This is a genomic window from Ravibacter arvi, from assembly GCF_039540405.1.
GTDB lineage: Bacteria > Bacteroidota > Bacteroidia > Cytophagales > Spirosomataceae > Ravibacter > Ravibacter arvi.
Genome location: NZ_BAABEY010000015.1, coordinates 1 through 51,511, shown reverse-complemented (window position 1 = coordinate 51,511; position 51,511 = coordinate 1). Strand labels below are relative to the sequence as shown.

46 protein-coding genes are annotated in these 51,511 nt (G+C 49.3%); 22 read left to right on the top strand and 24 right to left on the bottom strand.

Going from position 1 to position 51,511, the window contains the following annotated elements; translation table 11 throughout:
• Nucleotides 1-977, top strand: a 977-nt coding sequence (locus tag ABD852_RS07530) for a T9SS type A sorting domain-containing protein (protein WP_345027622.1), incomplete at its 5' end; no start/stop codon positions are given.
• A gap of 159 nt (nt 978-1,136) precedes the next feature.
• Here the strand turns inward: ABD852_RS07530 and ABD852_RS07525 are convergent.
• The 6 genes from ABD852_RS07525 to ABD852_RS07505 all read right to left on the bottom strand — a co-directional run bounded on the left by ABD852_RS07525 (nt 1,137) and on the right by ABD852_RS07505 (nt 4,870).
• Nucleotides 1,137-1,355, bottom strand: a complete 219-nt coding sequence (locus ABD852_RS07525) for a class II fructose-bisphosphate aldolase (RefSeq protein WP_345027625.1) — start codon at nt 1,353-1,355, stop codon at nt 1,137-1,139.
• 460 nt (nt 1,356-1,815) lie between these two features.
• Nucleotides 1,816-2,319: a CHC2 zinc finger domain-containing protein gene (locus ABD852_RS23065; RefSeq protein ID WP_425568780.1), complete on the bottom strand. Its 504-nt coding sequence runs from the start codon at nt 2,317-2,319 to the stop codon at nt 1,816-1,818.
• Between the two features lie 150 nt (nt 2,320-2,469).
• On the bottom strand, nt 2,470-2,940 hold the full coding sequence (locus tag ABD852_RS07520) for a JAB domain-containing protein (RefSeq protein ID WP_345027621.1): 471 nt from the start codon (nt 2,938-2,940) through the stop codon (nt 2,470-2,472).
• A 308-nt stretch (nt 2,941-3,248) separates the two neighbouring features.
• Nucleotides 3,249-3,632: a hypothetical protein gene (locus tag ABD852_RS07515; protein ID WP_345027620.1), complete on the bottom strand. Its 384-nt coding sequence runs from the start codon at nt 3,630-3,632 to the stop codon at nt 3,249-3,251.
• A 1-nt stretch (nt 3,633) separates the two neighbouring features.
• Nucleotides 3,634-4,188 carry an RNA polymerase sigma factor gene (locus ABD852_RS07510; RefSeq protein WP_345027619.1) on the bottom strand — a complete coding sequence of 185 codons (555 nt, stop codon included), beginning with the start codon at nt 4,186-4,188 and terminating at the stop codon, nt 3,634-3,636.
• A gap of 97 nt (nt 4,189-4,285) precedes the next feature.
• Nucleotides 4,286-4,870, bottom strand: a complete 585-nt coding sequence (locus ABD852_RS07505; RefSeq protein WP_345027618.1) for a Crp/Fnr family transcriptional regulator — start codon at nt 4,868-4,870, stop codon at nt 4,286-4,288.
• Nucleotides 4,871-5,294: 424 nt separating this feature from the next.
• Between ABD852_RS07505 and ABD852_RS07500 the strand changes: the two genes are divergently transcribed.
• From ABD852_RS07500 to ABD852_RS07470, 7 genes are all read left to right on the top strand, one after another.
• Complete coding sequence (locus ABD852_RS07500; protein WP_345027617.1) at nt 5,295-6,047, top strand: hypothetical protein; 753 nt, start codon at nt 5,295-5,297, stop codon at nt 6,045-6,047.
• A gap of 12 nt (nt 6,048-6,059) precedes the next feature.
• The gene (locus tag ABD852_RS07495; RefSeq protein WP_345027616.1) at nt 6,060-6,470 is read left to right on the top strand and encodes a hypothetical protein; all 411 of its coding nucleotides are present in this window, start codon (nt 6,060-6,062) and stop codon (nt 6,468-6,470) included.
• An 11-nt stretch (nt 6,471-6,481) separates the two neighbouring features.
• Nucleotides 6,482-7,477 carry a helix-turn-helix domain-containing protein gene (locus tag ABD852_RS07490; RefSeq protein WP_345027615.1) on the top strand — a complete coding sequence of 332 codons (996 nt, stop codon included), beginning with the start codon at nt 6,482-6,484 and terminating at the stop codon, nt 7,475-7,477.
• Nucleotides 7,478-7,786: 309 nt separating this feature from the next.
• Nucleotides 7,787-8,218 (top strand): MauE/DoxX family redox-associated membrane protein, encoded by a 432-nt coding sequence (locus tag ABD852_RS07485; protein WP_345027614.1) that lies wholly within the window; start codon nt 7,787-7,789, stop codon nt 8,216-8,218.
• A gap of 152 nt (nt 8,219-8,370) precedes the next feature.
• A complete protein-coding gene (locus tag ABD852_RS07480; RefSeq protein WP_345027613.1) occupies nt 8,371-8,667 on the top strand; it encodes a hypothetical protein in 297 nt (98 codons plus the stop codon).
• A gap of 72 nt (nt 8,668-8,739) precedes the next feature.
• Entirely contained in the window at nt 8,740-9,801 is a 1,062-nt protein-coding gene (locus ABD852_RS07475) for a hypothetical protein (RefSeq protein ID WP_345027612.1), read from the top strand.
• Nucleotides 9,802-9,956: 155 nt separating this feature from the next.
• Complete coding sequence (locus ABD852_RS07470; protein ID WP_345027624.1) at nt 9,957-10,283, top strand: SDR family NAD(P)-dependent oxidoreductase; 327 nt, start codon at nt 9,957-9,959, stop codon at nt 10,281-10,283.
• 427 nt (nt 10,284-10,710) lie between these two features.
• Here ABD852_RS07470 and ABD852_RS07465 read toward each other — a convergent pair whose 3' ends face one another.
• Both ABD852_RS07465 and ABD852_RS07460 read right to left on the bottom strand, forming a co-directional pair.
• A complete protein-coding gene (locus ABD852_RS07465; protein ID WP_345027611.1) occupies nt 10,711-18,030 on the bottom strand; it encodes a tandem-95 repeat protein in 7,320 nt (2,439 codons plus the stop codon).
• 788 nt (nt 18,031-18,818) lie between these two features.
• The gene (locus ABD852_RS07460) at nt 18,819-19,271 is read right to left on the bottom strand and encodes a hypothetical protein (protein WP_345027610.1); all 453 of its coding nucleotides are present in this window, start codon (nt 19,269-19,271) and stop codon (nt 18,819-18,821) included.
• A gap of 2,277 nt (nt 19,272-21,548) precedes the next feature.
• On the opposite strand from ABD852_RS07460, the gene ABD852_RS07455 reads away from it, so the two are divergent.
• The 5 genes from ABD852_RS07455 to ABD852_RS07435 all read left to right on the top strand — a co-directional run bounded on the left by ABD852_RS07455 (nt 21,549) and on the right by ABD852_RS07435 (nt 27,034).
• Nucleotides 21,549-23,345 (top strand): choice-of-anchor Q domain-containing protein, encoded by a 1,797-nt coding sequence (locus ABD852_RS07455; RefSeq protein ID WP_345027609.1) that lies wholly within the window; start codon nt 21,549-21,551, stop codon nt 23,343-23,345.
• A gap of 214 nt (nt 23,346-23,559) precedes the next feature.
• Nucleotides 23,560-23,940 (top strand): FkbM family methyltransferase, encoded by a 381-nt coding sequence (locus tag ABD852_RS07450; protein WP_345027608.1) that lies wholly within the window; start codon nt 23,560-23,562, stop codon nt 23,938-23,940.
• Nucleotides 23,915-24,499, top strand: a complete 585-nt coding sequence (locus ABD852_RS07445; RefSeq protein ID WP_345027607.1) for an rRNA adenine methyltransferase — start codon at nt 23,915-23,917, stop codon at nt 24,497-24,499. Before ABD852_RS07450 ends, ABD852_RS07445 begins: the two co-directional genes overlap by 26 nt.
• A 202-nt stretch (nt 24,500-24,701) precedes the next feature.
• Nucleotides 24,702-25,310, top strand: coding sequence for a gluconate 2-dehydrogenase subunit 3 family protein (locus ABD852_RS07440; RefSeq protein WP_345027606.1), 609 nt, complete (start codon nt 24,702-24,704; stop codon nt 25,308-25,310).
• A gap of 8 nt (nt 25,311-25,318) precedes the next feature.
• The gene (locus ABD852_RS07435; protein WP_345027605.1) at nt 25,319-27,034 is read left to right on the top strand and encodes a GMC oxidoreductase; all 1,716 of its coding nucleotides are present in this window, start codon (nt 25,319-25,321) and stop codon (nt 27,032-27,034) included.
• A 125-nt stretch (nt 27,035-27,159) separates the two neighbouring features.
• Here ABD852_RS07435 and ABD852_RS07430 read toward each other — a convergent pair whose 3' ends face one another.
• On the bottom strand, nt 27,160-28,464 hold the full coding sequence (locus tag ABD852_RS07430) for a Gfo/Idh/MocA family protein (protein ID WP_345027604.1): 1,305 nt from the start codon (nt 28,462-28,464) through the stop codon (nt 27,160-27,162).
• Nucleotides 28,465-28,497: 33 nt separating this feature from the next.
• Between ABD852_RS07430 and rhuM the strand changes: the two genes are divergently transcribed.
• Together rhuM and ABD852_RS07420 are read left to right on the top strand one after the other, a co-directional pair.
• Nucleotides 28,498-28,674: a RhuM family protein gene (gene rhuM / locus ABD852_RS23060; RefSeq protein ID WP_425568781.1), complete on the top strand. Its 177-nt coding sequence runs from the start codon at nt 28,498-28,500 to the stop codon at nt 28,672-28,674.
• 308 nt (nt 28,675-28,982) lie between these two features.
• Entirely contained in the window at nt 28,983-29,162 is a 180-nt protein-coding gene (locus tag ABD852_RS07420; protein WP_345027603.1) for a hypothetical protein, read from the top strand.
• Between the two features lie 185 nt (nt 29,163-29,347).
• On the opposite strand, the gene ABD852_RS07415 is transcribed toward ABD852_RS07420, so the two are convergent.
• From ABD852_RS07415 to ABD852_RS07405, 3 genes are all read right to left on the bottom strand, one after another.
• Nucleotides 29,348-29,836, bottom strand: coding sequence for a heme-binding domain-containing protein (locus ABD852_RS07415; RefSeq protein ID WP_345027602.1), 489 nt, complete (start codon nt 29,834-29,836; stop codon nt 29,348-29,350).
• Nucleotides 29,837-29,986: 150 nt separating this feature from the next.
• On the bottom strand, nt 29,987-31,018 hold the full coding sequence (locus ABD852_RS07410; RefSeq protein ID WP_345027601.1) for an SDR family NAD(P)-dependent oxidoreductase: 1,032 nt from the start codon (nt 31,016-31,018) through the stop codon (nt 29,987-29,989).
• 101 nt (nt 31,019-31,119) lie between these two features.
• Nucleotides 31,120-31,557 (bottom strand): carboxymuconolactone decarboxylase family protein, encoded by a 438-nt coding sequence (locus tag ABD852_RS07405; RefSeq protein ID WP_345027600.1) that lies wholly within the window; start codon nt 31,555-31,557, stop codon nt 31,120-31,122.
• Nucleotides 31,558-32,013: 456 nt separating this feature from the next.
• Here ABD852_RS07405 and ABD852_RS07400 point away from each other — a divergent pair, with 456 nt between their 5' ends.
• A complete protein-coding gene (locus ABD852_RS07400) occupies nt 32,014-34,464 on the top strand; it encodes a TonB-dependent receptor (protein ID WP_345027599.1) in 2,451 nt (816 codons plus the stop codon).
• Between the two features lie 43 nt (nt 34,465-34,507).
• Here the strand turns inward: ABD852_RS07400 and ABD852_RS07395 are convergent, their stop codons facing one another.
• The 3 genes from ABD852_RS07395 to ABD852_RS07385 form a co-directional block, all read right to left on the bottom strand.
• Nucleotides 34,508-35,269 (bottom strand): LytR/AlgR family response regulator transcription factor, encoded by a 762-nt coding sequence (locus ABD852_RS07395; protein ID WP_345027598.1) that lies wholly within the window; start codon nt 35,267-35,269, stop codon nt 34,508-34,510.
• The gene (locus ABD852_RS07390) at nt 35,266-36,912 is read right to left on the bottom strand and encodes a sensor histidine kinase (RefSeq protein ID WP_345027597.1); all 1,647 of its coding nucleotides are present in this window, start codon (nt 36,910-36,912) and stop codon (nt 35,266-35,268) included. The genes ABD852_RS07395 and ABD852_RS07390 overlap by 4 nt, the downstream gene beginning before the upstream one ends.
• Before the next feature lie 101 nt (nt 36,913-37,013).
• The gene (locus tag ABD852_RS07385; RefSeq protein WP_345027596.1) at nt 37,014-37,280 is read right to left on the bottom strand and encodes a hypothetical protein; all 267 of its coding nucleotides are present in this window, start codon (nt 37,278-37,280) and stop codon (nt 37,014-37,016) included.
• A 276-nt stretch (nt 37,281-37,556) separates the two neighbouring features.
• Between ABD852_RS07385 and ABD852_RS07380 the strand changes: the two genes are divergently transcribed.
• A complete protein-coding gene (locus ABD852_RS07380) occupies nt 37,557-39,020 on the top strand; it encodes a glycoside hydrolase family 28 protein (RefSeq protein ID WP_345027595.1) in 1,464 nt (487 codons plus the stop codon).
• Nucleotides 39,021-39,023: 3 nt separating this feature from the next.
• On the opposite strand, the gene ABD852_RS07375 is transcribed toward ABD852_RS07380, so the two are convergent.
• Genes ABD852_RS07375 through ABD852_RS07350 form a run of 6 tightly spaced genes read right to left on the bottom strand, consistent with a single transcriptional unit; the run spans nt 39,024 to nt 45,721 of the window.
• On the bottom strand, nt 39,024-39,956 hold the full coding sequence (locus ABD852_RS07375) for a glycerophosphodiester phosphodiesterase family protein (RefSeq protein ID WP_345027594.1): 933 nt from the start codon (nt 39,954-39,956) through the stop codon (nt 39,024-39,026).
• 5 nt (nt 39,957-39,961) lie between these two features.
• A complete protein-coding gene (locus ABD852_RS07370) occupies nt 39,962-40,564 on the bottom strand; it encodes a histidine phosphatase family protein (RefSeq protein ID WP_345027593.1) in 603 nt (200 codons plus the stop codon).
• A 26-nt stretch (nt 40,565-40,590) separates the two neighbouring features.
• The gene (locus ABD852_RS07365; RefSeq protein WP_345027592.1) at nt 40,591-42,093 is read right to left on the bottom strand and encodes an FGGY-family carbohydrate kinase; all 1,503 of its coding nucleotides are present in this window, start codon (nt 42,091-42,093) and stop codon (nt 40,591-40,593) included.
• Entirely contained in the window at nt 42,024-43,475 is a 1,452-nt protein-coding gene (locus ABD852_RS07360; protein ID WP_345027591.1) for an FGGY-family carbohydrate kinase, read from the bottom strand. Before ABD852_RS07360 ends, ABD852_RS07365 begins: the two co-directional genes overlap by 70 nt.
• Before the next feature lie 3 nt (nt 43,476-43,478).
• On the bottom strand, nt 43,479-44,474 hold the full coding sequence (locus tag ABD852_RS07355; protein ID WP_345027590.1) for a 2-hydroxyacid dehydrogenase: 996 nt from the start codon (nt 44,472-44,474) through the stop codon (nt 43,479-43,481).
• Between the two features lie 14 nt (nt 44,475-44,488).
• A complete protein-coding gene (locus tag ABD852_RS07350) occupies nt 44,489-45,721 on the bottom strand; it encodes an MFS transporter (RefSeq protein WP_345027589.1) in 1,233 nt (410 codons plus the stop codon).
• A 262-nt stretch (nt 45,722-45,983) separates the two neighbouring features.
• Between ABD852_RS07350 and ABD852_RS07345 the strand changes: the two genes are divergently transcribed.
• On the top strand, nt 45,984-46,745 hold the full coding sequence (locus ABD852_RS07345) for a DeoR/GlpR family DNA-binding transcription regulator (protein WP_345027588.1): 762 nt from the start codon (nt 45,984-45,986) through the stop codon (nt 46,743-46,745).
• Nucleotides 46,746-46,761: 16 nt separating this feature from the next.
• Here the strand turns inward: ABD852_RS07345 and rnc are convergent, their stop codons facing one another.
• From rnc to ABD852_RS07330, 3 genes are read right to left on the bottom strand one after another with little or no spacing between them, the layout of a single operon-like run.
• Complete coding sequence (rnc, locus tag ABD852_RS07340; RefSeq protein WP_345027623.1) at nt 46,762-47,514, bottom strand: ribonuclease III; 753 nt, start codon at nt 47,512-47,514, stop codon at nt 46,762-46,764.
• A gap of 9 nt (nt 47,515-47,523) precedes the next feature.
• The gene (gene fabF, locus ABD852_RS07335) at nt 47,524-48,774 is read right to left on the bottom strand and encodes a beta-ketoacyl-ACP synthase II (RefSeq protein WP_345027587.1); all 1,251 of its coding nucleotides are present in this window, start codon (nt 48,772-48,774) and stop codon (nt 47,524-47,526) included.
• Between the two features lie 52 nt (nt 48,775-48,826).
• Nucleotides 48,827-49,066 (bottom strand): acyl carrier protein, encoded by a 240-nt coding sequence (locus ABD852_RS07330; RefSeq protein WP_345027586.1) that lies wholly within the window; start codon nt 49,064-49,066, stop codon nt 48,827-48,829.
• A 209-nt stretch (nt 49,067-49,275) separates the two neighbouring features.
• Between ABD852_RS07330 and kdsA the strand changes: the two genes are divergently transcribed.
• From kdsA to ABD852_RS07310, 4 genes are all read left to right on the top strand, one after another.
• The gene (gene kdsA, locus ABD852_RS07325; RefSeq protein WP_345027585.1) at nt 49,276-50,085 is read left to right on the top strand and encodes a 3-deoxy-8-phosphooctulonate synthase; all 810 of its coding nucleotides are present in this window, start codon (nt 49,276-49,278) and stop codon (nt 50,083-50,085) included.
• Nucleotides 50,082-50,777: a phosphatase PAP2 family protein gene (locus ABD852_RS07320; protein WP_345027584.1), complete on the top strand. Its 696-nt coding sequence runs from the start codon at nt 50,082-50,084 to the stop codon at nt 50,775-50,777. Before kdsA ends, ABD852_RS07320 begins: the two co-directional genes overlap by 4 nt.
• Before the next feature lie 97 nt (nt 50,778-50,874).
• On the top strand, nt 50,875-51,015 hold the full coding sequence (locus ABD852_RS07315) for a hypothetical protein (protein WP_345027583.1): 141 nt from the start codon (nt 50,875-50,877) through the stop codon (nt 51,013-51,015).
• 69 nt (nt 51,016-51,084) lie between these two features.
• A complete protein-coding gene (locus ABD852_RS07310; protein WP_345027582.1) occupies nt 51,085-51,231 on the top strand; it encodes a hypothetical protein in 147 nt (48 codons plus the stop codon).
• The last annotated feature ends 280 nt before the right edge of the window (nt 51,232-51,511 follow it).

Genomic DNA, 51,511 nt, shown 5'->3' with positions numbered 1-51,511 from the left:
CCGCCGTACCTGCCACCCCTTCTCCGGTTGAGCCGCAGTTTTCCATTACCGGACCTGCGTCGGGCACGAAACCGGGCGTGGCGCAGAACTTTGTCGTCGATCTTACCGACGACGGCGGGCACCCGAGAATCCTGACGCTTCAGGTACCTGCCGGAATTGTTGTCAATTCTGTAACCGGCGCTACCTACGATGGCGTCAACAATACGCTTACTTTTCCGGCTTCCTCAAGCTCGGCGACGGTGTCGCTGACCAGCCCCGTGGATGCCGTGGCAAACATTCGTGTGGTTTACGATCAGCCCGACCTGTGGAATATCAACAACCTGATCGTTTATGAGCCTTGCGACACTTATGCCGGCTACCAGGGCTTTCTTGGCGTCAGCACCGGAACTACCCCTCGCCCGTACCGGGAAGCAACGGGCACCTGGGACACTTCCATGCCGGTAAAACTTGTGGACTTCCGGGCGTCGGCTGAAAGCAATACGGTAAGGCTAAGCTGGGTGACGGTTGCCGAAGAAAACGCCAAGGGCTTCCAGGTTCAGCGGAGCAAGGATGCCAAAACCTGGCACAACCTCGGGTTTGTGACTGGAAAATCCGAAAACGGAAACAGCACACGCGAACTAAGCTACCGTTTTACGGACGCAACACCCCTGAAAGGCAACAACTACTATCGCCTGCAGATGGTAGACCTTGACGGTACATTCGCTTACAGCCAAATGCGTGCCATCCGTGTGGATGGAGCGGCCTCCGCCCTGCTTACTTACCCGAATCCGGTAGTAAATGGTAACCTTAATGTAGATGTGGCCAACACAGATTCGTATCGTGCTGAGATACACAACCTGACTGGGATAAAAGTATTGCACCAAAACCTGGGGAAAGGCCGCGAACTGAACGTCAGCAGCCTTCCGACCGGCATTTACGTGCTGCGCCTCATCTCGGCGGACGGCGACGTACGCACCGGCAAATTTTTAGTAAAATAGGCAAATATCACGCCGGGACCCGATTCCGGCTGGTCGGGTAATATAAAAAAGCATGAGGGCCGGGCTCTCATGCTTTTTTATTAGGGTTGGCGACACTCACGGTCCTACGTTATACCGGAATGTTCTCCTTTATTTCAAGCTTGGCCTTGACCGGCTCCGTTATCCTGCGGGTAGCTTTGGGAAACACCCTCGAAGATCGATGTCCTGGTTATAAGCCAGTTCGTTTTTCACTGCAGCCATGAAAATATTCTTGATCTCGGTAGCGAGGTTCACCTTGCATATCCCGTTCGAAATGGCGAGCCGCACCTGCTCGGGCGGAATGCCTGACCTACCGCGAAGAACGAGGGTCGCAGCGGTGCGCCCGGCAATCCGGTGCAACAGGTCAATATCCAACCTGGACTCCTCCTTGTAAAGTCGTGTGCCATACCAATCGCCAGCGCATCCACGCCGGTTTTATGAACGAAAGCCGCTGCTTCGTCCGACTGACGACGTGTTCAATTCCAGGCAAGACGTTTGGGTTCATGTCCCCAGGTGACCGAAGAAGAATGGATTAAAACTCCGAATTCATTTCTTCCGGGCGTATCCGTTTTTACTTTCCGAACTTACGGGCATGCCCGCGGAGGAGCGCTGCCGGTATTGGCATCGGCTTTTCAGGCTTCATCAGCATGCTAGCCACACTATTGGTCACACATGTCCTATCAGAACCTCAACCGGACTATTAGTAGTCTGGAAACTACTTTGGTTCATGGGAAAACCACTACTTTGACGCAAGCCTCTTAGCCTATTGTTTCAAAATGAAGCAAGAGTTAACTCAGACTATGTTGCATTGGTGTTAAGGTTACCACAGGTCATTTTGAAAGCCTAATCCGTAATATGACCTCCCGTTTAGATTATAGTGCACCTGTTTTACCACCGAGGCCGCCAGCTGAACTGTTATACCCCGATTTCTTAGATAACTTTTAAGATAGCCACAGGAAAGATCACACACCTCGGTTATCCTCAAAGCGGGTTGATCGGAAAATGTTTCCTGGGGGAAGAAAGGGGGTGACTGTGCAAAGACTTGGGTGGATAAGCGTCGTACTATTTCCGAAAGTTCTGTTTTGTAGTATTCCAGGCAGAAATCAATAATAGACCCGCCTTTTCCGATTCCGAAATCCCACCACCGGTTCAGACGGGTATTGACTTTAAAAGAAGCAGTTTTTTCTGTCCGTAAAGAGGATAAGTACCAGTAATTGGTTCCGCTCGTTTTGCAAGGTCCGTATACAATGGAAGTTAGAAATGCGACCAGATCCAGATCCCGAAGCTTTTCCCACGAAGTAAAAGTTGATGTTTGTCGTTCCATTCGCTACTGTCTTTTTCTTTCTACAAACATTTGGCAACAAAGATACAGGCTCATTTTTAGACGGTTGTTACCTGTATAAAAATCAAATAAGGAGGAATATGCGCGACAAAAAAAATGCGCCGCTGGCGCTAGAAAGCGGCGCATAATAACTCACATCATCCCCTCATCGGCAAAGAACATGTATGCCCCGTCTGGAGTCAGGATGATATGATCAAGCACCTGAAGATCCAGAATTTTTCCGGCCTCTACCAACCTTTGGGTCAGGCTGAGGTCCTGGCTGGGCTTCAAATTACCGGAAGGATGGTTGTGGGCCAGGATAACCGCCCTTGCGGCTCCTTTTAGCGCCGCTGCAAAAATCAGGCCGATGTCGACAATAGTACTAGTCATCCCGCCTGAGTAGAGGCTAACTATGCCCAGCACTTTATAGGCTTGGTCAACCAACAGGATCTTAGCTTCTTCAAAAAGCCCAATCTTATCCGGATTCCAGCAAGCAGAGAGTACCTGGTAAGCATCGCGACTTTGGCAAATCGCCGGAGAATCCGAAACGGAAATGTGCCTGCGGTATGTTAATTGAATTTCGGCTAACTGAAACGGGCTGAGAGCAATAGGCAAGGTTTTCATAATCGTAAACGCTTAGGGTGAAAAATAGATTATGGTGCCCGTGCCCGGAGGGTGACAATTCAAGAAAAGGAAGGAACGGAATAAAGGAGGGCCCAAGCGGGCCGCTGTGTGTTTATGCCGGAAATTCCCTTTTCGCTTCAGTTGTCACCACTCCGAACTTTGTGGCGGAATCCAATGAAGATAGGGGAATGCCCAGACCTTGATTTTATATTAGGTTGATCTTATAGGTTTAGCGGGAGGTCAAGTCTCCATCGCAAGCAGCATCAATGATAGTTACCTCTCAAGCTCTGTACACCGCGAAGCGGAGGTTACTCTGATCGCTTTTTCAAATTCCTTTTCTTGGCTTTTTGCATATTTGCTATTTTGTTGGCACCCATCGGCACTGGTTCGCTAGCAATCGTTTCGGTCCTCTCAATTCTATTGGCCTGAACGCCTTTCCCACTTATTTTCATATCGTTGGCATAGGTTGTGGCTCTATTGACCTTTTGATGCAAAACCACATAAAGGAGCACTGCTATAAGTAAAATACCGCTCAACAGATACAGCCAGTAATCCTGGCGCCTGGACAGCGTTCTTTTTTTCCATGCGTCGAGTATTTTTTTTTCCTCGTTCCAGGGTCGTACTCCGTGGCCACTATAATTTTTTAAGGACTTTCGGAACAATTCCTCCAGGCTATCATATCTCTCCTCCACGTTAGTCGGTTTTCATTTTTTCTTCTATAACTTTTCTTAATGCTATTTTAGCCCGCGCTAGTTGCGAGCGAGACGCGCTTTCGGATATTTTCAGCATCCCGGCAATGTCCTTATGGGCGTAGCCGTCGATTACATACAGATTAAAAACAATCCGAAACCCGCGCGGTAGCCGGCTGATTGCCGTGATCAACTCTTCCGGACTCAAAGCGAGCTTTGAAAGATCCAACCGCGCCGGTTCATCAGCCAGGTTTTCGTAGTAGGCATTTGCCGATTCCTCTAATTTTTGTCGCGCGCGCTTTGATTTGTTGATGTGATCAATTAGCGTACGCACAGTCACGGTCTTAAGCCATCGGTTAAAGGAGCCGGTCGAGCGATATTTCTTTACCTTTTCGAACAGTTCAATGAGCGTATCATGAAACATGTCTTCGGCCTGCTCCCGATCTTGCGCGTAGCGAAAGCAGATCCCTTTAATTAAAGGACCGTAGCAGCTGTAGAACTGTTCCATAGCATTTGAATCTTCGCGTTTTAGGCCTTCAATCATTTCATCAAGCTCCATGGGCGATAATTTCAGAGAGCAGTACTACTCTGGTTCTCTTTTTTTCATTAACATATTCTTTCTTTTGGGGTTAAGTTTTATCTATAAAAGTTCATTTTTAAGGAAGACTGTCTTCTGTAGAGATACGTCTCCTGAACCGAGAAACCGACCCGGGAAAAATTCCCAGGAAGCTGGCTACGTGATTAGATTGCACACGGTTAGCGATATAGGGATTATCGGCTAAGAAAAGCCGGTATCGCTGCCAGGCAGATAAATGGATTGAATAATGTACGTGTTTTTTAGCTTCTCTCAAATAAATGCCGGCCAGCATATTAGATAAATTCCGGATGGAGTCGTATTTCTGAACGAGCGCCCAAAAATCGGCTTTTGAAATCGAATAAAGGGTTGCTTCCACGCACGACTCCAAATGCCCTTCTGACGGTTTTCCGAGTAGCAAGCTTTCCATACTGAAAGCAAAATCCCCTTTTTTAAAAAACCAGTTCGTCGATTCCTTCTCATCGAAAACTTCAAAGTTTCTCAGCACCCCTTCCCTTACATAATAAAGAGGCGGGTGCAATTGGCCTGCCAAAATCAATCGCGTTTGTGCAGGAACGGTTACGGTCGTGAAAAAGCGGGAAATATCCTCACGCACCTGTTGACTCAGTGGTACGTGTAATTCCAGGTTTTGGAAAAGTTCGTTCATGACGTCTGTTTTTTATATAAACAGCCCACATTATTATAACCCTCTAAAACCCAAAACGCTGCATGAAAATTTCGGCTTTATTTCAAAAAATCCTTTGTCAACTGAAACAGTCATTAGAAAATAGGATAGGAAGTTGTGCCAAAGCTCCCTCATTTTTTTAGCAAATGACAATTCAATTCTTAACCTTTACTCATTGACTTTCCGAGGTGATCATCACAGTTTTGCCTACAGTTGAAATACGCCTTCCGTTTTTCCTCATATAGAATATTTAATCCCGACTTATGGCTTCAGGAAAAGGTTATGATACTCACCGATTTGATGGTTCACCGGCAGCTATCGATGGTAATTATGGATAATTACTTACACCTAGAGCCTTTAACCCGTTTACGCTTAGTTGCCTCTGAAGTGATTCACCAATATGAACATGGACACCTACTATCTGGAATGGTTCGATTTGCTGGTAACGGTTACAGTTGACCCGAAAAAAGCCGAATTATACGGTATGGAGAAGAAACACCTCGACCGTATCACCCATGCCATCAGCGAGCAGAAATGCCTGGTAAAAACCGCACTGAAACGTGCTGTATATAAGCAGAAAAACATAAAATCGACTACTTTATTAGTTAGACGTTTTTACACAGATTTGATCATTCTCTATGATCAGGCTTACGAAAACTACCAGCTGTCGGCCGGTTTGGCCATCAAACCGATCCATGATGAGATCACCGGCTGCCTGGAAGATTTGCTCTACTTCGTAGAGCGCCAGTACAGTGATTTTCTCGGGCTCGACGAACGGGTGCCGATCAATTATTTAGCCAATACGCGACAAGACTTAACCGTCAGGTTAAACGACCTCAAGAAAACGCTTTTTCAAAGAATTTCTGACAAACGGCTGACCGGGCTTGTATTAACTGTCCTTTATGATTTTGTATCCACTGGAAGCCGGCCCATCACCTTCAGGGAAATGATCTACCAAAAAGAGTTGGTGCGCTCGCTGGAAGAAATCAGCGGACAGAAAGAGGAGGCCCAGCTTTATAAGTTGCTGATAGAACTACTCGTTTACCGGAATTTCAATAACAAGGCTTTCTTAAACTACCTGACCGAGAAAACGGCCCTACGAGTGAAAATATTCGATTCGGTGACAGAAAAGCTGGACGCTATCCTTTTGGCCTACTAGGAGTTCAACCAAATGCACCGTAAACCTGGGGTAAGCTTAAATCAGCACTACCCGGACATTTACAAGGTAATCGGGAACTGGTTTGCTCAGGAAATCACCTACCTGAAAAAAAAGCATCAGTTCGAAGTTTTCCCTTTACAGACACAGTATTCGAAAGAAGTCGATTCACTAAAGAAGACTCATCTGATTATGAACGCAGATCAGATTGCAGTATTGATCAGGGCACTGGCAGACACCGGTAAGGTGGCTTCCTCATCAGTCAATCAATTTTTTAAAGCAGTCGTCCCATGGGTCTCTTCTTTAAAACAACCCAATCTTTCCAGGCAGAGTATGCGAAAGCGATCCTACGCGCCTGAAGACAAAGGCAAGCAAGCAGTTATGCGGCTGCTGAAGGAGATGGAAAACATTGTCAACCAATACTAGTAACGCTACCTATGAAAGTTAAATCACATCTAAAGTGGGAGCTTCCTTCTAACCTTGCAGGTAAATTTTCTCTAACCAAGGCGCTATATCAGAACTCTCTCCGGATTCTTAACGGTCATCGGGTTTGGGTCACCACCCATGCTGACTTTAATGTCTGGAGAAGGATCCAACACGGAGAAGAATTTTGCCTGGAAGTATATGTTCTCAGCCTCACTAAGGAAGCCACGTTTTATCTTGATTTAAAAAGTCCAATCCTGGTTTTAATACATGTCCTGGAAGGAGTGCTGCTGCTACAGCGTGGCGACGAACCGGAAAAAACCATGGCTAAGAAGCGCTCATATTTAGGCACAGTGCCTGAGGGCCGGTATAAAGTTAGAATACCGGCTGGAAAGCATATCTATTTTAGCAGCCACCTGAAATTAGAAGTATTAGAGGAGCTTTCAAGTGTTTTTTCTTCTTTTGAGCTATTAACCTCTCGTATACCGCAGCAACTAGCGGAATTCTCATCAGCCGAATTCAAAGCCAGCGTGCTCCGGTTACTCTACCAGACCAAACGGGGAAAATTGCGGGATTCTATGGCGGGATTCTCGCTGGACGCCCGCCTTTGGGAGTTGTTCCGGAGTGCGCTGGAGATCTTAGAAAAGCCAAAACTGCGGCAAAAAGCGGGGGCAAAACAAGTAGTTCATCGGCTAAGGGAGTACCTGGACAACCTAGCTGAGCTGGGACAAACACTACCGACGATTGCTGAGCTCTCCGATCGGCTTTGCCTTCACCCGCACCATCTGGCGCGCGTATTTAAATCCGAATTCGGCATTGCACCCCGGGATTATATTGTCGGGCTAAAAATGAAAGCTGGTTATAAGTTACTTACCCAAAAGAACCTTCCGGTACATATGGTCGCTTTTGAGCTCGGATACCAGGATCCATATAGCTTCGCGCGCCAGTTCCGAGCCTATTTCGGCTTTCCTCCAGGAAAAGCAAAATTGAATCAACCAGAAAAATTGTGAGAAAGTGTTGTATACTAAATTGTCAACTCACATCATTTTTTAGAATGCAAACTCTTGTGAAATTTACTTTTGGAAATTCAAACAACCGTTAGCAATCTCTCGCTGGTTTTATGGATTTCAGGGAACCATTCCATTTGCCGTCCACTCCGGAGAACGGAATGTGCCGAGCCAATCGGCTTTTCACAAAGTTACGGAGGGCGTATTTGTAGGTCATTTTTCAGCCCATTTACTATCAAGACGATCTATGCGGGTTGCTCAGATCCGCGGGATTTAGATTGCCTAAAATTTATACCTATATAGTAATACGTTATGAAAACAAAGGCCTTGTTTCTGGAAATTGTTTGCTTTCTTTTTATTCTGCTGTTTCTGTATACAGCATTTTCCAAACTCGCTGATTTCGAAACTTTCCGGGTTCAGTTAGGAAGATCACCTCTTGTAACAGATATCTCCGGACTGGTCGCGTGGGGAGTACCGGCCTTGGAAATTTTGCTCGCCGGACTACTGATGTTTGGAAAGACGAGAAAAGTCGGGTTATACGGAAGCTACACCCTGATGGTGATCTTTACAGCCTACATAACGGCCATACTTAATTTCAGTGACGTGATTCCCTGCAGCTGCGGTGGAGTTATCGCCAAACTCAGTTGGTGGGATCACTTTGTGCTGAATATTTTTTTCACGTCCGCCGCTGCCATAGCAGCATTAGTGTACCCTGCGACCATACCAAAACATCAAAGGCAATGAACCAGGCATCACATTATAAATCCCGGCATCCACCAACGCTGTGGGGTGACCAGTAGGTCAGCCTTTGCTTAAATAGCCTGTTTGGCAGAGGTAACCCCGACTCAAAAGGCCAATCAAATTTTCTTTTCTTTCACTTAATAACTATTCCTATCATGAAAACTAGTCAGTTAAGCCGTCGATTTTGGATTCCCGCAATCGCGGTAGTGATTGCAGTTGCGGGTGCTTTTGCAGGCCCCTCAGTAACCGGAATGAACGAACGAGATGGCGACCATCCGACCGCTCCGGAATGTCAGACCGGAACTTTGATAGAGGACCCGGCAGACTGCACGACCAGCCCTACGACACCGGTCACAACGTGCAAGGTTGAGTTTAATGACAGCCAAATCGGGCCGGCATTCAATTCTACCAACCTTGAATGCGAAGAACAACTGTGGTATCAACCCAACTAAAGTAGTTTTGTCCAAGTCCGGGCAGGCGGCGCCGAGATTTTTCGGGCTACCTGCCCTTTTTAAGCAACGTCCATGAAAAAAATACAACTACTAGGATTACTTACCCTGGCGGGTATTGGGGTAGTTGCGGCATTGACGCTTAACTCCAAGTTTAGGATTTACAGCGGCAAGGGATTTACAAGAATTTTTCTTCCGCATGCAGTATCAGCCTATAGCTTTTTTGACCTTCCGCAAGCTAAGTCCTATATTTCCGGGGTCGACTCTACCTCGGTTTATATCAGCTCCATTTCGGATCCTTTCTCTGTATTGAGTATTACTTCAAAGGATCATAGCTTAAAAAAGAACACCATTCAGCTATCTGAAAAGCAGCGATCTGACGTAAAAAACCTCGATCGGGCCCGTGTAGCGGTATTCCCACCTTACTTTTATGTTTTTAACGGAACCGCGCCGTACATTTTCGAGGGTGAAGTTTCTACCTGGAAAGCAATACGGCTTCCCGCTCCCCCTTACTATTCGGAGATCATACCGTTTTCTCCATCGACCTTTGTCTTCCGGGGGGTGCAAAAAAAAGACAGGCATTCCGTACTGGGCAAATGGCAGAGCGGTATGGGAGAACCTGTCCTCGCTCCCACCCTCCTGGAAGCTCAAGTTGACGGAATTTTCTGCGTGGACGGAAAGCTGATATTTAACAAAAGCTCAAATACCCTAGTCTACCTTTATCACCATAGGAACCAATATTTTTTAATTGATACCACCCTGAGGCTTTTAAAACGTTTCCATACAATTGATACGACCAGTATTGCTCAAATACGGGTAACCAAGGGCGAGGCGGGAAACACGCGTTACCTGTCCTCACCACCTGCTCCTGTGAATCAACTTGGTAAAGTTTGGCAGAATTTTTTACTGGTCAATTCGGCGGTCATAGCGGAAAATGAAAACCGTAACCAGTTTAAACACGCCGCTGTAATAGATGTATACGACCTTACAGAGGGAAATTATCTATTTAGCTTTTACTTAAAAGGACCTACGGAAAGCAAAATGACCGATTTTGCTATTACCGATTCCGGGCACCTGGCCGGTCTTTTTGGGCAACGGCTTACTTTTTTTTCACTCGGTTCGGTTTGGCAAAAATGAGAGTGCGTGCGGCTGCCGGTGGCTATTTACGCGCGCCAAAAAAGGATAACCATAAACAAACCACGCTGTGGCAGGGCAATTATATTTTTTAGACGAACAATATAAAAATTCCCTCCTTCATTTCACCGGAAATTTGTAGGTTAAGTTGTTAGAGTATAGTTAGGCGCTCCTCCTACCAAGAAATTGACGCAGATGTTTTACCCATGTTCAGAAAGCAAAAAAGCGGACATATCATCCAGATTCCATCGCACGGTGGTTTCAAAGCCTTGGCAGGTTGTGGTGTTTACAACGCAAGCAAATTTGCTGTTGAGGGTTTTAGTGAAGCGTTGTCACAGGAAATAGCACCATTGGGAAATAAATTGACCATTGTAGAACCCGGACCCTTCAGGACAAACTTTGCAGGTAGTTCATTCCGACACGCCCAGAAAATCATTGAAGACTACAACCTGACAGCAGGATCGTTTAGAGAACGAATGAAGTAAGTTGACGGTAAACAGGAAGGCAACCCCGACAGAGGAGCAAGTGCGATTTACGACATTACCCGATCAGACACACCGCCTTTGCGATTGCCATTAGGAAAAATTGCGTTGCTGATTTTGACATCAAAATTGGAAAGTGTTAACGCGAACCTGAACAACTATAAAGACGTAGCCGAAAGCGTAGTATTTGACTGATCCCGGGTTGGAGATGAAACGAAACCGGAAGGAGAAAAGAAGCGGCCAAGCCTCTAGCTGCTTCTGGGCAATTGCCAGATGACAGGAAAAGTTGCGGTGACCGATCCGTCTTTTATCCGCACAAAGGCTACGTAAAGCTATCGAGCAAGCCCGGATACCGGAAAACTTAACAGAGAGCCCCCGGAACCTGAATCGTCCCGGGGGCTCTCTGTTTTTAGCGTTTTACCTCTTTGTTTTACTTCACCACAAACGTCCGGCTCGTGGTGACACCGTCACGCGTGGTAACTCGGATCAAGTACACGCCCGACGGCAGCTGGCTGACATCCAGCGTGCGGCTACCGGAGGCGCGCAGTACTTCCTGCCCGGTTGTACTATACACGTTCACCCGGCTACCTGAAGCATCCGCCAGATCAAGCGTCAGCTTGCCATGCGTTACCGGATTGGGGTAGAGCGTCAGCCCGTCACCTCCCAGTACGATGCTGCGAATGTCGCTGTAGGCAAACGTACCGTCCAGATCGACCATTTTCAGGCGATAGTAGTTGACTCCCCGCGCCGGGCTTGCATCGGTAAAGTGATAGCGAAGCACGTGGCTGCTATTGTTGTTTTGCGACGCTACATACCCAGCTTTCGTCCAAAGGTTCGCGTCTATGCTCCGCTCTATCTCAAAGCCTTTGCTGTTGACTTCGCTTGAGGTAGTCCAACTGAGGTTGGCATGCGTTCCCTCGCGAACCACGTCAAAACGAACGAGCGTGACAGGCAGCGAGTTTTCCCATTGGACGGTATAGGTGGATTCATTAGAAACAGCTCCGGCGCCATCGGTTGAGGTAAAGTTGAATGAAACCGCAGTATAACCGATACCATCGAACCGGATCGACAATTTAGCCGGATCATAAGGATCGGCTGCCGTGCCCAATACCGTGCCTGCCACAGTAATTTCCACACCATCATAGAATAGCTTTGGCTCTCCTAATCCGTTTGGTGTAGTCGGCAATTCCGTGATGGTCACCAATACCGGCTGGCCTTCCTCCGGGTCTGTTTGTCTTGTGCCGTTCACCGGCTCACTATCGGCTGTTAAAGCGGAGCCGTCCAGCGGCAAAACAAAGCCCGAAACGGGAGTGGCGATCTCATAGCTGTCACCCGCGGTCACTGGCGGTTGCTGGATCCCGAAGTTTACATTTTCGACAGTGGCCGTTACCAAACCAAGCGAAATCACGTTCGAATGGTTAGAGGTATTGGGTGAGCCATTCACATTTACACCTGTTGCAACCCAGCCAGCCGGCAATGAGCCATTGGCCAAGGTACCTGATACGGTTTGAGGAACATTGGTAAGAATGATACTATAATCCCCTTCGGTTACACCTTCAAAAAGATAGGTTCCATCCGGCAGAACCTGAGTCGTCGCTACGATAGTCCCGGTGACGTTATCGACAAGGTTGGCATAAACCGCTCCACCCGTTACGATTGAGTTGCCGCCATGATTATCGTTACTACCGCTAACCGGCGTTTCTGTGCCGTCCTGCACAGCATTACCGTTATCGAAATCATGCCATACCATCCCCGAAATATCAAAACCGGGTTTGCTGCCAATCAACAGGTGAATAGTTGCCTGCGCGCACAAGGGCTGCGGTTCAACAACCGTCACATCACAAATCTCATACACTACTCTGTCAGGTCCCACGTACCCGGCTGGTGGCGTATACGTGTAGGTTCCGTCCGAATAGAACGTCAGCTCTCCACCCTCTACTGTTGTTACCGTATTGACAGGATTCCTCGGGCCATTAGGATCAATGGTAACTGCTGCTCCGTTTGAATCCCGAATACTTAACGGGTCGCCGTTCAGATCGCTGTCATTACCAATGAAATTACCATCCACAGGGGTATTCACTTCGGTATAGGAGAAATCATCTCCCGCAATGGGCGGATCGTTCAGCGTTCCGTTTTCATTACGCAAAACAGTGATCACAATTTGCGCGTCATCACTGGCCGTGTTGGGTGTCGCCACATTATCTTCGATGGTGTAGTCCACAAACACCTGACCCGCAAATCCATCTGCCGGCGTAAACACTAAGTTGCCATTTGCTCCTATTGTCAGAGTCCCGGCATTCGCAACGGGGTTGCCGCTTTCATCTACTCCGGCTACTACGACAGCGCTTCCACCCACTGTACCAGTGGCATCAGGAATACCGTCACCGTCAGAATCATAAACGAACGTCACCACGTTGAACGCATCGCCCTGAGGATCCGCATCATTTACCAAAATATTGCTCACCACCGGATCGCCTAGTGTAAAATATTCATCGTTGTTCGCGACTACACTGTTGTCCTCAGTGGGCAATGGCGATACCGTGATGTCCAACCAGGCGGTATCACAGGCTTGCGGAGTGCCTGCATCGCAGATGCTGTATGGTACTGAAATATTCCCTACAAAACCGGTAGCCGGCGTGTAGGTATAGGTCCCGTCAGGATTAAAGGTCAGTGTACCTGCATCGGTTACAGGATTGCCCTCCGCATCAATACCGGACACGGTAGCGCCACTTGCCATTGGCGTTCCGCTGCCATCCTGGTTGAGGAAGCTGCCGAAGGTCTGCACGTCTCCCTCGCGATCAAAATCGTTGGTGGTAACATCGCCACTCACCGGGGTATTGATCCACGTGGAGTTTTCATCGTTCACCGCATTGGTTGTGTTGCGTTTCAACCCGAAATCAGCCCCGCATATTCCCTGGTTTATGCCGGCCATATTAAATGCCTGCACTCCCGTCTGCGGCTCAGTGATGGCATACCCGGATCCTATTGAAGAGGGTGCTACGCGGACCAGATAATTTTTGGCTATCTCATAAGTGATGGTCAGATTGTCGAATTCAACATACTCTGCTGCACTAAACCCGGAATTACTGGACTCGATCAGTCTGATTTCGGTGGTTGCGGACATAAATCCGCTGATGTCAAAAGAATCGGAACCTGTATCCGACGCCTGACCGCTAAACCTTTTCAGCGGAACCCATGCGGAGGTCGAATTGGTCCTGATTTGCACCTCTACAAAGTCAATCGTGTTAGTGGCTGAGTTAAACGAGGATTTCACCCAGTCATACGTTAAAAATGCAGCAATAGCAGTACTTAAATTCGCTTGTCTCTGAACCGAGGCCTGGGTTGCGCTCGAATTTCCATTTACCCTCAAACGCCCGCCGGTGATCGTGATGGGGTTGGTGGTAAAATTAGTCCCGGCGTTGGTAAAGGTCCAGTTGCCTCCCCAATCAAGCGTACCGTCATTGTTATTGGCAGCCACCGTATTTAAGGAATCAATCATATTGAATCCTTGATCCACCACAAAGCGATATCCACCTACTGCATCTGTGAGAACAGAGTCTAACAGCGTATCGCCGGCGTCTGGTAACCCATCGCCATTTACATCCTCCCAAAGCTGGATCAGCATACCCGACAGTCCGGTTTCTCCTGCCTCAGCGCTGCCGCTGCTGTTCACATCGTTGTAGACCCTTCCTTTTACAATGTTCCTGGTGAATACCAAATCACATGGAACGCTCACATATACCGTTGCCACGTCACAAATATTGTTATCGGGCGCAGCGCCACAGATGCGATACTCAAACTCATCAAATCCTACGAAACCCGGATTCGGTGTATACGTAATGGTTCCGTCCGGATTGACTACGATGGTTCCGTTACTCGGGCCTTGCAAAAAATCGGTGCTTATAGAAGTGGGATCAGTCGCCATCAGGAAGCCCTGGTCGTTGCCCGCCACATTAATGGTAACCGGCGTGTCGGAGGCGGTCACCACACGGTCGTCCGCTGCCAGAATCATGCGTTGCATGCACTTAGGTTCCACCACATACCCTACATCCAATGCCGGGTTGCCGGTGGGTGTGCCGTCAAAAGGCCTTTGCCCCCACGCGATGGCCAGATTATGAGGATTTTGGTCATTCGAAAACACCGCCATTCCTGAGTTATCGTTGTTCTGGCCAAAAATTAACTGGGCTTGCAAGGCGTTCAAGTCATAAAAGGTATCGTAGTACGCCCCCTGGGCCGGCCCGGCATCCGTCACCTGGTTGGGACCTGAAGTAACGTCTCCGTTATATTTTACATAAACCCTTGTAGCTTCGAGAGGGGTTACCCAAACAGGATTGTAGTTATTGGTGCCATCAGCGGTCCCGGGAGCCCAGCCCAAGGTGCCGAAATTGGTGAGGCGGTGCACGGCTATCATCGGGATGGCCCAGTCATAGGTTGACGAATTAGCTGTGGTGTTGTTGCCATCAGACACAATGGCCACAGCAGTGTATGGTTCTCCGCCCGCACTTTCAAATTTGGTGCCGGAAGCAAGATTCATATTGAAAGTAGCCAGGCCGTAACTGCCCGGTACCGTAAATGAACCGGTCAAAGGAGTACCTGCAGAGCGTGTCCAGTTGATGGTAATCGGGTTTGCATTCGGATTGACAAAATAACCAACCGCCGGGTATGCAGCATTGGTGGAATAAACAGGGCTCAAATATTCACTGCCGTAAAATTCCGCCGGATACACCGGAATGTTTCGCGTGCCATAGCTATCGATGCCTCCGAAAATCATATTCACGGCCACCGGATTGTTACTGGTGATCACAGCCCCTTTTTTGATATCATTGGCATTGTTCACATTTGAAGCAGTGCCAGGGGTGCCGGCTGTGCCGTCATAAAACCAAACCTCACCCTCGTTCAGCACCGGAGAAGTAGCTATTGCAGCCGAATTGGCGGGATTATAATTTAAGGTAACCTGCGTGCCATCCTGAATGGCTTGTACAAATACGCCGGTATATCGGAACACTACGGTAGTTGAGGCAGGGATGTCTTCTCCAAAAGGCAAAACAAATGACAGACCGGTGCGGGAAATATCCGGCACATTGGTTTTCACATTTTGAAGTGCAAACACACCTGAAGCGGCATCACCCGTAACTTTGGTAATAGAAACTACCGATGAGCTCCAGACTTTGTCTTTGGCATCATATACCACGGTCGAGGTAGGCCTGTTCCAGTCAAAGGTATTATCCAGCTCGACATAGCCACCCGCCGGGATAATATCGTTGGGATAGCCCGGAGCCACCCCATTGGTCAGATCGCCGTCGCCCCACATTTGGGTGGTGCTTTGGGTAGGAAACAAAATATTACTCTCATAGCCATCTTCCCAGTGGTCATATATGACAACCGTACCGGGGTAAGGGGTAGAGATACTGGTGATATTCCTCGCAGTTGTAGAATGACTGGTGTTGATGCTGGCGGCGCTCCTCAGCGCTTTGGACAGCTGGGTATTATTCTCCGGGAACGGCATATAATATACTTGCGGATTCCCCGCACCTGTGCACGGATCATCGGTAACGCCCAGAATAGTGATCGTGACAGTAGCAGTATCACAAACCGCAGGTAGCGTATTTGAGCAAACCCTGTATTGGAAGGTCACATCACCCGAGAAATTACCTACCGGTACGTACTGAAAATTACCATTCCCCAGGTTTTGAAGTATCCCTACCGAGGGAGTGCTGATTTCCTGCACAGAGCCGGTGTTGATATTGCAAAGATCATTGGCCAATACATTAAAACTGAAAGGACTGCCCTGTACGGTAGAATAGGCGTCATCGTTGGCAAAGATCGCATTGGTCACCACCTCAAAAGTGGCGGAAGAGGTGCTGGAGCATCCTGTGGCAGTGGCCGTAATGATGGCGGTACCGGCCCAGGCGGCGTCATACGTCACTTCGCCGGTAGAAGCGTTGATAGTGCCCGCCGCTGCCGGGGACAGGCTATAACTGATATTGTCTGCCGCTGCTGCCGTAGCGGTATAGGTTTCGGTACCCGTACCGCTACATCTTTGCTGGGGCAGCCCGGCAGCAAACACCGGGGTGCTCACGACGGAGTTGATCGTAACCTGATGAGTAGCTGTCTCTGGAGTGCCACAACCGCCGGCAGCTGTTGCGGTGATAGTGGCCACGCCTACAAACGATGCGTTGTAAGTGACCATACCAGTGGCAGTATTGATACTGCCCGCAGCGGCAGGAGTCAGGCTGTAGCTCACGGTGCCGCCCGTAGAGGTCGCGGAAAACAGATCGCTGCCTGCGCCCTGACATCTCGAGGTAGGTAAGCCTGCCTCAAAAACCGGGGCATCCGGGGTGGTCATAGCGTTGGCCCCGCAAATATTGACCGGGGCGGTGGCATACGTATAAGGAGCTCTTGTCGCGTTCGCCAAATTGGAGCCATCGCCCATGTTACCGAAGTACTGGTTGCCTGCAAAACCGAAATTTTGGGTACATTCACGAATGACCAGGGTCTGCATGCCTCCCGACTCTACTGCAAGCATTTTGTCTGCATTGGGAGACCCCGGATTTATAGTTGCGGTAGTACCTCCTCCCGATCTTAACTTGGACTGGTAATTCTGGCCCCAGTTGTAAACTTGACCACTGGTAGAAAGCACATTGATCGAAGGATAACTATCGTGATGCTCGGATGGAGAAATCCAACGGATATTATCCATCACCGGTCCTGAAGCTGAGGTGTATCTTGGCTGCACCCATGAGGTTCTATTCGTGGTAGTCCAATCGCCTAATTGTCGATCACTATTACCCCCCAAAGCGAACAGGTTGCCGTCGGTATATAACACATAATAGGAAAGCCCGCTGGTCATACCGATCATTTTTATTATACCCGAATGAGCGGGCAAAGTCATTTGCGTTGCTCTGTCCCGGTTGGCGGCGGCTGTGCCATTTCCCAAATAAACACTTTGTCCCCAGGTCCATAAAGTGCCGTCGGCGCGTAATGCAACAAGGGAATGCCCGTTTCCTCTGAGTGCCACCACATCATTCAGAGTAGGATTGCCTGGTTCAGAAGTGGTAACACGGTTCCAGATGTTATTAGCCGATGCCAGGCCTGTACCCGCCGTGCTCGCATTTCGGGTAAGCACCCATGCTTCACCACTACAAGTTAATAGTGCCAGTGTTTGCACGGAGCCGAAAAGACTTTTTACCTGTTGCGGCTCCACTCCCACGGGTAACCGATACGTATTACTCCCCGCAATGGTAACCGGGCCCATAGCGGTGCCGGATTTGACGGCAAGTGCCAGCAGCCTGTCTTGCTGGCCCCAGGCGAATAAGCCCTCTGTGGTCAGCACTACCGACTGATTTGAAGTAGAACCACCAGATGAACTACCTATTGCTACCTTCAAAGGGGTTCCCTGCAAGCCAGGAAAATTAGTGCTGTTAATAATCAAAGGAGAAAGTGCATTTGCCCCACTTTCGGCCATAGCATATCCGAACACCTTAAACGTGCCGTCTGCTTCCCGGATAACGTTATTAGTGACCCCCGATATTATATTGTCATATTCGATCTCGGTTGCGACGTTGTTGGCGTTCATGCCATAGTTGTTGCAATCGGTACACTGCGCTTGTGCGTCGGCAACACTGAGCATAGTACAGAAAGCAAATGCAAGCATTGCCGGCAGCTTAGGGCGCTTCCTGCTTTTTAATTTTACCACGCGGGCAAGTGTCCGCTTCTGCCACAAAGGGGGAGCATGTAATGTTTCAAACATAATGTTTTTTGTTAGGAGTGAACTGGTACTTAAGTAAGAATCATAACTAAGTTGAGTAATAGAAGAACTACGCCCATCTTAAGTAGGAAAGATGGCAAAAGGGATTAAACATAACAGGGGATTGCTTTGTCAAAATAGATAGACGATCTTGTCGAGATAAAAATCATCCTTTTAATGGTAAGAGAGTGTAAGAAAACTGTTTGAACGTTAGCATCATTAACTTTGGATAATCTCTGAAAACGCTTTTCTCTCCTTACAGTCTTTTTTGGGAATGGCTATTTTGCATCTATTTTTCGTTCTTGTTAAATCAGGAGGGGTTGTATTTTGTTTAACTATTTAATAGTAAGTACCCTCGAGTGAATATCCATTGTGATACGCGCACAATTATCCTTTCGAAACGGACAATAATTGAATTTTCCCGAACAGTTTACAGGTTTAATTCGTAACCATGATCGAAGTTCTGTACCTACTGACCAGCCTTCGGCGGCTACAGTAGATCAGCAGATAGGAGAAAGGGGCAAAATCGACAATCCTGTTAAATCCGGCGGTCAGCATTCTTCGATACCTATACACCCGAACAGTTTTCGGTACGGTGGAGCCTGGCCCTGGAAGTCTGTTCCGCCCGATCATAGCCGGCAGAGCAGCCCTTAGGATGTCCCCCCTACATTTCACCCGAAATTTGTAGGTTAAGTTGTTAGAAAATAGTTAGGCGCTCCTCCTACCAACAAATTGACGGCAACCAACTATTCCAAACGCAACACTGAACTTTATCGAGAGTACAAGACAACTCACTTATTTATTTCAGTAATCTCCCATCGGGTGTCTATAAACGTCCAGCTGAAAAGATGGGGATTATGCTCTCTGATTTTATTGAGCATTTCGGTCGCTGACTTGATCCGGTGATACCGGAAGTCGGGATTGGTAAAAATAATAGTCCGGCCATCGTCCCGGCTACTGATCAGTTTATCCCCTGCCGGGCCACGCAGGATTATGACATAGTATTCTGTTTCGTGTTTCCTTTCGCAGGCCGTAATCAAAAGCTCGGCGGCCTGAAGACAATCCTTTTCAGTCGTAGTTATGCCATGATCTCTTTCCACAGCCTTAGCTGCTTTTCTTATGATGGCATTATTGCTGAGCAAAAAAGAGCCAGCTACCATCTTGCCCGAGGTTTGAAGGCGCCTCGGGACGAGCTGGATCCGCGAATGAATCAGGTGGGCCGCTATCGAATATTTTTTTGCCATGAATCGTGTCAAAAGAATGCCACTAAAAATATCAAATCTAACCCAAAGAATCCAGTTGGTGGATCTGGCTTGTGGCGCGTACATTCTAAAGGCATCCTCCAGGTCTGGTCCCATTCCCAACCCCGACGCTGCACAGGCCACCGGCAATATCGAAGGTGTCTATACACCTTTCATCTCCGGAGCTTTAGGCCTGGCACTCCAGCGGCAAAAGTATCTACAGAAAATGAAGATCAAGCGAGCTGCAGCAACTGCCGGCCGCGCATAATTGCCTACATTAAGCATGTCTAATCATTAATCGCCGGTTTTAAAAGTTCTTCTACTATAAATGCTTCCTGTTGACCTCTTCTCCTACCCTCTCCAAGCATCAGAGTTTGACTGGAAAAGTGACTCAAAAATTCATAGTTACGATCCCTAACTGTCACATTAATTCAGAAATGATACTTGTATTTTCACCAGCAAATACAGCCAAAATCGATCCAATAAACAATCCAAAAAAGCAATCGATGGGCGGAAAATTGAGATAATAAAAGTTTATCGACTGTATAATTAGTTAATAAATCCTATTTACAAAAATACCAAAATGCAAATATCGTTGCGCAAACCAATTTCAATCCTATTCCAATTACTATAAATGCAAAACCATATTCATAATGCATAAGCTTGATAGTAACGCCAATAAGTTCCAAAAAGAAAGATAAGATAAAAGATAAAGCCAGTCCCTTTTTCATAGTTTATAAATTAAAGAAGTTTCATAGAAGTCATATATATATCCAAGCCAAGCTGAATTTCTTTGATCCGAACCCTATTCAAAGAGTTTAGTCGTTTTAATAGCTTATCCATTTAGCTTTATTTTATTAGGGTAAATAAAGAAAACCTAATGCAAAAATATCTTTACTATTATCAACCGGTGACACCATGAACTTCTGAGGCTTCATTCTTACTGTTGAAACCCGAACAGATTCGGTCAGCGATAAGGCTCCGTAAAGTCTAATCTCTAGCCCGGTGTTGTTTGCTTGAGCATCAAAGCCTTTTTAAGCCTATAATACTATGTCCACCAAAAAGGCTAGAGGGGGCACGAAGTGGAAAAAAAAGTCGTTTTTTTTTCCTGGTTCAGAAAGCGATCGCTCCACGAAAAACTGGAGTATTGATCAGGAAAGAATTTAAGGTCTCGTAAGTATTCCTAAAAAATCAGACAGTTTAAAGTTTAGAGAAAATCACTTGTTACGGCGGGATGAAGTCCTCTGACGTCAAGCGGCTTAACGCTATCACCCCTATTCGATTTTCAGGCGGTTTAGTTCCTCTTTCTGGTTCGGGAGCCGATTCTCATGGGCCACTCCGCGCTGCCGCCCGAAGGGTTTCGTATACGTAAACCTGAATATTGGTAACAGGCTTGGTTCGGTATGACTGCTGACATGATTGCGAATGGAAAAAGCATCTTCAGCGATTGTTCCATCATAAATGTTAATTCTAGCAGTACGCAGCAATTCCGTAGTGGAGAACTATAAACTTCCGCCGTTGTTTCCCAACTCTTTTTTACACCGAGGTTCAGAGCGCCCATCCCCCCGACTTTGACTGTGCCGTTGTAAAAGGCTGAGTTGTACCAGCACCACACTTCCGTGGAAAAGCCAGCGCGAAGCTTAAACGATTGCATCATGTGCAGAACGTACCCGAAGTAAGATTTTTGTACGGGAATACGGGTATGTACATCCCTGAACAATCGCTATCCTCCTGTAAATCCATAATTCATGTTCCACCATCGGTTGATACGCACGGGAACAGCAACCTCCAGGTTCAGACTTTTTTGCCAGAGCAGGTTTCGAGGGCCGAAGTACAAGAGGTTACGTTCCGGACCTTCCGTACTTTGATACCGGGCAATGGGAAGCTTATTCTATAACACGTTCTATTCGGTATGTACGGTTGGGCTTTAATTTTTCCAAGAGTTTCAACTAACCTTTCATTTTTTGACCGGATGGCTAATGAAAGAGTCTCTTTTTTTTGTAAGTGAAGACGAAACAGGCAAAAAGATCGGGAAGTAATAAGATCTTATTTCGCGAATGATTTCCCCTTACCATCATTACAAAGAATTTTAAAAATACAGGTTTTTCTGTAGCTTATTTATAGGTTTTCCTCTATTCTCTCAACAGGCAGGCCAGCGTAACTTTGCGGCAAACTAATAACGCTTCAGCAAGAAAGTATATGCCTGAAGCGAAGGAAAGTTCGCCACAATAAATGACCTACTCTTCTCCATTGCGCGTCAGGCAACTAAATTTTAGAAATATGAAAAACGTACTGCTATCACTGGGATTTATTTTTGTAACGATATTTTCGACATTTTCTCAGACAATCACCCCCTCTTCCAACGTAATCTATGTAAAAAAAGGGGCGATTGGAAATGGGACAGGCTCCTCCTGGACGGATGCAGTTCCTGAACTCGCCGATGCCTTAAAATGGGCTCGGGATAATCAATCGGAGGGGCTGTGGAACTCCGACAACCCGCTCCAGATTTGGGTAGCGAAAGGCATCTATAAACCTCTTTATAAGCACAATAACGAAGCTGAAGCCGGGCGACCCATATTGAATTCTTTTCTAATGGTGAAAGACGTCGCCATATTCGGAGGATTTGCGGGTACAGAGGCTTCACTCGTAAACCGCACCGACTGGAAAGCAAATCCGACTATCTTATCGGGGGAGCTTGATGTACCTTACGTAGAAGAAGGCAATAGTTATACAGGCGTTTGTCACGTGGTAGTGGCTGCCGGTGCTGTCGACAGCGCCGTACTGGACGGTTTTACCATCACAGGCGGTAAAGCCATGCTTTTCGACTATTTTGATGTCAACGGCTTTCTGACCTCCACTTCTAGCGGTGGAGGCATATACCTGACAGCTTCTTACCCGACCCTTCGGAATCTGATCGTAACAGACAACAGGGCCGCTTATGATGGCGGGGGAATCTATATGGAATCGGACTTTAGTAATTCGACTGTGATGTCCCTTTCCGGTATATCGCTAACAGGAAATACGGCGGAACATCATGGCGGAGGAATTTACCACCGGACGATGAGGGTGACTACCCACAATTGCGCCTTGATGGGAAATGTAGCACTACGAGGAGCGGCATTCTTTTCAAATTTGACTTATTTGTCTTTTATCAATACACTGGTAGCCGGTAATCATGCAGACGAAATGGTAGGGACAAGCTACTCTTACGGGGCAGTCTACCTGGAAAGCAGCAATCTCGAAATAACCAATACCACAATCAGCGCCAACAAGGGAGGGTCAATTTATACAGCGGCCGGCGGAAAAGTTACTTCCATAAAAAACAGCATCATAAACAATCACAATTATGCAGTACCGGGCATTACAGAAAGCAGTATAACCAATAGTATTGTGCAGTTTCAAACAACCAACAACGGATCGAACCTAGCCGGCACTACCAATCCCCGGTTTGTGAACGGAGGTTCGTATAACAACGCCCCGTTTATAAACGGCGATTATCGTCTGCTTTTGAACAGTCCGGTGGTAGACAAAGGAGCTGATGCCTCCTACCCTGGTAATCCGGCCGGAGATACGGATCTGGCCGGAAGGCCCAGGTTGGCCGGTGCTTCGGTTGACATGGGAGCTTATGAAGGAGGTTATGACCCATTGCCGGTTACAATGGTTTCTTTTCGGGCCGAAAAAGAGCAGGCGCAGGTAATGTTGAAATGGGTGACCTCAATGGAAGTCAATGCCTCCCATTTTGAGTTGCAAAGAAGTTTTGACGGCAAAGTTTTTAACGCCATAGGTGTGGTACCGGCAAAAGGTGAAAGCAACAAGACAGTTCACTATCAGTTTTCGGACGAAAGTTCAGGCAGAGCAGCGATTTCCTACTACAGGATTCGCACCGTAGACCAAGACGGGTCCTTTTCGCTTTCGCAAATTATCTCGATAAATTGGGACCATGCCGAAGACATAACCGCACGGTTGTATCCGAATCCTGCAAAGGAAGAAACAGATGCCGGACGGGTGTCCAATACCCTGCATACCACCGGAAAGCCGTTATTGTTAAAAATACAGAACCTTACAATCAACTCTTAAAAAGAGACCCCAAATAACACGATGAGATACCTGAACCTGGTTAAAAATGTAAAAAACTGGCCCTCTTATCTGGCTTTTAAGATGGGAATAAACGCCGCCGGCTCTGTTCCCTTCAGGCTTCGCCAAAAATCGCTTACCCTGACCATGATCCCTTCCATGAAGCCGCTGTTCAGGGAAATATTTTTGAAAGAGGTTTACGCCCCCGCGTTGAAAAGTGTACTACAATGGCAACTACTCCCCGGAGGGGGTAGATGTTTCGGCATCGCTTTTTTCGCCGGACAGAATTTATACGGTTGATAAAAACCACCATAAAATATCAGTCTCCGTAATCGATTTTAACAAGTGGTTCAGAGAAAGCAATATTTCCCGCTGCGATGTTCTAAAGCTGGACTGCGAAGGGGCCGAGTATGATATTGTTTATTCAATACCCGATGGCTATTTTTCACGAATCAGGTATATCGTAGCCGATGTTCACAAAATGAGCAACGAGAATGAGAATATACATGCGCTGTCCGCCTACCTGGAGAGGAAAGGCTATAGCGTAAACACAGTTAACGACGAAATACTGTATGCAAAATATACCGGTCGTCCCTAAAAATCACCCGCTCGGTGCAGGTGTTCCATTAAATGAAAAGCCCCGGCGGCATCGTCAAAATATTTATCTCACTCATCTTAATTTTTCAAAGCGGTATTTCATCTCAAACCGTTCACCAGCAATCCCTATGTTTTTTGACCCGGAAAATCATGTTGTAAAATTATGTGCAGAAGGAATAACCTTTGAGGGTGAACCGGAAAAGGCGAGGTTGTATTATCAAAGGGCATGGGATGCGGCAATCAATAATGAGGAACGCTTTGTTGCCGCTCACTACGTTGCCCGGATACAGGCCGACGTTTCAGCAAAGCTGAAATGGGATCAAATCGCTTTGCATGAAGCGCTGAGTATTGAAAAAGAATATGTTAAAGCTGCGTACCCTTCTTTGTACCTGAATCTCGGTAAATGTCATGAAGATTTATCTGATTTCGGGATGGCCATATGGCACTATGAACAAGGCCTGACACACTGCGGGCATCTTAATGACGACGGGTACAGCAAAATGGTAAAGTCGGGGCTTGAAAACGGGTTGAAACGGGTTACCTCCAAGCCAGAAATTTGATAAATACAGGCCCTATACACTGACAATTCCATGCTGTCGTGACTCCGAACATCAGTCGCTTCAGGAATGGGAATGCTATCTGTATGGCAAGTACCAGCCGGGCGTCGCCGTATCAAATTGTAAAGCGCACGTTGGGTAAAGCTACAGTAAATAGCGCTTTTACTCCATAAACCGTCTTGTTATCACCAGCCCGAAACGATCGATGAACAGAAGAAACGCCCTTACACATGTTGCAGCCTTGCTTGGAGGGGCGTTTTCTGCGCCGACTCTCCTGGCCATGAAGCGATGGGAAGATCATATTCCTGGGGAAAGCTCCCCACCCGGGTTCACCCTCACGGAAAATCAAAAATTACTCGTAGCCGAAATCGCTGAAATGATCATTCCCAGAACGTCAACACCCGGCGCAAAGGACGTCGGTGTTCCCGCCTTTATCGTGATGATGTTGCAGGATTGTTATAAAACGCCGGAGCACAAGAGCTTCCTGGAAGGCCTGAGTCGCCTGGAGAAAATACAATTTCTACACCTTGACGCCGCCCAAAAAACGGATGCATTGAAGCAGGTCGAAATCGACGCCGCAGAAGAAATGAAAGTCTACCAGGTACAGCAAACCAAAATGGGTGACAATGAAGACCGGGAGCAAATGGCAATCCAGGTAAAGGGACTCCCCTATTGGCGCCTTATGAAAGAGCTCACCATGCTGGGGTATTTCACCTCCGAGGAAGGGCTGAAATCGTCTTTCGAATACGTACCAGTCCCTGGAAAACTGGAAATGATCAAAATGAAACCCCATCAAAAGGCTTTCGCTTATTAACCGCAGATATGAACTTAAACCTGAAATCAGGCAAAGCCCGCACCTTTGATGCCATTGTGGTCGGCTCAGGAATGACAGGCGGAATGGCGGCGAAAGAGCTCACCGAAAAAGGACTGCAGGTACTGATGATCGAACGTGGGCGCGAGGTAAAGCATATAGAAGATTATGATACGGCAATGAAAGGGCCTTGGGAATTTGCCCACAGGGGAAAGGTCCCGGTCCATTCAGCGGAAGAATATTGGGCGAACAACCGCTTCGGAACCTTGGCCAACGAAGAAACCGGCCCGTTTTTTACCAACGACCGGGACAATCCGTATATAGAAAAACGCCCTTTCGACTGGATCAGGGCCTACCATACGGGAGGTAAATCCATGCACTGGGGACGGCAATCTTACCGGATGAACAAACAGGATTTTGAAGCGAATGCCAAAGAAGGCATCGCGATCGACTGGCCGATCCGGTATGAAGACCTTGAACCCTGGTATACACACGTCGAAAAATTTGCGGGCATCAGCGGTCAGGCAGAAGGTTGGGAAGTTTTACCTGACGGTCATTTTCTGCCCGCAATGCCCATGAGCGCTCCCGAACTCTATTTCAGGGAGACGATGATGAAGAAATTAAACCGTCCTGTGACCATAGGGCGCATTGCCAATCTTACCAAGCCGCAACCGTGGCACACGGATCTCGGGCGCGCATCTTGTCAATATCGCAGCAAATGCGCACGTGGCTGCCCCTATGGCGGTTACTACAGCTCACTGTCCGGCGCTATACCCGCCGCAAGGAAAACAAACCGGCTGACGGTTCTGCATGATACCATCGCAAGTGAGATCATTTACGATGAAAAAACAAAAAGGGCAAAAGGAATTCGGGTAATCCACCAGCATACGATGGCTGTGGAAGAGTTTTTTGCCAAAATCATATTTCTCAATGCCGGCTCCATGAATACGGCCGCGCTTTTGCTGAACTCGAAATCCAACCGCTTTCCGACCGGGTTGGGCAATGACAGCGACCAGGTGGGCAGGAACATCATGGACCACCATCTCGGCGTCGGGGCAAACGCAACGGTAGAAGGGTTTGAAAACGACTACATTTTTGGCCAAAGACCCAATGCCCTTTACATTCCGCGCTTCAGAAACTGGGGAAACGATAAAAAAAACTTCCTGCGCGGATACGGGTACCAGGGAGGCGCGAGCAAGTCCGATTGGAAAAGGGGCATCACTATGAACGGTTTCGGCGCAAATTTTAAAGAAGAGATGTCGCGGCCCGGCACCTGGACCATGGGATTCGGCGGCTTCGGGGAAATTCTGCCCGATCCATCGAACCGGATGTTTTTAGATGCGGAAAAGAAGGACAAATGGGGTATCCCGATGATCGTTTTCGACGCCGCGTTCGGTGAAAATGAATTGACCATGCGAAAAGACATGATGGCCTCGGCGGTCGAAATGCTGGAGGCGGCGGGTTTTAAAAACGTAACCGGGTTTAACCGGCAGGACACACATCCGGGCCTGGGAATTCACGATATGGGAACGGCGCGTATGGGCAAAGATCCGAAAAGCTCGGTGTTGAATAAATTCAACCAGGTGCATGCGTGTAAAAACGTATTCGTGACCGACGGTGCCGCAATGGTGTCTTCCGGCTGCGTAAACCCCTCCATCACTTACATGGCCATGACCGCAAGAGCCGCCCACCACGCCGTGGAAGAACTGAAGAAGCAAAACCTGTGACGCTTTTACCCCGTAAGCCCCATTATATTCCCGAAGCTGGAACGTATTCTCAATTTTAAACTTATCGAAGATCCTGCGAGATTTCGGAAACCCGGCTGCCCCGGCGCACAGATGCTCCGGTGGTATCATCCCCTGGGGAAGACCCATGGCCCCCGGTAATCTCTTTCGAGCAGCTTGTTGGCCGCCTCATCATTTTTGATCAGTTCCTTTTCTCCATCCCATTCAATGCTACGCCCCAGCTTGTACGACAGCATACCCAGCAACGCGAGGTTGGTAGAGCGATGCCCGATTTCAATATCGCACACCGGCAGTCTCCCGGTTTTAACCGACGTCATAAAATCAGCCCATAGTTCTTTGATATTCTGGTTGTCGGGTTCGTTAAGCCGTGGCTTTTCGGAAATTATGGGTTTCCTGGAATCGGCCGGGTAGAACGTCCATCCATCGAGCCAGCCCATGTGGAAAGTACCTTCCGTACCATAGAAGTAAACCCCTACCGCCTGGTTGGGATGCGTCTTTTCCGCATTGTTCCCCCCAAACTGCCGGTGTTCCCACTCCAGTGTAAAGCCTTCGAAATCATAGACCGCCACTTGGTGATCGGGGGCATTGCTGCTATCCTGTTTAATGGCGCGGCCGCCGGTCGAATATACTTTTTTAGGATATTTCTCCTCCGTCCACCACAGCACCTGGTCCAGCCAGTGGATACCCCTGTCGCCGAGTGTACCGTTGGCAAAGTCGAGGTACTGACGGAAGCCCTTCGGATGAATCGTTTTATTGTAGGGTGTCAGCGGTGCAGGGCCGCACCAGAAATCCCAGTCGAGACCGGCCGGAGGTGCTTCTTCCACCGCTTTTTGTCCCGGCCCTCCGCCGTAGTGGACAAACGCGCGTGCCATCCCGATCTTGCCGGCCTTGCCCGACTTCAGGAATTCCATGCCCGATACATTGTGCGGTGAAACCCGCCGGTGTGTACCTACCTGCACAATGCGGTTGTGCTTCCGGGCCGCCTTCACCATCGCACTGCCTTCCCTGACGGTATGTCCGATCGGCTTTTCAACATACACATGCGCGCCCGCCTCGATAGCCGCAATGCAGCACAGCGCGTGCCAGTGGTCGGGCGTGGCCACGATCACGATTTCGGGCTTCTCCTTGTGAAGCAGCTCGCGGTAGTCGGCATAAGTCTTCGGCTTATCAGACGTCAGCGAGACCAGCATTTCCGTTGCTTTTTTCAGTTGATTGGCGTCCACGTCGGCCACGGCTGCCAACCTGCACTCCCCGGAGGCGAGTGCCTCCCGGAGGATATTCATCCCCCACCAGCCGCTGCCGATCAGCGCGGTACGATACGGCGCCAGTCTCCTGGTGGCGCCTATCAGCGGCAAAGAGGAAAAAGCCGTTCCGACTACGATGCTTTTCTGGATAAAAGACCTTCTGTTCATGACGAGCGACCTGCTTGTTAAAATGACTAAGACATAAATAATGCATATTTACTGGTAAAACGCAGAGAATTCCGTATCTGGGCGAAAGCAGTACTCCGGGAATTCATCATTAAAGGGTTTGTGCCGGATGACGAACGACTGAAACAAGTAAGCCGTTTGGGCAAAGACTGGATTCCTTCCTTCAGTTTAACGAATATGACATTTCCGTAATTTATCCGCCCCCAACGAGGTTCATCGCCAGCGCCTCTTATTCCCTCTTTGTGGGAAGGCTGCTTATCGTCACCGGCAAACAACCGGCTGGTGATCGACGTCAGGTACACTTTTGTGCCGCATCTGGCTGCAGCGTATCCGGCGGCTACAAGAGGCACTCGCCAGTTTTTGAGTCGCAGGCTCTGTCCTGCCTGTATATACGCTGAAACGGCGGCCATACCTCACATTCCCGCCGCGAATGTCAGAATGCACGAATGATCTCTGTCTTATTCGTGCCTTCTGTACAACAAACTTACAGATGCCTGATAATGGAACGCATGGCTTCTATTGAATGGATATCCAAAGATCAGCCTTCGACAGGCTCAGGCACCGTCCTTCGACAGGCTCAGGCACCGTCCTTCGACAGGTTCAGGCGCCGTCCGGATGGTGCCTGCCGGATGGCGCCTGAGCTCGTCGAAGGCTGCCTACCGGAGGCTGCCTGCCGGTAGGCGGGTGAGCCCGTCGAACCCCTTTAACACAATCTGCCGGATGTCTGATCCTCAACCAGGTCAAAAGCTAAGCGTTGTTTAGTTAAATCAAAGCTCCAAATGCGCTTCCATGGAATTCGTGGATAAATTTAAATTTGTTTACAGACCTACATCACCGTTTGAAGCCTGTTTGCGTGCAGCAACGGTCACCGCTTCATTTTCAGGCTGTCCTCCGGGTACTGGCTTTTTAACAACCGCATCTGGTCCTGCGCCCAGCTTACCAGCCTTTCCCGCTGTACATCGGTCAAATGCGCATCGGGGTGCAGGCCAAACTGCGTATACGAAGGCAATGGCATTTTCTTTTCCTTCACCTCATCAATAATCTCCTCGAATTTATGATTCTGTACGGCCACCGACAGTTTCGTAAAGGCCGAAAAGTTCAGCTCGCCTTTCCCTTCCGTAACATGGTGATCCAGCCACCACGCAACCGGTTGGATACCGGCATACCAGGGGTAATTGGTTTTATTGCTGTGGCAGTCGTTACAGGCACTTTCCAGTATCCTGTTCACATCATCGGGAACGGCATAGCGGGTCCCTATGGCGTGGGTCCGGTCATCCGACAAGTTCTTTTCCGGGCGTATAAATTGTATGATGATGAGGGCAATCAGCAGTACTGCAGCAATTTTCTTGAACATAGGTTTTGTTGGTCAGGGTTGGATTGTCACACAAATAACGGAGAATACTTATTTCAACCACGCATCGGGGGAAAAAAAACCGCCCCCCGATAAAACCAGGTAGGTTTCTGAAAAGAATACCACCCAACAGCGGTCCGAAAAGGACAGGAACTACTTTTTGGCTGCCTGCTTTTTTCTCTTTTTGTAGATTTTCTTTTCCTCTTTCATACGTTTACGAACATCAGTCTCCACTTCATTGTTTTTTGACGGCGTAAACAGATTACCTGAAGTGTCTTCAGCCGGAGGAGATAGTTCCATTTGATGCCGGTGAACGATGTTGGATGCTATCCTGGTCGAAATACGGGGAAATAACCAATGCACGGCATAGGCGGAATGGGTTTTCCAACCGACTTTCAAATCCCGGTTCCGGTTTCCGGAACCGGCGCGCATCACCGCGTTAACAGCCTTGCCGGTCCTGTCCATAGGGCTCATCCTGGGCGCGTGACCGCTATAATTTGCAGCATTATCCCATATAGGCGTGTTCAGCGCCCAGGGATCAACGGAAACCACACGGATCCCGCTCTGCTTAGACAACCGGAGCTCCTGGCGAATTACCTTACCCAGGTTAATTAATGCCCCTTTGGTAGCAGCATAGCTTGCCTGGTAGGCAGTCGGAAGCCGGCTTTCGGCTGAGGCTATGTTAACCAGTTTTCCGTACCCTTGCCGTTGAAATTGTTGTATAGCAAAATAGCTGCCGTACATCGTCCCTTTAAGGTTAACATCCACCACCCGTGCATGTTCGCGCAGCGGCACTTTGGTAAAATCACCCAGGACCGTTACACCAGCATTGTTAACCCAGACGTCCACTCGCCCCCACTCGCGCACAACGCGGTCGACCAGATCTTTAACAGCCGATGAATCGCCGATGTCGGTAGGTACGACCATGGTTTCTGCGCCCGAACTTTGAAGCTCTCCGGCTATTGTCTCCAGTTCCTCGCGGTTCCGGGACACCAATACAACCCTGGCCTTATACGCGGCCGCCTGTAAACTAATCCCCCGCCCTAAACCGCTTGACGCTCCGGTGACCACCCAAACCTGTTGCGCTACCTTCGCCTGCCTGCCGGCGCCAATAGGTTTTGTACCGCAACCGGTCGCCAAAAAAATGGCGCTTATCCAGTAAAAATATTTTATAGTGTGCTGCATGACTTTCCGATAATTAATATCCACGATGTCGGATCGAGGGTATTTTATATCGAAAATACAACCTATTTCATAAAAAATACAACACAATCTTCTCCTGATGGTTAATCCAACGGAGTTTGCGTTGTAATCGCAATCCGGTTCCAACCATTGATCGTTACCACGGCCATTAAAACCGCGGCAAACTCCCGGTCCGTCAGGTGTTCCCTGGCTGCCTCATAAACTTCGTCTGACACCGGTTGATTGGCAATCAACGTCATGGCTTCCGTCAATGCCAGCACGGCTCTCTCCTTTTCTGTAAACAGGTCGGTTTCTCTCCAGGCGTTCAACAAAAACAGGCGCTGTGCCGTTTCGCCATTTTTCAGGGCGTCGCGTACGTGCATGTTGATACAGTATGCACACCCGTTTATCTGGGAAGCCCTGTTTTTGATCAGTTCCAGCAATTTCTTATCCAACTCGCTTTGCGCCAGGTATTTTTCCAGGCCCAGCATCGCTTCATAAGCCTTCGGATCGGCTTTTGGTAACATCAGTCTTTTTTCCATTTCAATATTAAGTTCACTATCATCTAAAGGTTGGCCGAAAGGGCAGCATCACTCCCATGACCGCATACATCGCGAATATACAAGAAGTCAGCTCATGGATACGGGATAGTTTATCCTTATGTCCCGCCCCCACACACCGGGCAGGAAGAAAGGTTAAAAATTTTTTCACAAGGAACCTTGCAATACAAAGTACCGTGTCATACATTTGTACTGATAATTATTTAGCCATGAAATAGCCGCGAGTCCTGAAGGGTTAGCCGCGGGCGCGAACTGCAGCCAGTAACGAGCGCGCAATAAGTCCACGCCGTTCGGTTAACCCTTCATCGCGGTTTAACGCCGCGTTTAAACCTTATTTTCTGCCTCTGTTCCTAAGAAAACGAATTTCTTAGGAGGGATTCCTATTACCTGTAGCATCTATTAGCCACCGGCCGGAAAACCGGCCCCATATTTTGAGAAATGAAAATTCAACTATCCGCGTTGCATTGGCTGGCGCTGTTGCTCAGCCTGCTTGCATTTGAAAAAAAAACCCTGGGCCAGGAAAATGTGCCTGTGTACCGGGTGAGAGGTATGCTTGAAGACTCGCTTTCGGGACAGGCGCTGGACTTTATTACCATCAATTTACTGGAAGCCAACGAAACGCCTGTGAAGGCCGGTTATACCAAATCGGACGGCACTTTTACCCTGGCCGGAGTCAGGGAGGGCCGGTACACCCTGTTAGCGGTCGGCGTAGGATACAAGGCCAGGCGTATCCCACTCCTTGTATCCGGCAACAGCGCCAATGCTATTGATCTCGGAAAGATTTTGCTAGGCCCCGAAACGGTAGGACTGAAGGAGCTGAAGGTTACCGCAACCCGGCAGATTGTCAGGCAGGAAGTCGACCGGATCACGTATGATCTGCAGGCAGACCCGGAAAGCAAGGTGAACAGTGTGCTGGACATGATGCGAAAAGTGCCCTATCTTGCATTGGATGCAGACAACAATATCGTCATGAAAGGGAGCACGGATTTCCGGATCCTGATTAATGGCAAGCCGTCCAGCATGGTGGAAAGAAACTACAAGGAAGTGCTGCGAACCATTCCGGCTTCTACCATTGAGCGGATTGAAGTAATTACCACCCCTCCCGCCAAATACGATGCCGAAGGACTGGCAGGAATTATCAATATCATCACCAACAAAAAGCTGGATAACGGCTACAATGGTTCGGTCAATGTGAGCGAGCGTTTTCCGGCAGGCGGCCCATCGCTGGGCGGGTCGTTTTCGGTAAAAACGGGCAAATTAGGGATGACTGCCATGGCCGGCGCAAATATCTACAACACACCCTCTGCCCGGACCTGGATCGACAGGAATACCATCGGGACGGACCCCACTTTTCTGTGGCAGCAGGGATCGGCCTCGGAGGACAGCCGGGGCGGGTATTTCGGTTACGAAGTAAGCTATGAGCTGGATACGCTGAATTTAATCTCCGGGCAGTTTAATCTGAACGGAAACCGTACCAAAGGACAACGCGACCAAAGCTCCCGCCTCACCGGAGAAAAGGATGTATTGCAACAGTATTTTCTCGACAACAGGAACGAAGGACGAGGCAGGGGGATGGACGCTTCGCTGAACTATCAGAAAGCCTTCAGAGCCGACAAAAACCGGCTCCTGACTTTTTCATACCGCTACTATAGCTTCGGCAACGATATGGCCACCGCACTGTCTATTTCCGACCGGATCGATTACGATCTGCCGGATTACCGGCAGGTCAACGATCAGAAATTTGCCGAGCAGACTTTCCAGCTGGATTACGTATACCCCATAAAAAAATGGACGATGGAAGCCGGTTTAAAGGCAATTCTCAGGAAAAACAACAGTGATTTCCAGCACCGCTCCTGGGACGCCGATAAAGGTGAGTTTGAAACGGACCCACTAATGAGCAACCGGTTTACCAATGAGCAAAACGTATACGGCGCCTATAACACCTACCAGTACAATTTGAAAAACTGGAGCTTCAAAGCCGGCGCGCGCCTGGAACAGACCATCATGACCGCAGATTTTGTTTCCTCCGAAACCTTCGTAAAACAAAACTATCTCAACCTGATTCCTTCTGCTTCGATTAGCAGGAAATTCAAAAAAAACAACAACGGTATCAATCTGGGATATACCCAAAGAATACAACGTCCGGGCATTTATAAGCTAAATCCTTTCGTAGACCGTTCCAATCCAAACTTCGAGCGGACTGGCAACCCTAACCTGCGCAATGAACTGGTAAATGATCTCCAGCTTTCCTATAACCAGGCCAAAAAGGGTTCGTTCAATATCAGTATTGGCGGCATGTTTTTCAGGGATCTGATTTTCCAGGTTTCTACCTATGACGCCGCTACCGGAATCAACAGAACCACCTATGGCAATACAGGTTCCGCCCGGCTGTTAATGACTCAAATGAGTTTCAATTACCCGATCACAAAAAAATGGAGCTACAACATGAACGCACGTGTCGCACACGGTAAAGTAACGGGCACCGTGAACGGCGTAACCATTACCAACAGCGGAATCATGGCCCAGGTTTTTGCAGCTACCTCCTATCGGTTTGAAAAAAGCTGGCGGCTGAACGCGAATATCAGCGCGTACAATGGCGGTATCAATTTACAGGGCAAGTCGAATGGCGCAAGTTTTACCTCCTTTAGCGGCAGTAAAGACCTGATGAAAGACCAGCTCTCGCTCTCTGTATCCGTCAACAACCCCTTTCGCAAATTCCGCACGGACAGGCGAACTACTTCAGGTCCGGATTTTATGCAAACCAGCTTCAGAAATGACTATTTCAGATCCTTTAACCTATCCGTCAATTACAAATTCGGCAAATTGAAAGATGCCGTAAAGAAGAACAAGCGGGGCATCCGGAACGACGATGTACAAAATGGCGGGTAGCTTGTCCTTATCATGGGGGATACGTGATCGCGTGACTACCCGGTCAGTCACGTGCGCCCCTGGACAAAGCCTTTTTGACCATTTCTTTCTTGATCCTCGATACCGGGATTTTCGAATCATCCATCATGAGAAGATATCCGCTATCTTCTTTCAGAAGGCTCTTTACGTATGATAAATTGACGAGATGAGAGTGGTGCGGTCGGATAAATCCGTACGCGGCCAACATTTCATCATACTCAAACATTGGCCGGGATACCAGTATCTTCTCCCCGCTTTCCAGGAAAAACAGGGTATAATTATTTTCCGCAATGCAACGGACAATTTCGCCGGTTTTGACGAATCTCGTTTCCTTTGACGATGAAAGAGCTATTTTATGTTCGGATTTCTGCTTCTCATGCAATAACAATTGTACCAGGTTCTGAAGCTGCAAGTTTTGTTGTTTCTCCTGAATTTTAGCCGTAGCCCTCGATACCGCCGACTGCAACTCTAACGGGTCAATGGGCTTCAGCAGGTAATCGACGGCCGAAAATCTGATGGCTTCAATACCAAACTGGTCAAAGCCCGTCACGAAAACAACCTCGAAATCAGCCCTCTGCAATGACTTAAGCAGGTCAAAGCCGGTCTTCCCAGGCATCAGGATATCGAGAAAAACAAGGTCCGGCCGAAACGTATGAATAACCTCGATCGCATGATCTGCATGATGTGCCTCAGCCGCTACCGAAACCTGCGGACAGTGTCTTTTCAGCAGTGCCTTTAAATTATCTACGTTATTGGGTTCGTCATCGACGATAATAGCACGTATCATAACCATTTTTTTAACCAAAAGGTTACGGTAGTCCCGGTAGGTGTCGCAACCGTATTCATTTTACTTGAGTACCCGCTTTTATTGAGCCATTGAATTCGTTCACGGGTAAGATCCAGGCCCTTCCCGTTTGTTCCGGCAGAACCGTCATACCCGCTGCCATTGTCTTCAATTTCAATAAGAATATCCGAATTTGCTTTTGAAAAGGTAAGTGCAAGACGCCCCCTGCTCCCGAGTGCAGAAATACCATGTTTGATCGCATTTTCGACAACCGGCTGTATCAGAAGGGCCGGCACTTCAATTTGAAGGTGCTCAATTTGAGGATCAACGAAAATCTCGTATTGAAAGTCAAACCGCAATTGTTCGAGCTTCAGGTAATTTTCCAGGTTGGAGATTTCAGTTGCCAGCGGAACCATTTCCTTCCCGGATTGATAAAGCGTATTCCGCAGTAGTTTACTAAACCCCGACAAATAATTATTGGCACGGTCAATTTCATGGCTATTGATCAACCCCTGTAGAGAGCTCAGCGCATTAAAAACAAAATGCGGATTGAGCTGCGATTGAATCGCTTGTAATTCGAGATTTGCCTTTTTGGCCAGATCACGGGTTTTCCTGATCCTATTGCCAAATATCGAAAAAGCGATCAATAGCACACACAAAGCTGTAAACCAAGGCTTTGTAAACAACATAACCGGGATCAGCACTAAAAGTTGGGCGTAATAGCCCAGGTTGAAAATCCAATGGTGATCGACAGCAAAGGGATAGGTACCCTTGCTCCCGGCAGTACCCGTGTAGGAATATTCCAGCTGGTAGGCCCCGTCTTCCATCCAGGTCCAGTTATCAGCTCTCTGCTCAAGTTCAATATAGGGAAAAACTTCCTTCACAGAATGCATCCACTGCCCCTTATCATGTGTTCGGTAGCGAATACGCGTAGCTTGTACCCTACCATCAAAATAAGCCTTCTTAAACCCGAAATACATCGTATTCTCCGCAATAGAAAGTGTATCCGGTACGGCGTTCGGAGCAGAATAGGTCGTTTCAGCGCGATTTGCGTAGGGGAACAGCCTTCTTAATTTAGTTGTATCCGAAAGTTCCATGGTATAGAGCGGCGCTACGTACACGTACAACAGCTCAGGTTGTGGATAGAAAAAGTCTATCTGCAGACGACTTATCAGCGTCCCGTCGGCCCGGTGAAGGGAAACAGATACGGTATCAACACCAAATGGGAGCTGTGGACCGGCCGTACATTGCTCGTTGCCGATCTGGTAGGACCTTATCGGGAGAACACTCTCGTCAGGACCGGGCCTCAAGCCGTTTACCTTAAAATAGCAACCTTCCTGCAAATCCCCGCCTCCCCTGACCACCACTGTCATGGGTTCAGCCATTCGACCCGCATGTACGCGGTGGAACCCGTTCGACTGTGTCTCGAATGTCGGTTTTGTGAGGGTATCAATAACCGCAACAGGCGGAATTTTACGTTTCTCCGAATCTGTAAAACTACGGATCACCAGGTCCAGTCGCGGCGTGTCGCCGGGTTCATTGATCAAAAAACGGTTGGTTGCAGAATCAAGCACCAGCGTTTGCCCATTCAGAGGCCCCTGCAGGAGCGCAACAAGCACAAAAAACAGCCATTTCCATTTTTTCATATTTTTTGAATTTGTTTCAGGCAAAAATGAAAAAAGTGCCTGAAACGGGGCTACGGGAATGTGCCTTTGGTATCTATTGATGTGTAAAATGCACGACAAAATTACCCGTCACTCCACTCCTGCCGCCGCGCTTTGACCGTGAGATAGCTTTGCAGCAGCACAGAAAACATTACCAGCCCCAACCCGGCATAAAAAGAAGCGTTCACTTCTTTGCTCTCACCGAAGAACAGAAAGGCTATGAGAATCGCATACACAGGCTCGAGGTACCAGACCAGGAGGGCTTCGTTGAGAGAGATGAGCTTACCAAACACGCCGGTAAACCCCGCAAGCACTACAGCCGTGTGTAATACCAGGTATGATTTCTTCATAAAGAATGTCTTTGCAGGTTATTCAGATTAACAAGATTGATAACCAAGGATAGTTACCCGAGCGAATTAAAGCCCGGAATACTCTGGATAACGCAGAAAATCTAAACCCGCGGCGGGGGAAGACAAGCTTTACGGTTCATGCTTTTTCCGCGAAGATAGAGAAATACACGAAGGAATGCCAAACAAAATCAACTGAAAACCAGGTATAACCGGGCAAAACCCGCCTTACCATAGATAAATCACCCGAACAAGCAAAACCGGTTAATTCCCCTTGATATGAGCCTCAAAAAATACGTTATCCTCCTGCTTTTTTTTATCAGCGTTTTCCCGGCAATGGCCAAAGATTACAGGGCTTCGCTCTTCGGTATTTACTCGGACGGGGTAACGCTTAACACACGCTCCATTCAATACGCCATCGACTATATCCACGCAAACGGGGGCGGGCGCCTGGTCTTTTTTGTGGGCAGGTACCTGACCGGCTCCATTCACCTGAAATCGAATGTCACGCTCCACCTGGAAGAAGGGGCCGTACTGGTCGGCTCTCTAAACCCATGGGATTATGACCGTAAAGTCTGGACCTCGCTGATTTTTGCTCATGACCAACAGCAGATCGCCATTACCGGTAAAGGCATCATCGACGGGCAAGGCCGCTATATTGCCCGCAATATTGTGGACATGATCCACAAAGGCCTGATCAAAGATGCTTTCCGTTTCGACAGGCCCGAGGCCGAATGCCGGCCGGTGCTGGTGTATTTCAAATCCTGCGAGAACGTAAAGGTAACCGGCGTCACACTCCGGAATTCGTCAAGCTGGGTCCAGATTTACGACCAGTGCAGGAAAGTAGGGCTCGACAGTATCGTCGTGGACAGCAAGGCCTACTGGAACAACGACGGGATCGATATCGTGGATTGCGACGATGTGACCATTACCAACTCGTTTATTGACTCGGATGACGACGGAATTTGCCTCAAATCTCATGACGCCGGTAAAGTCTGCCAAAATATCGTGGTACGAAATTGCACCGTAAGGTCCAGCGCAAATGGAATTAAATTCGGAACGGCTTCCTACGGCGGTTTCAGCAACGTAAAAATCTCAAACGTAAAGGTATACGACACTTACCGGTCAGCAGTAACGCTCGCGGCAGTCGATGGCGGCTTTGTCGAAAATGTTTGGGTAGACAGTGTACAAGCCTTTAATACTGGAAATGCCATTTTCCTGCGCATAGGCGAACGCATAAAAGGCAAGAAAGGGCGTATGGAAAATATCCACCTGTCTAATATGTACGTGGAAGTACCGGCCACCAAACCCGACGCAGGCTATGAATATGAGGGACCGACGGAAGATATGCCCCGCAACATCTCCCCGGCCGGTATAACCGGCATGCCGGACGCCCTTATTTCGAATGTAACCTTAAAAAATATCGAAATCCGGTACCCCGGCGGCGGTAATCCGATGTTCGCCAAAGTGGGGCTCGACGAGCTGGATAAAGTACCGGAAAACCCCGAATTCTATCCGGAGTTTTCCATGTTTGACGAGCTCCCGGCCTGGGGACTGTACGTGCGCCACGTAAAGGACCTTAAAGTAGAGGGCCTGGTACTGTCGTGTGAGAAAAAAGACTACCGTACAGCCGTCGTACTGGATGACGTGCACGGCGCTGCCTTCACCGGAACCAAGGTAGCCAAGCCCGATAAAAGAGAATGGATTTATAGCTACAAATCTACCGGCGTCGTAAAAAAGTAGCCATTATCGTTTTTTAATAAACCGGCGCTTCGGTGCTTTTTCAGGGTACATAGACTGGATGGCACCGGCTGCTTCTATCGGAAAATCTGTTTCCAATACGCTCGCACCGTCATTGATGATGGCACGATAGCGTTCTTTCCGCGCCTCCTTGTCAGGCAGTTTGTCGTAAGTGGAAGCAGAAGAAATCATAGCCATTGCACCTTTTCCATTGATCAGGTGATACAACTCCCGGTTGCTTTCCTTGACCTCGGGCCCTATGTAAGCCATCAATTGATTAAAAGGAATCCCGGATTTTTCATAAGCGTCAAACTGCTCCCTCGTACGCATAAAGGCCGAAAAAGTTTGCTGTGGATTGCGCTGCAGGTAAAACTGGGCATGCTCTACGCTATGCGCGGTGATCATTACAAAGGCTTCCGCCTTGTTCTTCCTGATCAGGTCGGCGATCATTGCGTACGGAACACCTTTCTGATCAAGGTTTACAATCGTTTTCCCCCTCGCCCACTCAAACACCTCCTCCAGGGTCGGAATTTTGTACGGCGTCACATTTCCCTTTGCGTCTTTCAGGAAAAGCTTCCGGAGTTCCGCATAGGTATAGTCGCCGATTTTGCCGGTACCGGTGGTCGTCCTGTCCAGGGTCGCATCATGCATCAGAACGATTACACTATCTTTTGTAAGACGGGGATCTATTTCAAAAATCGCGGGGGTGAACTTCAGCGTATGCGCCATTCCCTCAATCGAGTTCTCGGGAAACCCGTCTTCAACGGTGCCGCGGTGACCGGCGATCACGGGCAGATCTCCCTTAGAAAATTGCAGGAAGGCGTGGGTCTCCTTCGGTTTTTTCAGTGCAATCACGTGTAACTTATCCTGTCCTGTCACCGGGACTACGCCCAATGCCAGCCCCACCAGCAGCATGCCTTTCAGCCAGCTATTTCTCATATCGGTTATCGGCAATTCAAAAGTTCCAGTTCAATTTCATAGTTCTCATCCATCGTAAAACGCGTGATGGCAGAGTTTTTCTGTACGATTCGCCGGTAATTCCGGAGCGGCATCCCCAGCTTATGAGCCAGGAAAAAGCGGTTTACGGTATTGTGTGCTACGACGAGAATCCTTCCCTCCGGATGCGCCTGGTAAGCGTCCCTGAAGAAAGCGTCCGCTTTGGTGACAATATCCATTCCGGTATCACCGGTACCACCGGCACGGGTAGTTTCCGGTGAAAGGTCCCATGCCGTCCACAAATCCGGGTTTTCGGCAATAAACTCGCTTCTCCGCTTCCCTTCCCAGCTTCCGAATGAAGCCTCCCGCAACCTCGGATCAGTCGATACTCCGGACGCCTGCCGCCCCGAAGCGAGCTGCGCGGTTATAAAGGCCCGCTGCAGGGGCGAGCTATAGACAGCATCAAACTCTGTATCCCGGAGTAACTCGCCCGCCTGCTGCGCCTGGCTAAGGCCAAGGGAAGTCAGTTCTACGTCGCTGGCGCCACAATAACGGTTACCATCGGCATTCCAGGTGGTTTCACCATGCCGGAGCAAATAAACTGTGAGCATTTCTTCTAAAGAATGTTAGTACACGTTCAATCTTTCAAATATCCTTTTTTCCGTAACAGGTTTTCAAACCTTCCGAAATCATCTTCATACAAAGCGGGAGCACGCGGGTCAAATCCGGCTTCAATATGGGTCATCGCTCCGGCAGCTTCGGCAAGGTCGCTATAACGGGTTTGAGAAGCTGCCAGGACTGCCGCCCCCATCGCTCCCGACGCATTGGCCGTTTTCAGGACCGGACGGTTCAGCACGTCTGCGCGAATCTGCATCCAGACATCGCTGTTGCTTCCGCCACCGGCCGAATAAATCGCCTGTACCCGCTCGCCCGATAAAGCTTCCGCAAGCCGGTATGCCAATCGTTCAACGTAAGCTACCCCCTCCAATCCCGCTGCAAACTCCTGTCCTTTCGTTGAAATCGACGGATCGGTGAAACCCCTCGCGGCCTCATTTACAAACGGAAACCGTTCGCCTTTTTGCCGCAACGGGTACGACAAAAAATGCGTCGGTGTGAGAACGGCTGCTTCACGGTTCATTTCCTGAAGATCTTCCCCGAATTCCCGGCTGATCCAGTCAGCGCCCGTGTTGCTTGCCCCCCCGGGCATCCACGCTCCCGCAGGATGCCGGTGGGAATAAAGCCTTCCCAGCGGATCTTTTATTTCATTCAGCGTAACCCCTTTAACCACCAGGGTAGTGCCGATGGTTGTATTCCAGTCCCCCGGCCGAACAGCGCCTGCCGCCACCTGGGAGGCACACCCGTCAGTCATCCCCGCAACCACCCGCACATTCCCGAGCCGCCAACGGTTTGCCAGATGCGGAAGCAGCACACCTGTGGGTTTCCCGGAAGGGACCACCTCCTGCAGCCATTCTTTTTCTACGGGCAGCGCTTCCGTAATATAGGACGGCCATCTAAAACCTGCCACATCGTAGCCGGTCTTAAGCGCATTGGTATAATCGGTAGTAGAAAAATCTCCTGAGAGCATCCCAAAAATATAGTCGGCTGCGTGTACCCAGCGCCTGGTTTGCTCCGCCTTTTCCGGGTAACGCCCTGCAAACCAGAGTATTTTGGACAAGCCGCTGGAAGCGTTAAAGGCGGTAAAACCGCCGGGGTTGTATGTCAAAGCCAACTCCCGGCAATACCGCCCTTCCTCCTCCTGGCGCGTATCGCTGTACATAAGGGCAGCGTGCAACGGGCGATCTTCTTTATCCAGCGGGATAACGGTTCCGGAAGTGGAGGTGACGGAGAGGGCAGCAACACGACTTCGTACCGCCGCCGGTTGTTCTTCCAATACTTTTCCGACACAAAGCTGCACGGCTTCCCACCATGCATGAGGATCCTGCTCGGTCCTGAAAGCATCCGTCAGGTTGATCCCGGATTGCTCGGCCCCCGACAAAACGCCTTTTTCGTCGGTTAATATTACTCTCACTCCCTGGGTCCCTACATCGATTCCCAGGAAAAATGCTTCGCTCATGACTGATGTAGTTTCAGGGCTTCCCGGTTCTTCTTCCAGCGGTTGTACCAGCCGGTCGTGTCCCATTCGCCGTCGGGTAAGGTCGCTTCAAAACTTGCATCCATTTCTTCGGCAAGTTGCAATACCGAATTGCAGATAACCGCTCCGCCGGCTACCGTCGACTGCGTGAAATGCGTCCGCACGCGTATTTCTTTGCCGGTAAGCCCTGCCAAAAAGCGCAGTAGCAAAGTGCTTTGCATACCGCCGCCGCATGCCCAGAGATAGGGCTCCCGGTGCGGCACCACATCGCACAGATTCCGGTAATTTTCGTAAATGCTGCAAGCCAGGTCCCACAAGAGGGCAAATGCAAAATCACCGCGGGTCAGCTCGTGGTGAAGCGGCGTAGGCAGTACAAATCCGCCCCGGATCAAGGGTCGTTTTTCGTCGGCGATCAATGAACCGAGTGCAGCCCAGCATTGCGGTCCTTTGTCAATAGCAGCCAGTATTTCCCTCTCCATCTGCTCATACGGCTCATTCGGGTAAAAAATCGCTTTAAATCGCTGCAGGTTCAACCCTGTCACGCCCGCGTTCGTTTCCAAAATAAACAATTGCTTTAAGGCGTGACTGTTGGTCCAGGTGCGCTGCCTGTCATCCGTAATATATTGATCAACAATCTTTACTACGGGGGTCGTAGTGCCCGAGACAATCACCACGTCGTCGGTAGACGGAAGCGTGCTCAGTATGGCAAGCTGTGTATCGGCGCCGCCTACTACAACCTTTGTTCCGGGGGAAATACCAAACCTGCCGGCCCATTCCGGAAGCACATCGCCCAACACATCGCCGGCATAGGCCAACGGCGGCAGGATAGCGGGGTCAATAGCAAAATCTGCACACAGTTCTTCCGACCAGCGCCTGTTCTCCACATCATAAAGAAGGGTCTCCGAAGCCTGCGCATGTTCATAGCAGGTCTTACCGCTCAGCCTGAACAGCACCCATTCGCTTATACTGACCATGACGGAAATTTGGGCAGCCCGCTCCGGCTCCCGCCGGGCGATTCCCAAAACCTTGAAAGCAGAAAACAGAGAAGTGGGATACCGGCCAGTCAACCGGTAAACCCGGTCTTTGTCCGCCAGGATGTCTTCAAAATCCCGGCCGCGGTGGTCGATATTGGGCATACCCGCCACTTCCCTGCCCGAAGCGTCCAGTAAAACGACTCCCTCCCTTTGGCTGGAAGAAGTAATGGCAGCAACCCTGGCGCCGTCTATACCGGCCATCACCCGCCGGCACAGCTCAAGAATTTGCGCCCACAATGCTTCAGGTTCAAAATAAAGGGCGTCCGTATACCGTGTATCCCGGTGGTACCTAACCACATCGGCGGCTATTGCGACCACCTTTCCGGCAGGTGTTACCAAGGCGACCCTGACGTTTCCCGTACCGACGTCAATAACCAGATAAACGTTTTCGGTCATGGCTTATGGTTTTTCGGTACGGTTAACCCATTGTTTTACGGCACGGTCTCCGGCTACAAAGTAGGCCCTCAGCGCATTGTTCAGGATATCTGCATGGTGGTCCTCTACTTCGTGCGTGGCTCCTGCTATATGCGGGGTAGCCAATACCTTCGGGTGCCGGATCAGCGCGTAGTCGATCTCGTCGGGCGGTTCATGATCGAACACATCCAGTATAGCACCGCGGATCCGGTTGTTCCGGATCGCTTCCAGCAGCGCCACCCGCTCTACCACGACAGCCCGGGCTGTATTTACAAATATTGCGTCCGGCTTCATCAGGCCGATCAGCGCTGCGCCAACCAGGCCCCTGGTTTCGGGGGTTACCGGCAAATGCACGGAAACCACATCGGACGTCGCAAAAACCTCTTCGATAGTTACTTTTTCGTAAGCCGGGTCTTCCGCCTCCAGGTAAGGATCATAATACTTAACTTTCGCCGGAAAATGCTTTACAAGATTGGCAATGGTTTGCCCGGTGGCGCCGAAACCCACCATACCAATCGTTTTTCCCGCTATTTCATTCCCTTTGAATTGAAGGTAGGACGTATGGGCTCCTGCCTCCCATTTCCCCTCTTTCAGCCACTCTATTCCTGCCAGCGTGTGGCGCATCAGCGTAATAAGATTCCCGATAAACATCTCTGCAACGGCCTGCGCATTGCGGGCAGGTGTATTAAAGACCGGGATACCTGATCGGGTAGCGGTGTCCACGGCCACGTTCGACGGCGTACCACGACAAACGCTTATGAATTTCAAATCCGGGAAAGCCTCTATTACCGCTGCGGTAACTTCATCATGCTCGGTGATGAGCGCGCCTGCCCGGGTTTCTTCAAGCAATCCGATCAATTCATCAGGCTGGTACCCTCGACCATGGTCTTTCCAGGGCTTGTAGATCACCTCGCCAAACATCGCTGCCAGTTTTTCTCTCGCTTCCTCGTAATAGGGAGCAGTCAGTAAGATCCGAATCATGTCTTTTAAAAGTGTTAATGACGGTTGTTTTGCGCCTCTGCCGGCAGCGTCAGAAATCTTGTGAGCAACGCGCTGATAAGATACAGAATAGCCAGTATCCAAACCACTCCCTCGCTCCCCACGCTGTTAATGGTCAGACCAACAATCGCAGGACCGATAAAAACGGGCAACCCCGCTCCCAGGTTAAGAATGGAAATAGCAGCCCCTTTTTCGTGTTGGACCAGGGAAGGTACAAGCGCGGTCAGTGGAACATACCCGGCAAGCAGCCCGCCCCATAATACGCCGCAGAGCATAACCATCCAATAATTGCCGGCGAACCACACCGGAGCGTAGAAAAACAGCAGCGTGGAGACAGCACACCCTACTCCACCGAACCACATGATGGTCCGTTGCCAGCCTAGCCGGTCGCCGATAAAGCCGAACATCAGGTTGAAAACAATATTGCTGGTAAAAATCGTACCCCAGATCTGCAGCCAGTCTTTTGTGGTAAAACCGAATTCTGCCATATAGAGCGGCATAAACACCGGGAAAGCGAATTGCGCGGTGGTATTAATCACGCGCACCAGGCCCCCGATGCCGACTTTGGGTTCCTTCTTTACAATGGTGATCCCGTTCATAAGTGCTTTCCATTTATTTTCGCCGGTTTTCGGTTGCGTCGTTGTAAACCGATCGCGGTTGAGTACCAGCGCAAAGAACGCTCCCAGGGAGACCCAGAAAATAGAGCTCCAAAGCGTATTCTGATACCCGATCGCCCCGATTGCCCAGCTCGAATAATAGGCCCCCAGCACATTTAACCCGCCTGTAAACACAAACCAGAACCAGCCCACGGCCCTTCCCAGCTCATTTTTGCCGGTACGATAGGTAATCCAGACCAGAAATGAATAGGCAAAAAGCGGATAGCCGAAGCCCCGAACCGCATAGGTTAGCAACATAGTGGTGTAATCCAGCCGCTCCATACCAAACCCCACAAACCCGACGGTGCCGATGATATAGAGCAGCAACCCGATACCCATTGTAAACTTTGGGGTATAGGTTTCTGCCATTACACCCGAAAACCAGGAAGATATAGCGATAGTAATCCCGTAAACCGTAAACAGGGAGGCCGACTGGCCGATGGTCATTCCGTTTTCAACCAGGTAGGGACTCAGCCAACCCTGCTCCACGCCATCACCCATCATAAAGATCAAAATTCCCATATATCCCCAGAAGAGGTGGCGCGGGATGCCTAGTTTTTCGAAGTAGAACATAGGGGTTAGGTGTTAGGGATGAGATATGAGGTGTTAGGTATGAGGTGTCAGGCTGGGATGTCAGGTTGGGGTTTATTGGGTGATTGTTTACAAATGAAATAAGAACGGGGCGAAACGGCAAGCAAAATGAAATGTTTTTAAATAAAATTAAACAAAAAATAATTTAATAAAGGGAAATTGGGGAGATCCAAATTCAAAAACATTTCATTTTGTTTCATTTTGGCCGGAATAGAGTATTATTGCAGCGAAAACGATTTGTGTCATGACCATTACCGAAAGGCATCAGTATATACTCGGGCAATTGCAGCGGAGCGGTCGGGTTAGTATACAGGAGCTTTGTGAACAGATACAGGTATCGGGTGTAACAATCCGGAAAGACCTGAAACTCCTCGAAGAAAGAAATCTCCTTTTCAGAACTCACGGCGGGGCTTCTTTACAGAACCCCTATGCGCTTGAGCGCCCCATCCAGGAGAAACAGTTCATTAATGCTCTTGAGAAAAAGCAGATTGCGCTGGCCACATGTACCCTTCTGGCCAACCACGATGCGCTTATGATCGGATCCGGCACAACGGTTTTTGAATTCGCCCGAAACCTGGTCCCGAACAACCCGATAACGGTTATCACCCCTGCACTCAAAGTTGCCCTTGAGCTTTCAGAAAGAAAAAATGTGGAAGTACTCCAGCTCGGGGGAATAATCAGGCAGAATTCATCATCAGTTGCCGGCGCCTTTGCAGAATACATGCTCGCTACCGTGTCGTGCGGCATCCTGTTCCTCGGCGTAGATGGCATCGATCTGGAATTCGGGTTCACGATCAGTAACCTGACAGAGGCCGGCCTCAACCAGAAAATGATTGAAAGCGCCCAGTCCGTAGCCATTCTGGCAGACCATACGAAGTTCGGGAAAAGAGGTATTGCGAAAATCTGCGACTTCGATGCCGTTCATTACGTGGTCACCGATTCACAGACTGCACCGGAAGCGATCACATCGCTGGAAGAGTCCGGCATAAAAGTAATTGTGGGCTGATGCCCGGGAAGGAAAATCAGCCGATGAGGTCCAGCTTGATGCAGGCCTGCTCGGCGGCCGACTGCTCGGCCTTCTTTTTGGAGTAACCGTTGCCCTTCGCAAACGGCTCATCATCTACGTACAATTGCGAAATAAACTCGCGGTGGTGCCAGTTGCCCCGTTCTTCGGTGATTTCAAACCGGATTTCGTGGTTCTGACGCTGTCCCCACTCGATGATCTGGCTTTTGAAGTTAGCATTATTCTGGACAATGCTATCCAGGTCGAAGTGCGTCAGGAGGTTATTGATAACAAATTTACGGACAAAAGAGAATCCTTTGTCCATATAGACCGCTCCTACGAAAGCCTCCAGCGCGTCGCCGTAGACCGAGGAGCGCGGCGACATTCCCCGGAAGTTGCCATCATACTCAATAAACTTGTCGAGGCCCAGTTTTTTCGCAATCTGGTTGAGCGACTCCCGGTTGACAATCCTGGAACGGATTTCTGTGAGAAATCCTTCATCCCGGAACGGGTACTTGGTAAAAAGGAACTCGGCGACGATCATCCCCAATACTGCATCCCCCAGGTATTCAAGACGTTCATTGGACTCACGAAAGCCTTCAATATTGGTCTCTTTCGAGGCAGAAGTATGCCTGAAAGCCAACTGGAATAAGGTAATATTTTTCGGACGTTCACCGATGATTCCCTCGACTGCTTTTTTAAGTCTCTTTTCTTCTTCAGTACTCAGAGACTTGAACAACGAGATAATCGGCTGAAGCACTTTATTGCTCAACTCCACCTATCATTCTGGTTTCTTAAACACCACCGAAGCGTTATGCCCCCCGAACCCGAACGTGTTGCTGAGCGCGATGTTTACTTCACGCTTTTGCGCCTTGTTAAAAGTAAGATTCAGCGAGGGATTAATTCCCGGATCGTCTTCGAAGTGATTGATCGTCGGCGGTATAATCCCGTCACGGATTGACAAAATACAGGCAACCGATTCGATCGCACCGGCTCCGCCGAGCAAATGACCGGTCATCGACTTGGTTGAACTGATGTTCACCTTAGCGGCCTCTTCCCCGAACAGGCGCTCAATCGCGAGCAGCTCCTGTGGATCTCCCAACGGGGTCGACGTACCATGCGTATTGATATAATCTACGTCGGAGGGCTGAATGCCTGCGCTTTCCAACGCATACTTCATTACGTTGTAGGCACCTATTCCTTCGGGATGCGGTGCTGTAATATGGTAGGCGTCCGATGAAAGACCCATTCCTATAATTTCCGCATAAATCTTGGCGCCACGGGCTTTTGCATGCTCATAGTCTTCCAGGATCAGTGCAGCGCCGCCTTCACCGAGAACAAAGCCATCCCGTCCATTGTCGTAGGGCCGGGAAGCCGTTTCCGGCGAATCGTTTCTTTCCGAAAGCGCTTTCAACGCATTAAACCCTCCTACCCCGGCCTGTGTAACAGCCGCTTCCGACCCACCGCTCACACAAATATCCATAATGCCCAACCTGATATAGTTATAGGCATCTATGATCGCGTTTGTAGAGGAGGCACAGGCAGAAACGGTAATAAAGGTAGGGCCTCTCAGACCGTATTTGATCGAAATAACGCCGGAAGCGCTATCCGCAATCATTTTAGGAATAAAGAACGGGTTAAAGCGGGGCTGGCCCGTACCCGAAGCAAAATTAATGACCTCTTCTTCAAAAGTCTTAAGTCCGCCGATGCCGGAACCCCATATAACGCCGGCTTTGTCCAGATTGATTTTTTCCAGATCAAGGCCGGCGTCGAGAATTGCTTCATCAGCAGCGATTACCGCAAACTGTGTGAAAGTATCCATCTTACGAGCTTCCTGACGAGGGATGTATTCGGTTACATCGAAGTCCTTCACCTCACAGGCAAACCGCGTCCTGAATTTTTCTGCATCAAACCTGGTAATGGGCGCAGCACCGCTGACGCCAGCGACCAGATTAGACCAAAATGTAGATGCATCTTTGCCGAGAGGAGTGATTGCCCCGATACCGGTAATTACAACTCTTTTGAAACTCATAAAGTGTAGTAAAGAGAAATGATACCTTCAAGAAAAAGTTTTCGGTAGATTATTACTTGCCTTGGTTTTGCTCCAGATAGCTGATAGCCTGGCCTACAGTACCAATGTTTTCTGCCTGATCGTCCGGAATAGATATGTTGAATTCCTTTTCAAACTCCATGATCAACTCTACCGTATCAAGCGAATCTGCGCCAAGATCGTTGGTAAAGCTTGCTTCCGGAGTCACTTCTGACTCTTCAACACCGAGTTTTTCGACGATAATCTGCTTAACTCTTTCTGAAATTGTTGACATCCTGTTTGTGCTTAATGGTTAAATACGCCACAAATAAATATATTATCCTCCATTTAATCAACTAAAAAGGGAAAAGACGTTATCCTTAGTAAAATACAATTGCATCGTCCGGCCTCCTGAAAAACGCCCGTCTCCATCTCAAATATGCTATACTGAACATTTTACTATAATTTTGAACATCGGATTGCTTTATTAACTTATCAAGCATTATGCAACCAATTCCACATCTGGACAGACAGAATTCTGACCGTTTTTTCTTAATGGCCGGCCCCTGCGCCATCGAGGGGCGGGACATGGCGCTGGCTATTGCCGACAAGATTGTCACCCTGACCGGCAAACTCGGGATCCCCTACATTTTTAAAGGTTCATTTAAAAAAGCAAACCGCACCAGCGGGACTTCATTTACCGGTATCGGCGACGAAAAGGCGCTCCGCATCCTCAGGGAGGTATCCGATACCTTCGGCATCCCGACGGTGACCGACATTCATGAGTCGAAAGATGCCGCGCTCGCCGCGGAATATGTGGACATGCTCCAAATCCCCGCTTTCCTTTGCCGGCAAACGGATCTCCTCATCGCCGCCGCGGAAACCGGCAAGGCCGTCAATGTAAAAAAAGGTCAATTCCTGTCTGCCGGCTCGATGAAGTTTGCCATCGAAAAAATCCGCTCGGTCGCCCCGGACGCTACGGTCGCGCTTACCGAAAGAGGAAATATGTTCGGGTACGGGGACCTGGTAGTCGACTATCGCAATCTTCCCGAAATGCAATCGCTCGGTGTACCCGTGGTAATGGATTGCACCCATTCGCTGCAGCAGCCCAACCAGGCCGGCGGCGTTACCGGCGGAAACCCGAAGCTGATTTCAACCATTGCCAGGGCCGCCGTGGCGGTAGGCGCCGACGGACTTTTTATTGAAACACACCCTAACCCGGCGAAGGCAAAATCAGATGGGGCCAATATGCTGCCGCTCGATCAGCTGGAAGCGCTTTTGGTACAGCTGGTGAGAATCAGAGAAGCGATATGACAGGCACCTTGATCCGGGTTAAAGATTTAACACGCCGGCGGACAGGCAGGACCTGGTCCGTGTTTTTCCTGTCATTCCTCCTGTCAGTTACCGCTCCCGCCCAGAGCGACAGCACCCTCGTACCGCTAAAACTGAAGCATACCATTGCTCCGGTAACCCTTACATTGGCAGGATTCGCTGTCCAGGGAAAAATAAGCCGGCAACTTCAGAACCAGGTGGTGAAGCGATATCCTGGTTTTCACACCAATGCTGAGGACTTCCTGTGGGCCGCTCCTTCGGCGCTTGCTTTCGGATTGAGTGCTTCAGGTGTAAAGGGAAAGCATTCGCTGAAAGAGCAGGTTTTACTCTTCGTCATCTCGAGCGCCTTGTCGGCCGGGGCGGCCCAGACGCTGAAATGGATTTCCAGATACCCACGTCCGGACCTGGATGGCAATGACGCCTTTCCTTCCGGGCACACCGCGCTGGCGTTTACAAATGCCGGCTTTCTGCACGAGGAATATGGACACAGAAGTATCTGGTATTCTGTAGGCGGGTTCGGCAACGCTGCGGCAGTCGGCGGGCTCAGGATGTTGAACAACCGTCACTGGCTGGCCGACGTGCTCGTAGGCGCAGGTATTGGAGTGGGGGCATCCAAGGCGGTCTACCTGGCCTATCCGTATGTGAAGAGGAAAGTGCGAAAAAAACGGCAGTGAGCCGGGGACGACCTCCGCAGGGTCATTCTGAGAAAAAAGTTTTTTGCGAAAACACGTTGTAGCGGAGATGACAAATAGATGTTGTCAATGGTAGTCAATGGTAGCCGGAGGCTACCACCCGGACGGTCATCCTGAAGCGGAGCGCAGCGGAGTCGAAGGATCTCCTGTTGCTATAAAAAGCCCTCTGAAAGGGATTGGGTACGGGGACCGGGAGATCCCTCCGCTGCGGTCGGGATGACCCTCCGGTTGGTGCGGCGCCAAACCTGTTGTTGTCAATGGTAGCGCATCTGCCGGACGGTCATCCTGAATGGAACGCAGTGGAACTGAAGGATCTCCTGTTGCAAGAAAAAAGCTCTCTGAAAGGGATTGGGTACGGGGACCGGGAGATCCCTCCGCTGCGGTCGGGATGACCCTCCGGTCGGAGCGGCTCCAAACCTGTTGTTGTCAATGGTAGCGCATCTGCCGGATAGTCATCCTGAAGCGGAGCGCAGCGGAGGGATCTCCTGTTGCAAGAAAAAAGTCCTCTAAAAGGGATTGGGTACTGGGACCGGGAGATCCCTCCGCTGCGGTCGGGATGACCCTCCGGTCGGAGCGGCTCCAAACCTGTTGTTGTCAATGGTAGCGCATCTGCCGGATAGTCATCCTGAATGGAACGAAGTGGAACTGAAGGATCTCCTGTTGCTATAAAAAGCCCTCTGAAAGGGATTGGGTACGGGGACCGGGAGATCCCTCCG

Excerpts from the sequence above, each read along its gene's own strand:
- ABD852_RS23065 (WP_425568780.1), bottom strand. The coding sequence starts at position 2,319 with ATGGAACGACAAACATCAACTTTTACTTCGTGGGAAAAGCTTCGGGAT.
- ABD852_RS07520 (WP_345027621.1), bottom strand. The coding sequence starts at position 2,940 with ATGAAAACCTTGCCTATTGCTCTCAGCCCGTTTCAGTTAGCCGAAATT.
- ABD852_RS07510 (WP_345027619.1), bottom strand. The coding sequence starts at position 4,188 with ATGGAGCTTGATGAAATGATTGAAGGCCTAAAACGCGAAGATTCAAAT.
- ABD852_RS07505 (WP_345027618.1), bottom strand. The coding sequence starts at position 4,870 with ATGAACGAACTTTTCCAAAACCTGGAATTACACGTACCACTGAGTCAA.
- ABD852_RS07500 (WP_345027617.1), top strand. The coding sequence starts at position 5,295 with ATGGACACCTACTATCTGGAATGGTTCGATTTGCTGGTAACGGTTACA.
- ABD852_RS07495 (WP_345027616.1), top strand. The coding sequence starts at position 6,060 with ATGCACCGTAAACCTGGGGTAAGCTTAAATCAGCACTACCCGGACATT.
- ABD852_RS07490 (WP_345027615.1), top strand. The coding sequence starts at position 6,482 with ATGAAAGTTAAATCACATCTAAAGTGGGAGCTTCCTTCTAACCTTGCA.
- ABD852_RS07485 (WP_345027614.1), top strand. The coding sequence starts at position 7,787 with ATGAAAACAAAGGCCTTGTTTCTGGAAATTGTTTGCTTTCTTTTTATT.
- ABD852_RS07480 (WP_345027613.1), top strand. The coding sequence starts at position 8,371 with ATGAAAACTAGTCAGTTAAGCCGTCGATTTTGGATTCCCGCAATCGCG.
- ABD852_RS07475 (WP_345027612.1), top strand. The coding sequence starts at position 8,740 with ATGAAAAAAATACAACTACTAGGATTACTTACCCTGGCGGGTATTGGG.
- ABD852_RS07465 (WP_345027611.1), bottom strand. The coding sequence starts at position 18,030 with ATGTTTGAAACATTACATGCTCCCCCTTTGTGGCAGAAGCGGACACTT.
- ABD852_RS07460 (WP_345027610.1), bottom strand. The coding sequence starts at position 19,271 with ATGGCAAAAAAATATTCGATAGCGGCCCACCTGATTCATTCGCGGATC.
- ABD852_RS07455 (WP_345027609.1), top strand. The coding sequence starts at position 21,549 with ATGAAAAACGTACTGCTATCACTGGGATTTATTTTTGTAACGATATTT.
- ABD852_RS07445 (WP_345027607.1), top strand. The coding sequence starts at position 23,915 with ATGCAAAATATACCGGTCGTCCCTAAAAATCACCCGCTCGGTGCAGGT.
- ABD852_RS07440 (WP_345027606.1), top strand. The coding sequence starts at position 24,702 with ATGAACAGAAGAAACGCCCTTACACATGTTGCAGCCTTGCTTGGAGGG.
- ABD852_RS07435 (WP_345027605.1), top strand. The coding sequence starts at position 25,319 with ATGAACTTAAACCTGAAATCAGGCAAAGCCCGCACCTTTGATGCCATT.
- ABD852_RS07430 (WP_345027604.1), bottom strand. The coding sequence starts at position 28,464 with ATGAACAGAAGGTCTTTTATCCAGAAAAGCATCGTAGTCGGAACGGCT.
- ABD852_RS07420 (WP_345027603.1), top strand. The coding sequence starts at position 28,983 with ATGGAACGCATGGCTTCTATTGAATGGATATCCAAAGATCAGCCTTCG.
- ABD852_RS07415 (WP_345027602.1), bottom strand. The coding sequence starts at position 29,836 with ATGTTCAAGAAAATTGCTGCAGTACTGCTGATTGCCCTCATCATCATA.
- ABD852_RS07410 (WP_345027601.1), bottom strand. The coding sequence starts at position 31,018 with ATGCAGCACACTATAAAATATTTTTACTGGATAAGCGCCATTTTTTTG.
- ABD852_RS07405 (WP_345027600.1), bottom strand. The coding sequence starts at position 31,557 with ATGGAAAAAAGACTGATGTTACCAAAAGCCGATCCGAAGGCTTATGAA.
- ABD852_RS07400 (WP_345027599.1), top strand. The coding sequence starts at position 32,014 with ATGAAAATTCAACTATCCGCGTTGCATTGGCTGGCGCTGTTGCTCAGC.
- ABD852_RS07395 (WP_345027598.1), bottom strand. The coding sequence starts at position 35,269 with ATGATACGTGCTATTATCGTCGATGACGAACCCAATAACGTAGATAAT.
- ABD852_RS07390 (WP_345027597.1), bottom strand. The coding sequence starts at position 36,912 with ATGAAAAAATGGAAATGGCTGTTTTTTGTGCTTGTTGCGCTCCTGCAG.
- ABD852_RS07385 (WP_345027596.1), bottom strand. The coding sequence starts at position 37,280 with ATGAAGAAATCATACCTGGTATTACACACGGCTGTAGTGCTTGCGGGG.
- ABD852_RS07380 (WP_345027595.1), top strand. The coding sequence starts at position 37,557 with ATGAGCCTCAAAAAATACGTTATCCTCCTGCTTTTTTTTATCAGCGTT.
- ABD852_RS07375 (WP_345027594.1), bottom strand. The coding sequence starts at position 39,956 with ATGAGAAATAGCTGGCTGAAAGGCATGCTGCTGGTGGGGCTGGCATTG.
- ABD852_RS07370 (WP_345027593.1), bottom strand. The coding sequence starts at position 40,564 with ATGCTCACAGTTTATTTGCTCCGGCATGGTGAAACCACCTGGAATGCC.
- ABD852_RS07365 (WP_345027592.1), bottom strand. The coding sequence starts at position 42,093 with ATGGGACACGACCGGCTGGTACAACCGCTGGAAGAAGAACCGGGAAGC.
- ABD852_RS07360 (WP_345027591.1), bottom strand. The coding sequence starts at position 43,475 with ATGACCGAAAACGTTTATCTGGTTATTGACGTCGGTACGGGAAACGTC.
- ABD852_RS07355 (WP_345027590.1), bottom strand. The coding sequence starts at position 44,474 with ATGATTCGGATCTTACTGACTGCTCCCTATTACGAGGAAGCGAGAGAA.
- ABD852_RS07350 (WP_345027589.1), bottom strand. The coding sequence starts at position 45,721 with ATGTTCTACTTCGAAAAACTAGGCATCCCGCGCCACCTCTTCTGGGGA.
- ABD852_RS07345 (WP_345027588.1), top strand. The coding sequence starts at position 45,984 with ATGACCATTACCGAAAGGCATCAGTATATACTCGGGCAATTGCAGCGG.
- fabF (WP_345027587.1), bottom strand. The coding sequence starts at position 48,774 with ATGAGTTTCAAAAGAGTTGTAATTACCGGTATCGGGGCAATCACTCCT.
- ABD852_RS07330 (WP_345027586.1), bottom strand. The coding sequence starts at position 49,066 with ATGTCAACAATTTCAGAAAGAGTTAAGCAGATTATCGTCGAAAAACTC.
- kdsA (WP_345027585.1), top strand. The coding sequence starts at position 49,276 with ATGCAACCAATTCCACATCTGGACAGACAGAATTCTGACCGTTTTTTC.
- ABD852_RS07320 (WP_345027584.1), top strand. The coding sequence starts at position 50,082 with ATGACAGGCACCTTGATCCGGGTTAAAGATTTAACACGCCGGCGGACA.
- ABD852_RS07315 (WP_345027583.1), top strand. The coding sequence starts at position 50,875 with ATGGTAGCCGGAGGCTACCACCCGGACGGTCATCCTGAAGCGGAGCGC.
- ABD852_RS07310 (WP_345027582.1), top strand. The coding sequence starts at position 51,085 with ATGGAACGCAGTGGAACTGAAGGATCTCCTGTTGCAAGAAAAAAGCTC.